The organism is Caenimonas koreensis DSM 17982, assembly GCF_009646335.1.
Classification (GTDB): Bacteria; Pseudomonadota; Gammaproteobacteria; order Burkholderiales; family Burkholderiaceae_C; genus Ramlibacter; species Ramlibacter koreensis.
This window is the reverse complement of sequence record NZ_WJBU01000002.1, coordinates 173015-230685: the sequence shown is the minus strand read 5'-3', so window position 1 is coordinate 230685 and position 57671 is coordinate 173015. Positions and strand designations below refer to the sequence as shown.

Sequence of the window (57671 nt, the reverse complement as noted above, 5' to 3'; positions counted from 1 at the left end):
TGGGAACAGCGCGGCTACGGGCGCGCAGGCTATCGCGGAACGGGCGTCGCCAACGACGAGGCCGGCGCCTTCTCGATCCAGCTGCCGCCACCGAACGTTACCGGCACGCTGCACATGGGCCATGCGTTCAACCAGACGATCATGGATTCGCTCACGCGCTACCACCGCATGCGCGGCTTGAACACGCTGTGGGTACCGGGCACCGACCACGCGGGTATCGCAACGCAGATCGTGGTCGAGCGCCAGTTGCAAGAGCAAGGCCAGTCGCGCCATGACCTCGGCCGCAAGAATTTCGTCTCGCGCGTGTGGGAGTGGAAGGAGCAAAGCGGCAACACCATCACCACGCAGATGCGCCGCATGGGCGACAGCGTTGACTGGTCGCACGAGTACTTCACGATGGACGAGGGCCTGTCGAAGATCGTGACCGAAACGTTTGTGCAGTTGTACGAACAGGGCCTGATCTATCGCGGCAAGCGGCTCGTGAACTGGGACCCTGAGCTCAAGACGGCGGTGAGCGACCTCGAAGTGGAAAGCGAAGAGGAAGACGGCTTTCTCTGGCACATCCGCTATCCGTTGGTGGATCCGGATGGCAGCCTTGCGGCTGCGGCCTCAGACTCACTCACCGTGGCGACAACGCGCCCTGAAACGATGCTGGGCGACACGGCCGTGATGGTCCACCCCGATGACGATCGCTACCAGCACCTGATCGGCAAGCAGGTGACGCTGCCGCTGTGCGGCCGCAGCATTCCCGTCATCGCCGATGAATACGTCGACAAGGAATTCGGCACAGGCGTCGTGAAGGTCACCCCTGCGCACGACCAGAACGACTATGCCGTCGGCCTGCGCCACAAGCTGCCGATGATCGGCGTGCTCACGCTCGACGCCAAGATCAACGACAACGCGCCCGCTGCGTATCGCGGCCTTGACCGCTTCGATGCGCGCAAGAAGGTGGTGGCCGATCTTGAAGCGCTCGGCCTGCTCGTGGAAAAGCGCAAGCACAAGCTGATGGTGCCGCGCTGCGCCCGCACCGGCCAGATTGTCGAGCCGATGCTCACCGATCAGTGGTGGGTGGCGATGTCGAAAGTCAGCGACAAGGACCCGACGGGCAAGTCGATCGCGCAAAAAGCCATCGACGCCGTGGACTCCGGCGCCGTGAAGTTCGTGCCCGAGAACTGGGTCAACACTTACAACCAGTGGATGAACAACATCCAGGACTGGTGCATTTCGCGCCAGCTGTGGTGGGGCCACCAGATCCCGGCCTGGTACGACGGCGAAGGCAATGTGTACGTCGCTCGCAGTGAGGCTGAAGCACAGGCGAAGGCGCCCGGCAAAACGCTGCGCCGCGACGAGGACGTGCTCGACACGTGGTATTCATCGGCCCTCGTGCCCTTCTCGACCCTCGGCTGGCCCGAGAAGACGAAGGACATGGATCTGTACCTGCCTTCCACAGTACTCGTTACCGGCTACGACATCATCTTCTTCTGGGTCGCCCGGATGATCATGATGACGACGCACTTCACGGGGCAGGTGCCCTTCCGCCACGTGTACATCCACGGCCTGGTGCGTGATTCGCATGGGCACAAGATGAGCAAATCGGAAGGCAACGTGCTCGACCCGGTCGACCTGATCGACGGCATTGCGCTCGCGCCGCTGCTCGACAAGCGCGCCACTGGCCTGCGCAAGCCCGAGACAGCGCCTGCCGTGCGCAAGAACACCGAGAAGGAATTTCCTGAAGGGATTCCGGCGTTTGGCGCGGATGCCTTGCGCTTCACGATGGCGAGCTACGCCACGCTCGGGCGCAACATCAACTTCGACACGAAGCGATGCGAGGGCTATCGCAACTTCTGCAACAAGCTCTGGAACGCAACGGCTTTCGTGCTGATGAATTGCGAGGGCGAAGACTGCGGGCTGAAGGAACACACCAAGCAGGAATGCCAGCCCGGCGGCCCCGCACACGGCTACATGAACTTCAGCCAGGCCGACCGCTGGATCAGCTCGGTGCTGCAGAAGGTCGAGGCCGAAGTGGCGCAAGGCTTTGCCGACTACCGGCTCGACAACGTCGCGAACACGATCTACGACTTCGCATGGAACGAGTACTGCGACTGGTACCTTGAGATTGCCAAGGTGCAGCTGCGTGAAGCCGCCAAGGTCAATGACGAGAGCAGGCAGCGCGCCACGCGCCGCACACTGATCCGCACGCTCGAAGCGATCTTGCGGCTGGCGCACCCGGTCATTCCGTTCATCACGGAAGAGCTGTGGCAAAAGGTCGCGCCAGTGGCTGGCATCGCGGGTGAGTCCGTGAGCATTGCGCCCTATCCGCAATCGCAACCCGCAAAGATCGACCCGGTTGCCATCGCGCATGTCGACCGGCTGAAGTCGATGGTCGAGAGCTGCCGCCAGCTGCGTGGCGAATTGAATGTGTCACCGGGTACGCGGCTGCCGCTCTACGCAGTGGGCGATTCGGCCTTTTTGCAGCAAGCTGCACCCGTGTTGCAAGCGCTGGCACGACTGAGCGAAGTGAAAGTGTTCGACGATGAATCGGCGTGGGCTGCAGCAGCGCAGTCCGCTCCCGTAGCCGTGGTCGGTGAGACGCGCCTGTGCCTGTTCATGCAGATCGATGTTGCCGCTGAGAAAGCGCGTATCGGCAAGGAAGTCGCGCGGCTGCAGGCAGAGCTCACCAAAGCCACCACCAAGCTGTCGAATGAGGCTTTCGTGGCGAAGGCACCGCCAGCGGTGATCGAGCAGGAACGCACGCGGATCGCTGACTTCACGGTGACGCTGGCCAAGCTGCAGGAGCAGCTGGCGCGCCTGGGCTGACCTGGCCCGTGGCCCGGAGACCGCGGGCCTGGCCGCGACCGGCTGTTAGCGAATGATGAACTGGGGCGTGGGCTCGGGGCCCGGCAGCTCCAGGTCCATGTGCTGGCTGCTCAACGCGTCCATTCCGGTTGGTCGCACGGCCGTGAGCGTTTCGTGAATGCGATGCGCGACGTACCAGCTGGCACGCAGCCTCGACTCGCGCGTGTGCGAACCCAGGCGCGGCGTGATGAACAGGTTTTCCAGCTCATGCAACGGCGAGCCCTTGGAGGCAAAGCCCGCCTCGGCGCCGTCAAGCATGCAGGCTTCGATACGGCCATCAGACAAAGCGGCCGCCAGGCCATGCGGGTCAAACAACTGCGAGCGGCTGATGCTCACCCACAGTTGGCCCGGCTTGCAGTGGGCCAGCAGCTTGTCGTTGATGAAGCGCTGGTAGCGCGATGCATAGATCATCTGCACGGAAATCGAATCTGATTGCGTCAACAGCTCCTGCAGGCTCACAGGCTGGATCTGCAAACGGCTCCAGATCGGCGCCGTGTGGTGCACGGCCGGGTCGTAGCCAATGAGCTTGGCGCCCAGTGCGCTGAGCATCATGGCCAGCGCGTGGGCGGTAGGCGCCAGGCCCATGATGCCGACCGTACTGCCATGGAGTTCACGGCCCAGGCGAATGTCCGCATGACGGTCACCGATCAGCGATGAGCCGATACCGCGCCTGTAGAGCAGCAACAGCGCTGCCAGCAGGTATTCAGCGTTGGAGCGCACGTTGGCGGTGGTGGCCTGGATGACGCGCACGTTGCGTTCGCGGCAGGCTTCAAGATCGGTGTTGTCGCTGCTGACATGCATGCGCGCAACGGCTTTGAGCACGGGTGCGAAGTCGAGGAATTCTTTGGTGACAACCACCTTGCGCGGCAGCACCATGGCCTGTGCGTTGTAGGCGGCTTTGCGAAGCGCGCTCGCGTCCAGCGCGAGGTCGGGGCGGCACTCAACCGTGTGGCGAGCCTCGAGCCATTCAAGTGCTTCTGGCACCAGCCGCTCGAGAAGTAAGATGTCCACCGGGTTGCGTCCTTGTCTGACAGATACAGCTGAACTTCGATCCGAAACTACGATGCCCGGCCCAAAAAAAGTGGGCAAACTTTAGCGGTAATCATTTTCCCAGTCCATGAACAAAGTCACAGAAATTCGCAAGGCCGTCTTCCCGGTGGCAGGCCTGGGAACCCGGTTCCTGCCGGCAACCAAGGCCCAGCCCAAAGAGATGCTGCCCATTGTGGACAAGCCGCTCATTCAATACGCGGTTGAGGAGGCTTACGCCGCCGGCATCCGCCACATGATTTTCGTGACAGGACGCAATAAGCGCGCCATCGAAGATCATTTCGATACTGCCTACGAACTTGAGAACGAATTGCAGGCCGGCCAGAAAGACGAGCTGCTCGCGCTGTTGCGCAGTCTCACGCCTGAGGACATGGACTGCTCCTATATCAGGCAGCCCCGCGCACTCGGTCTTGGCCATGCGGTGTTGTGCGCGCAGCCCCTGGTGGGCGATGAGCCGTTTGCGGTGCTCCTGGCTGACGACCTGATGTGCGGCCCCGACAACGGGCCATCGGTTCTGACACAAATGGTCAACGTATTTCGCAAAGTGCCGACATCTTTGTTAGCCGTGCAGGAGGTTCCTGTCGACCACGTGCAGCGGTACGGCATCGTCGCCGGCATCCACGCTGGCGACAGGCTCATCAAAGTCGACAGGATGGTCGAAAAGCCCAAGCCCGAAGTCGCACCTTCGCGAATGGGCGTCGCGGGGCGCTACATCCTCACGCCGGCCGTCTTCGAGCAGATCCGCAACAACCCGCGCGGCGCGGGTGGCGAGATCCAGCTCACGGATGGCATCGCCAAGCTGATGGCGACCGAAGGTGTGCACGCGTACGAATACGAAGGCAAGCGCTACGACTGCGGCAGCAAGCAGGGCTTTCTGGAAGCGACGGTGGAATTTGCCCTCAAGCACCCCGAAGTTGGCGCGGGCTTCCAGCAATACCTGCGCGCGTTGAAAAGCCCCTGAGCTCAGCGCCTGCGCAAGACGTGGATGAATTCGTCGCCCAGTGTTTCCTGCTCGACGAGTTCATTGCCCGTTTGCTTGGCAAACGCCTGGAAGTCACGCACCGATCCGGCATCGGTCGCGATGACGCGCAGCAGCTGGCCCGACACCATGTCCGTCAGCGCCTTCTTGGCCTTCAGAATGGGCAGTGGGCAGTTCAGCCCGCGCGTGTCGACTTCTTTGTGAATTTCCATGATGACTGTCCTTACACGCGTTTCGCAAATTCGATGAACTCGGGGTTGTAGCCGCGGCCTTTGAGCCAGTCGGCCAGCGCATACCCGGTGCCCGCTGGCCAGCACTTGATCGCGTCGTACTCATAGAGCTTGTAGTCAACGAGCTCGGGTGACAAGCGCACTTCCCCTTGCGCGAGCGCATGGTAGGCGATGATGACCTGGTTCATCCGCTGGAAGTCATACACGCCGATCAGGTTCAGCTCGGTCGCATCAAGATTTGTTTCTTCCTTGATCTCGCGGGCAATACCTTCTTGCGGTGTTTCGCCCGCTTCCATGAAGCCGGTGATCAGCGCGTACATCTTGCTGTTGGCCCATGCCGCGTTGCGTGCGAGCAGGATGCGATCCTGGTACTGGATCACCGCCGCGAGCACGGGCGTCGGATTGTTCCAGTGCGTCCATGCGCACTCTGGGCAGCGCAGGCGCTGCTTCTCGCCGCCGTCTTCGGCCTGTGTGATCCACTGCAGATCGCTCGCGCAGTTGGGGCAGAACTTGTATTCGTGCTGCATGGTGCTGGCCATCAGGCGGGGAACACGCCCGTGGAAAGATAGCGATCACCGCGGTCGCACACGATGAACACGATGGTCGCGTTCTCGACCTGGCTGGCCACCTGCTGCGCCACCCAGCAGGCTCCGGCTGCGGAAATTCCCGCGAAGATGCCTTCATCGCGTGCGAGACGCCGGCACGTTTCTTCGGCATCGTCCTGGCTCACGTAGACCAGCTCGTCAACGGTGCTCGCGTCATAGATTTTGGGCATGTAGGCCTGCGGCCACTTGCGAATGCCCGGAATGCGCGAACCCTCGCTCGGCTGCGCGCCAATGATGCGGATCGCGGGGTTCTTCTCCTTGAGAAAGCGCGAGACGCCGGTAATGGTGCCTGTCGTGCCCATGGCGCTCACGAAATGCGTGATGCGGCCTTGCGTCTGCGCCCAAAGCTCGGGGCCGGTGGTCTCGTAATGGATGCGCGGATTGTCTGCATTGGCGAACTGGTCGAGCACCACGCCCTTGCCTTCGCGCTGCATGTTTTCGGCGAGGTCACGCGCGTATTCCATGCCGCCGCTCTTGGGCGTGAGCACGAGTTCGGCGCCGAACGCCTTCATCGTTTGCGCGCGTTCAATCGACAGGTCCTCCGGCATGATCAACACCATGCGATAGCCCTTGATGGCAGCAGCCATCGCGAGTGCAATGCCAGTGTTGCCCGACGTTGCCTCGATGAGCGTGTCGCCGGGCTTGATGTCGCCGCGCTCTTGCGCGCGCTTGATCATCGACAGTGCGGGCCGGTCTTTCACGGAGCCCGCAGGGTTGTTGCCTTCGAGCTTGCCAAGGATGACATTGCCGCGCTGGCGGTTGTCGTCGGCGCTCAGGCGTTGCAGCGCGACGAGCGGCGTATTGCCGATCGCGTCTTCGATCGTCGGGTACTGAATCGGGGAATGCATGCGCACCACTGTGCCATAATTTCAGGCTTCGCTCTCTCAGTCGCCGGAGTGGTGAAATTGGTAGACGCAGGGGACTCAAAATCCCCCGAGGTAAAACTCGTGCCGGTTCGATTCCGGCCTCCGGCACCAAAACAGTTAACCCCAAAAACGCTGCGCGTTTTTGGGGTTGTTTTTTATCAGTTGGTCGGGACCGGCAAAGCCGGATCCCTCGCAAATGGCACTCGCCCTGCGCGTTGCTGCGGGCTCGCGGTGTCGCTAGCGGGATCGCAGCGCAATTCCCTCAATGCGCCGACATCAGCAGCTTGTAGCCGGTGAATAGCAGGATCGCCGCCAGCGCGCCACGCAGCCATTTTTGCGGCAGCTTGCTCGACAGCAAGGCACCCAGCACCACGCAAGGCAAAGAGCCGATCAGCAAGTTGCCCAGCAGGCTGACGTCCACATTGCCGATGAGCAAATGCCCCATGCCGGCAAACACCGCGAGCGGTATCGCGTGCGCAATGTCCGTTGCGATCAATCGCGATGGCGTCAGCCGCAACGGATAGAGGTACGCGAGCAGCACAACACCGATGGCGCCTGCGCCAATCGACGTGAGCGTGACCAGCGCGCCGAGCAGTGCGCCTGCTGCAATGGTCAGCGGCGGCTGCCAGTGCTTGAATGTCTCGACCGACTGCACGCGAAAGCGGCGCCCCAGCTCATGCAACTGCTTCTGGAACACCATCGCTGTCGCCGTGAACAGCACTGCGCACGCCACCATCACTTTGAGCAGTGAAGCTGTGTCGGCGCCGATGGGCACCATCGTCATCCACAACAAGGTCAGGGCTGATGCAGGCAAGCTTCCGTACCAAAGCCGCCGCACCACCTGCCAGTCGATCAGGCCTGCGCCGTGGTGCACGCGTGTGGCCGCCGTCTTGGTGATGGCAGCAAACCACAGATCCGTTCCGATCGCAGAATGCGGCGCGACGCCGAAGACCAGCAGCAGCAACGGCGTCATCACCGAGCCGCCGCCCACGCCCGTCAAGCCGACGAGCAGGCCCGTCACGGCACCAGCAGTCACCAACATCCAGTCAAGCGCGAACATGCTCACCCGTCAAACAGTCAAACAGTCAAACCGTCGAGCATACGATGCGCGAGCCGCTTGGCATGCAGCCGCAGTTCCGGCACTGCCGTGGCCTCCCAATGCTGCGCCTTGAGCAGCGGGCCAACATAGCGAATTGCGGGCAACGGCTGGCCTTGCCCGTCGACCACACGGTAGTGGTCGTCAACGTGCAGGCCCAACGCGAGTTCGTCGACGCGCAGGCAGCCGCCCTCACGCAACTGCGCGATGAGCGGGTCTTTCACGCGACGCAGGTCGCTCGATGGGCCTGTGCAGTTCACGACAGCGTGGAATGTGGCGCTGCTCGTCGTGTCGGCACCGCGCGGCTTCCACGTCACGCTGGCACTCGCCTCGCCTGGCGTGACATCAACGAGCCGCCCCTGCATCACCGACAACTGCCCGCTTTCCATTGCCGCCTGGATGCGCCGGTAAATCGCCGGCGCGGCGCGATGCCGATGTGTGTCCCAATGCGGCCCCAGGTGACGCACGAACTGCGCGCGGCTGCGGCCAGTCATCTGCTGCCACAGGCGCGGCGTGTGGCTGCGCAGGCCGCCGATCACATCGCGCCAGTCATGGCCGTGGGCAGCTGCGTCTTTCAGCAGTTGCCGCACGGCGCGCAACTGGATGCGCAGGCTCGTCTCATTCGCAAGGAAGTCGCCCGGCACGAGGCCTGCGGCAGGCGCAGTTTCCTGTTCACGATGGGGCTGCGGTAGCAGCGCGCGGCGCGACAGCATCGTGATCGGGCCTGTGTGTCCCTGATCGAGCAAGCGCAACACTGCGTCGTAAGCCGTCAGGCCTGTGCCCACTAACAGCACACGCGCGTTGCGATCGAGGCCGTCGAGCACGCCTTGCGACCACACGTCGTTGACCAGCGGCGCGCAGGTCCAGTCCACCGCAGATGCCGTCGCTGGCGGGCGTGGCGTGAAGTTGCCCAGCGCCAGGATCACTTGCGTCGCTTCGATGGTGCGGCCGTCGTTCAAATGAAGTACAGGTTTGTCCGTGTGCGCGCCGTCCACACGCAGCACCTCAGCTTCAACCAGTTCCAGCTTCACGCCATCGGCAGCGGCGGACTGCGCGCGCAGCAGGCAACGCTCCAGATAGTCGCCATACAGGCTGCGCGGCACGAAGTCGCCTGCGCGCCAGTGCAGGCCCCGGCTCTTCAGGTAGTCGATGAAGCCGCTTTCCTGGTCCGGGTCGATCGACATGCGGCCAGCCGGCACGTTCAGCAGGTGGCTCGGCGAATTCGTCCCATAGGCCATGCCCCGGCCAAACGACAGGCTGCGGTTGATCAGGCAGATGCGAGCGGGCACTTTCAAGCCCTGCAGCAACTGCACTGCCACGGCCATGCCGGAAAAGCCGGCGCCGACGATCGCGTAGGTGAGGGGTTTGGCCATGGCACAAGTCCTGAATCATCGCAAATATATCTTTTACATATACTTCTGATTTAATGTTTAATACACAAAAATCCGCAGAGCCATCCCACCATTGAACGGCAATCAACTCACCGTCGAAGCGCTCAATGCCAGCCGCCGGCAGGCGGTGCGACTGCGGCTGCAAGGCGAGAAGCTGTCAGTCGTCACGGCCGCAACAGGCCTGAGCGCGCCGACGGTGATCGCTGCGGTCAAGGCCTATCGCCGTGCCGGCTGGGGCGCTGTTGAAGTCAGTCCTCGGCGCGGGCGCCCGGCCAAAGACAACACCAGGCAGGACACGCCCACTGTCGAAGCGCTGGCGCACGCCATGCTCGCAGGGCCACCCGGTGAAAGCGCCCTGAATGAGCCGCTCTGGAGCCGCACCGCAGTCGCGTCATGGCTCAGGCACCACGGCCACGCGCACCAAAGCGCGGGCGCCGCGCTGCGGTTGTGCGCCCTGCTGCAGCTCGACTTCGATGAGCAGGCAGTGGCTCCAGCATTGCGCCAAGGCGCCGCCCAGCAGATGCATGCAATTGAGACGCACGTGTCGCACTGGCCGGGCCACGCGGCTACGCGCATCGGCATCTTGTGCCTGCGCGGCGTGCGCGGGCAGTTGCGCTGGCTGGCCTTTCGCGGCGCGCTCCAGGCGCAGCACTACCTGCAGTTCCTGGAGGGTGCGCTGCCGGCACGCGGATCACTCAAACTGAGCCTGCCCGGCTCCGCTCGGCTGCAGCGCATTCCCGAAATCAAGCAGTGGCTGGACGAGCACGCAGCACGCCTGCAACTGACCGACCCGCAGGTCGGCGCTCGCAGCACAATCTTCGCCAAGCCCGCGGGCCTGGCTGCCAAACCCACCGGCGTCGAAAGGAACCCGATGACCCTGACCCACTTGCAACGCCTGGAAGCCGAGAGCATCCACATCATGCGGGAGGTGGTGGCCGAGACCGACAACCCCGTGATGCTCTACTCCGTCGGCAAGGACAGCGCGGTGATGCTGCACTTGGCGATGAAGGCGTTCTATCCGTCCAAGCCGCCCTTCAAGCTGCTGCACGTCGACACGCGATGGAAATTCCGCGAGATGTACGCGTTTCGTGATCGCATGGTCAAAGACCTGGGGCTGGAACTGCTGGTGCACATCAACCCCGAAGGCGTCGCGAAGAACATCAACCCGTTCACGCACGGCTCGGCGATCCACACCGACATCATGAAGACTGAGGGGCTGAAGCAGGCCCTGGACAAATACAAGTTCGACGCGGCCTTTGGCGGCGCGCGGCGCGACGAAGAAAAGTCGCGCGCCAAAGAGCGCATCTTCTCGTTCCGCTCCGAGCAGCACCGCTGGGACCCGAAGAACCAGCGGCCCGAACTCTGGAAGGTTTACAACACACGCAAGCACAAGGGCGAATCGCTGCGCGTGTTTCCTCTGTCGAACTGGACAGAACTCGACATCTGGCAATACATCTACCTGCAGAACATACCGATCGTGCCGCTCTACTACTCGGCCGAGCGCCCTGTGGTCGAGCGCAACGGCACGTTGATCATGGTCGATGACGACCGCATGCCGCTCGCCAAAGGTGAAGTGCCGATGATGCGCAAAGTGCGCTTTCGCACGCTGGGCTGCTACCCGCTCACAGGCGCGGTCGAATCAGAAGCGGCGACGCTGCCGGAAATCATCCAGGAGATGCTGCTCACCAAGACCTCCGAACGGCAAGGCCGCGTGATCGACCACGACAGCGCCGCCTCCATGGAAAAGAAGAAACAAGAGGGGTACTTCTGATGAGCCACGTCAGCGACCTGATCGCCAGCGACATCGCCGGCTACCTCAAGGCCCACGAGAACAAGAGCCTGCTGCGTTTCATCACGTGCGGCAGTGTGGACGACGGCAAGAGCACACTCATTGGCCGCCTGCTCTACGACAGCAAGATGCTGTTTGAAGACACGCTCGCCTCCATTGAAGCCGACTCGCGCAAGTGGGGCACGCAAGGCGACAACATCGACTTCGCGCTGCTGGTAGATGGCCTGGCCGCCGAGCGCGAGCAAGGCATCACGATCGACGTGGCCTATCGCTTCTTCTCGACGGAGCGCCGCAAGTTCATCGTGGCCGACACACCGGGCCACGAGCAATACACACGCAACATGGTCACAGGCGCTTCGACAGCTGATGCCGCCGTGCTGATGGTCGATGCGCGCAAGGGCATCCTCACGCAGACCAAGCGCCATAGCTATCTGGTGAACCTGCTGGGCATCCGTCACTTCCTCGTGGCCATCAACAAGATGGACCTCGTGGACTACAGCGAGAAGGTGTTCAACACCATCGTCGATGACTACCGCGCTTTTGCGAAGCAGCTCGGCATCGAGAACGTGACGTTCGTGCCGGTGTCTGCCTTCAAGGGCGACAACATCACGGCGCCGAGCGAGAAGATGCCGTGGTATCGCGGCACGACATTGATGGGCTATCTCGAAACCGTCGAGGTAGACGAAGAGCGCACGCAGCGCGCGCCGTTCCGCCTGCCGGTGCAATGGGTGAATCGCCCTGACCTCGATTTCCGCGGCTTCTCCGGCACGATTGCCGGTGGCACCGTCAAGCCCGGCGACCGCATTCGCGTGCAGCCTTCGGGCAAGGAGAGCACGGTGTCGCGCATCGTGACGTTTGATGGCGACCTCGACCAGGCCGTGGCCGGACAGTCAGTGACCATCACGCTTGCCGATGAAGTCGATATCTCGCGCGGCAACCTCATCTCACAAGCCGATACACCCGCAGGCACCGCCGACCAGTTCGAAACCACGATCGTGTGGATGCACGAAGAGCCGCTGCTGCCCGGCCGCTTCTATTTGCTGAAGATGGGCGCGCAGACCGTGACCGCATCGGTGATGGAGGTGAAGTACCAGGTGAACGTGAACACGCTCGAACACGTCGCCGCGAAAACGCTAGGGCTGAACGGCATCGGCGTGTGCACGCTGAACCTCGACCGCGCGATCGGCTTCGATCCGTATACCGAGAACCGCGACACGGGCGGCTACATCCTCGTGGACCGCCTGTCGAATGCGACGGTGGGCGCGGGCATGATCCACTTTGCGCTGCGCCGCAGCCAGAACATCCACGTGCAGCACGTTGATGTGAACAAGGCCGCGCGCAACCGGCTGAACGGCCAGAAGTCGTGCGTCGTGTGGTTCACCGGCTTGTCGGGTTCGGGCAAATCAACCATTGCGAACCTGCTGGAAAAGCGCCTGCACGCGATGGGCCACCGTACGTACCTGCTCGATGGCGACAACGTGCGCCATGGCCTGAACAAAGACCTGGGTTTCACCGACGCAGACCGCATCGAGAACATCCGCCGCGTGGCAGAGGTGGCCAAGCTGATGGTCGATGCAGGCGTGATCGTGATGACGGCATTCATCTCGCCATTCCAGGCTGAACGGCGCATGGCACGGTCACTGGTCGAGCCCGGCGAGTTCTTCGAGATCCACATGGACGTGCCGTTGGCCGTTGCAGAAGAGCGCGACGTGAAGGGCCTGTACAAAAAGGCACGGCGTGGCGAGCTGAAGAACTTCACGGGCATCGACTCGCGCTACGAAACACCCGAGGCGCCCGAGCTGCGGCTTGCGGCGGACAAGATGACACCCGAAGAATCGGTCGACCAGATCGTTGCACTGCTGCGCGAGCGCGGCTGCCTGCCCTGAGGATTCAGGGCACCCGCTTCGACGCTGCCCTTACTGCGGTGAGGGCAGCAGCCCCGTCTGCGCCGTGGGGTGTGTGAGCTTCAAGCGCAGCTCGGTCTTCATGCGGGCGTTGAGCAAGCGCCGTGACTCCGACATGAAGCTCAACAGCATGAGTGGCATTTCCGCTTGCGCTGCGGATCGCGGCACACGCGGCGGCCGCGGCAAGCCGTACAGGTCGGCTGCCAGGTCGAAGTAGTCGCCCATCTTCAGCACCGTGTCGTCGTTGACGTTGTAGACGCGTTGCGGCCGGCCACGCCAGAGCGCGGCGATCACCGCTCGCGCCAGGTCGTCGGCATGGATGTGGTTCGTGTACACGTCGTCTTCAGCGCGCAGGACGGGTGTGCCTTTGAGCAGGCGCCCACGTGGCGTGCCACCCACGCGATCGGGCGCGTAAATGCCCGGGATGCGCAGGATGCTGGCGCGCACATGTGCGGCGCGGCCGAAATGGCGAATGGCACTTTCTGCATCGGCGCGGCGCTGGGCACGCGGCGTCGAGGGCTTGGACAGGACGGCTTCAGACACCCATGCGCCGCCGCAGTCGCCATACACGCCACTCGTCGATCCGTACACGAGCGACACGGGCGTTGTGCGGCGCCGCAGCGCCCGCAGCAGCGCAACAGTTCGCATATCGCGCCACCATAAATCGCCCGGCTCCGATGTGGGCGGTGCCAGGTGGACCACGCGTGTGGCGATGCCCGCGAGCCGCGTGAGCGATGCCTGCTCGTCGAGGTTGCCAATCAGTGGCGTGACACCTGCCGCACGCAACTCACCCACGCGAGCCACGGATGAAGTCAGCGCCATCACGCGGGTTGGCCTGCCGATGCGCCGCACGACGCGCATGCCGACGTCGCCGCAGCCGACGATCAGCAGGCGCTCACGGCGAAAGCGCGCAGGCAGGGCGCCGAGGGGGCTTTGGTTTGAGGGCAAAATCGACAGTTCGATTGATTGGCCCCGAGGATACTCAAAACATGACGAGCGCCACCGCCCCTGCAGGCCCGTTCAACATCACGGTGCAGCCCAGCGGCCGCTCGTTCACCGCAGAAACAGGCGAAGCCATCCTGCAAGCCGCCATCCGGCAAGGTGTCGGCATGCCCTACGGCTGCAAAGACGGCGCCTGCGGCTCCTGCAAGTGCAAGAAGCTCGAAGGCACCGTGGTCCATGGCCCGCACCAGACCAAGGCGCTCAGCCCCGAAGAAGAGGCGGCCGGCTACATCCTCACGTGCTGCGGCGTGCCGCAGACGGATGTGTTGCTTGAGTCGCGGCAGGTAACTGACGAAAGCGCCTTCCCCATCCGCAAGATGCCGTCGCGCGTGCTGGCGCTCGAAAAAAAGTCACCCGATGTGATGCTCGTTCGCCTGCAACTGCCGGCCAACGACACGATGCGTTACCACGCGGGGCAGTACGTCGAATTCATCCTGCGCGATGGCGCGCGCCGCAGTTATTCCATGGCCAACGCGCCGCACATGCTCCTGAAAGACGAGGCCGGTGTCGCGCCGGCTGCCGGTGTCGAATTGCATATCCGGCACATGCCCGGCGGCAAGTTCACCGATCACGTCTTCACGGCGATGAAGGAAAAGGAAATCCTGCGGGTCGAAGGCCCGTTCGGCAGCTTCTTCCTGCGTGAAGACTCCGCCAAACCCATCGTGCTGCTCGCCTCTGGCACCGGCTTCGCGCCGATCAAGGCCGTGATCGAGCACATGCAGTTCAAGGGCATCACTCGCCCCGCCACGCTGTACTGGGGTGGCCGCCGGCCGTCCGATCTCTATCTCGACGACTGGGTGCGCCAGCAACTGGCGCTGATGCCGAACCTGCAATACGTGCCCGTGATTTCCAACGCCCTGCCCGAAGACAACTGGACGGGCCGCACGGGCTTCGTGCACAAGGCTGTGATGGATGACTTGCCTGACATGTCAGGCTACCAGGTGTACGCCTGCGGCGCGCCCATCGTGGTCGATTCAGCGCGCAGCGAATTCAGTGCGCAATGCAAGCTGCCGCCCGATGAGTTCTACGCAGACGCCTTCACCACCGAAGCCGACAAGCACGTTGGCTGAACACGAAAGACATCCACGCCATGAACCGCAGACCGTTCCTTCTCGCCGCCACCGCAGCTGCCGTGTCGCCGGTTGCCTTTGCGCAGGTGCAGCGTCCGATCCGCATCATCGTGCCCTATGCGGCGGGCGGGCCCATCGACATCACGGCGCGCCTGCTGGCAGAGCGCGTCAAAGATTCGCTGGGCACCGTGATCATCGAGAACAGGCCCGGTGGCGGCGGCAACATCGGTGCCGATGTGGTGGCCAAGGCCGCGCCTGACGGCACGACGATCGGTATCTCTGCCGTTGCCACTCACGCGATCAATCCGTGGCTCTTCTCGAAGATGCCGTATGACGCGGCGAAAGACTTCGCTCCCATCACGCAGATGGTCCGCGTGCCGAACGTGCTGGTCATGAACGCCGACACCGCGGCGCGCCTGAAGATCAACACGCTGCGCGACCTCATCGCCTACGCCAAGGCCAACCCCGCCAAGCTCAACTACGGCAGCGGCGGCAACGGCAGCGCAGGCCATCTTGCGGGCGAGCTGTTCAAGCAGGGGGCGGGCATCTTCGCGGTACACATTCCGTACAACGGCGGCAATCCGGCGCAGCTCGCGCTGCTTTCCGGCCAGGTGGATTTCAATATCGACAACCTGGCCACGGCAGCGCCGAACATCAAGGCCGGCAAGCTGAAGGCGCTCGCGGTGACCACGCTGGCTCGCTCGCCTGCGCTACCCGATGTGCCGCCGATTGCGGACACGATCAAAGGCTTTTCGATCGACACCTGGTGGGGGCTCGTTGCGCCTGCCGGCACGCCGCAGGACATCATCGCCAGGCTGAACCATGCATTTGTTTCTGCGCTGCAGTCGCCGGAAGCGAAAACGCGATTCGCATTGCTGATGGCTGAGCCCGTGACAAGCACCCCCGAGGAGTTCGGTGCCTTCATGAGAAGCGAGTTGGCCAAGTACGAAAAGGTCGTGAAGCTGTCCGGGGCCAAGGTCGACTGACACAAGGCGTTACCGCCACGACGGCTTGACGGCTCATCTGCAAAAGTAATAGCCTGCTGTGGAGTGTCCTACGCCGCGAGTGCGGTGCATCCCACAGGCAGCCCGGTTACGGGTCGGTACAGTGGCTCTTCCGGAACGTCTGCAGGAGTAAATGCCATGAAAGCGTCGCAAGTTTCTGTATGCCTTGGCGTCCTGGCGGCTGCGCTTGTGGCCTTGCCCGTGTCGGCGCAGACGTTCCAGACCCAATCGTCCGTCGGGTTGCCTGCCCAGCCTTTGACGGCGGCTTCATCGCCATGGGGTCGCAGCTACCTTGGCATCAACGTCGGGCGGCCACGCAACACAGCAGCGTGCACCACTGCGTCACTTCTGTGCGAAGACCCGGATCGCACGACCACGCTGTATGCCGGCACGATGATTGGCAGCTTCTGGGGTGCAGAGGTGGCGTACGTCAACTCGGCAAGGCTCGTGCAGGGCGGCATCGAGGGCCGTGCACAAGGTTTGAACCTCAGCCTGATCGGCAAGACTCGTCTCGGTCCGTCGCTCGGTCTGTTCGGCAAGGTCGGCACGATGTACAGCCGGTCGGACACATCCGTGATCGGCGCTCGCGGTGTACCGCTTGGTGCAGACCAGGGATTTGGCCTGTCATATGGCGCGGGCGTGAGCTACGACTTCACGCCCCGCCTGTCAGGCCGCATCGAGTTCGACAGCCAGGACCTGCGCTTCCACGGCGCCCGCGACACGGTGCGCTCGACCAACCTCGGCCTGCAGTACCGCTACTGAGGTTGCCGACTCACTCGCCCAGGTAGGCAGCGCGCACTTTCGGGTCGCTCAGCATCTGCTTGGCCTCACCACTCATGGTGATCAGGCCCGACTCCATCACGTAGCCGCGATCGGCGATCTGCAATGCGCGGCTGGCGTTCTGCTCGACCAGCAGCACCGTCACGCCTTGCGCGTACACCTCGCGCACGACTTCGAAGATCTTGTCGACCATGATGGGCGACAGACCCATCGACGGCTCATCGAGCAGCAACACCTTGGGGCGGCTCATCAGCGCGCGGCCCATGGCCAGCATCTGCTGCTCGCCGCCGGACATCGTGCCTGCGAGCTGGTCTTTGCGCTCTTTCAGGCGCGGGAAGATGCCGAAGATCTTGTCGATGTCGGCAGCAATCTCGGGCTTGTCGGTGCGGATGTAGGCGCCCATCTGCAGGTTCTCGGTGATGGTCATGCGCGTGAACACGCCACGGCCTTCCGGCACCATCGCAAGGCCCTGGCGAACCAGGTCCCAGGCGCCCTTGCCCCGGATGCTCTGGCCAAGGTATTCGATGTCGCCACCGCTGAGCGGCAGCGTGCCGGTGATGGCCTTCATCGTCGTGGTTTTGCCGGCGCCGTTGGAGCCGATCAATGTGACGAGCTCGCCCTCACGCACCTCGAAATCGACGCCCTTCACAGCCTGGATACCGCCATAGGCAACCTTCAGGCCGGTGACTTTCAGCAGCGTGGCGCTCATTGTTCTTCTCCACTCGTGGCCGTTGCGGTGTTGCCTGTGGCCTCATGGTTCTGACCGAGGTAAGCCTCGATCACCTTTTCGTTCTTCTGCACATCGGCAGGCGTGCCTTCAGCGATCTGCTTGCCGTAGTCGAGCACAGTGACGCGGTCGCACAGGCCCATCACCAGCTTCACGTCGTGCTCGATGAGCAGGATGGTGCGGTTGTCCTTGCGGATCTGGTCGATCAGCTCACGCAGCAACACCTTCTCGGTCGCGTTCATGCCGGCAGCCGGCTCGTCGAGCGCAATGAGCTGCGGATCGGTCGCGAGTGCACGAGCAATTTCAAGCCGGCGCTGGTCACCATAGGACAAGGTGCGCGCCTTGTAGTCGGCGTATTTGGAAATGCCGACGTATTCCAGCAGTTCACGCGAGCGCTTCTCAATCGAAGCTTCCTCGTTCTTGAAGCCGGGTGTGCGAAAGATCGCGCCAAGCAAACCGGAGCCGGTTCGGATGTGGCGGCCGACCATCACGTTTTCCAGCGCGGTCATCTCGGCAAACAGCCGGATGTTCTGGAACGTGCGTGCAATGCCTGCCTTGGCCACCTCATGCACGGCCGTGGGCACATAGGGCTTGCCCGCTAGCTCGAAGGTGCCGCTGTCGGGCGTGTACAGGCCCGTGATGACGTTGAAGAACGTTGTCTTGCCGGCACCGTTGGGGCCGATCAGGCCGTACACCTGGCCACGCTCGATGGTGATGCCGACGTCCGACAGGGCCTGCAGCCCGCCGAAGCGCTTGGAAATGCCCGCTACGCGAAGAACAGTGTCTGTCATGTGCTGTTCTCCCTATTTCGCTGCCGCGGCTGCGGCTTTCGCGTCTGCTTTGGCCGCAGCTTTGTCGGCCGCTTTTTCTGCGTCCATCGTGGCCTGGAGCGACTTGCCGTGCTCGGGCGTTGGCCACAGGCCGCGCGGGCGCCACAGCATGACGATGATCATGGCCAGGGCAATCAACAGCTGGCGCAGGATCGATGCATCGAGGCGCCCACCGGTGAGCAGTTGAAGGTCGAACACGCCCGACACCCAGCGCAGTACTTCCGGCAAGGCGGACAAGAGCACCGCGCCAAGAATCACGCCGGGCAAATGGCCGATGCCGCCGAGCACGACCATCGCGACGATCATCACCGACTCCATCAGGCTGAACGACTCAGGTGACACGAACTGCTGGAACGCGGCAAACATCGAACCCGACACGCCACCGAACGTCGCGCCCATGCCGAACGCAAGCAGCTTCATGTTGCGTGTGTTGATGCCCATGGCCTTGGCCGCGATCTCGTCTTCACGAATGGCCATCCATGCGCGGCCGATGCGCGAGAACTCCAGGCGGTGACAGATGATCACGCTCACCACCACCAGCGCCAGGAACATGTAGTAGTAGAAGGTGACGGAAGAAATCTCCACACCCATCACCATCTGCGGCTTGCCCATGTTCAGGCCGAAGAACGTGATCGGGTCGATCTGGTTCAGCCCCTTGGGCCCGTTGGTGATATTGATCGGGTGGTCCAGGTTGTTCAGGAACACGCGGATGATTTCGCCAAAGCCCAGCGTGACGATGGCCAGGTAGTCGCCGCGCAGCTTGAGCGTCGGCGCGCCGAGCAGGATGCCGAACGTGCCCGCCAGCAAGGCGGCGATCGGGATCACGGCATAGATCGGGATGTGCAGACCGTCCGGGAACATCATCGCCATCCACGCGAAACTCTCGGTCAGGTGCGGTGAAGCGAGCAGGCCGTACATGTAGGCGCCGAGCGCAAAGAAAGCGACAAAGCCCAGGTCGAGCAGGCCCGCATAGCCCACAACGATGTTCAGGCCCAGTGCGAGCAGCACATAGAGCAGCGCCATGTCGGCGATGCGCACCCAGAAGTTGCCCATGTACTGCAGCAGCACGGGCAGCAGCAGCAGGATGGCTGCCGAGATCACGAAGTTGAGTGTCTTGTTGTTCTTGATGAACATGGTCTTCCCCTAGGCCCGGTCCGCGACGCGTTCGCCGAGCAGGCCCGATGGCCGCAGCGTGAGCATGATGATCAGCACGATGAACGCGAAGATGTCGGAGTAGTGGCTGCCCAGCACGCCACCTGTGAGCGTGCCGATGTAGCCCGAGCCGATCGACTCGATCAGGCCCAGCAGGATGCCGCCTACGACAGCGCCCGCCAGGTTGCCGATGCCGCCGAACACGGCTGCTGTGAACGCCTTCAGGCCAGGCAGGAAGCCCATCGTGTGCTGCACGGTGCCGTAGTTCGATGCGTACATCACGCCAGCAATCGTCGCGAGGATGGCGCCGATGATGAAGGTGGCAGAGATCACCATGTCAGGCTTCACACCCATCAAAGCAGCCACGCGCGGATTCTCGGCAGTGGCACGCATGGCCCGGCCCAGCTTGGTGTAGTTCACCAGATACATCAGCACGGCGAGTGATACAGCCGTCAGGCCCAGGATCATGATCTGCGTCGGTGTGATCACCGCACCGCCGATCGCGATAGGCGCTGAGGGCAGCAGCGTGGGGTACGGCTTGTAGTTCGGCTTGAAGATGATCATCGCCAGCGTCTGCAGCAGGATCGACATGCCGATCGCGGTGATCAGTGGCGCCAGTTTGGGGCTGTTGCGCAAGGGCCGGTAAGCGACTTTCTCGATGATGAAATTCAACGTCGCGGCGACGAAGCACGAGATCACCAGCACGATGATCAGCACGCCCCAGCCAGGCAGCCAGGGCATGGCCTCCTGCACGGTGCCGATCAGCGCCCAGCTGGTGAGCGCGCCCACCATCAGTACTTCACCGTGTGCAAAGTTGATCAGGTTGATGATGCCGTACACCATGGTGTAGCCAAGGGCCACCAAGGCATACATGCTGCCGAGAACCAGACCGTTGATGATCTGCTGCAGCAGGATTTCCATAGGGTTCTCCGTTTCTTGTCCGGGCTTTGCGCCGTTCTTCTGAGAGTAAGCAGGCGTTTTGCGCCATCGTCGCTACTGGCCAAACTACTAGCAAAAAACCCGCCAAGACAAGCATGGGCGGGTTTGTCGTCGCGATTGTAGCCAAGCACATTGCCTGACCAATCGTATGAGCTGCGGGGTTTACCCTCGTCACTTTTGCCTCAGGTTCAGCTCTCGCAGCTGGCGCAGTCGCTCGCCAATTTTTATCTCGAGGCCGCGTTCCACCGGGCGATAAAGCGCAAGTGGCTCCATGCCTTGCGGAAAGTAGCTCTCGCCAGCAGCAAACCCGCCTGCCTCGTCGTGCGCATACCGGTAGTCCTTGCCGTAGTCGAGGTCTTTCATCAGCTTGGTCGGTGCATTGCGCAAGTGCAAGGGAACGGGGCGTGTTCCCTCTTTTGCGATCAGTGCCTTCGCTTCGTTGAACGCCACATACACAGCGTTTGACTTGGGCGCCATCGCAAGATAAATCACGCACTGCGCCAGTGCCAGTTCGCCCTCGGGCGAGCCCAGGCGTTCGTACACATCGGCCGCGTCCAGCGCCAGCCGCAGCGCGCGCGGGTCCGCCAGGCCGATGTCTTCAGCGGCCACGCGAATCAGGCGCCGCGCCATGTAGCGAGGGTCCGCGCCGCCATCGAGCATGCGCATGAACCAGTAAAGCGATGCGTCGGGGTCAGAGCCGCGCACGGACTTGTGCAGCGCGCTGATCGTGTCGTAGAACTGCTCGCCGCCCTTGTCGTAGCGGCGCATGCGCTCGCCCAACACGCGAAGCAGCCAGGCGTCGGTGATGTGGTCGAGCCCCTCGGTGGTGGCGGCGACTGCCAGCGTCTCGAGCGTGTTCAGCATGCGGCGGGCATCGCCGTCTGCATAGGCCAGCAACCTGTCCTCAGCGGTCTTCTCGATAGCGGGCACGGCATTGATCGACTGTGCGCGCTGCACGATCTGCCGCAGGTCTTCTTCGCCAAGGGACTGCAGCACGTACACAGCAGCACGCGAGAGCAAAGCGGAATTGACTTCGAACGACGGGTTCTCGGTGGTCGCGCCGATGAACGTGAACAGGCCAGACTCCACATGCGGCAAAAACGCGTCCTGCTGGCTCTTGTTGAAGCGATGCACTTCATCGACAAACACGATGGTGCGCCGGCCGCCGGCACCTGTCGCCTGCTCGAGCGCAGTGCCTTGCGCCATCTGCGCTTGCTCCACTGCTTCTCGGATGTCCTTCACGCCACCGAGCACCGCGCTGATGGTGATGAACTGCGCGTCGAACGCATCGGCCATCAACCGCGCAATCGTCGTCTTGCCGGTGCCGGGAGGTCCCCACAGGATGCAGCTGTGCGGCTGGCCGGACTCAAATGCGATGCGCAATGGCATGCCTTCACCCAGCAGGTGCTGCTGGCCGATCACTTGCGCGAGGGTCTTGGGACGCAGACGTTCAGCCAGCGGTTGATGAGCGGGAGATACGTTCTTGGCAGCCACGGCGGACAGTGTAAAGTGCCCGCGCTGAGCGCTACCGCCATCAACGATCAGGTGGCCAGCTTTGAGCCGGGCTAGCCTTACTGCTTGATCACGTCCGCGTTTTGCGGCGGCTTGAAGTCGAACACTTCGGTGCCGACTTTGGCGTTTGTGTCCATCTTGCTGAACGTCATCACCGAGCGCTGGCCGAATCCGTCGAGGATATCGAGCACGGCCAGCTCATTGCCGCGAAAGCCGACCTTGATGCTGTGCACCTGGCCTTCCTTGGTTTTAGGCGTGGCCTGCACCCAGTCGATGCCGTCCTTCTCGCCGGCTGCTTCGACGTTGAAATCCTTGCGCAAGGTGGCGAGATCGGGGGCTGCGGCAATGATGGCAGCGGGTGTTTGCGCGAGCACTTGCGCCTGCGCACGCTTGGTCACCTGTCGAAGATCGGCGTCATAGAGCCACAGCGTCTGGCCGTCAGCCACGATCGTCTGCTCGAAGGGCCGCTTGTAGTTGAAACGAAAGCGGTTGGGCCGCGCAAATTCAAAGGTGCCGGAAGATGTTTTGCTCTTGCTCACCTGCCCCTCACGCGCGGGCGCGGTGACTACCTGCGTGAAGTCGGCGCGGCCGGACTTGGCCGTCTTCATGAAGTTCTCCAGCGACTCAACGCCGCCAGCGTGCGCGCCGCACATGCACGCGATGAGCGAAAGGGTGGCAACGATTCTTTTCATGGCAGCAATTGTCGCGCGCGACGATGCAGGCCCCGTGTAGGCCTTGTCCGCGTCAGGTTGACTTCGTTACAGGATGTTCACTCGCGATTGGGCACCAGAATCTCGCGCTGGCCCGAGCCGCTCATGGCACTGACAAGCCCCGCCTTTTCCATCTCTTCCACGAGACGCGCGGCGCGGTTGTAGCCGATCTTCAAGTGCCGCTGCACGAGCGAGATACTCGCCTTGCGGTTCTTCAGGACGACCTCGACGGCCTGGTCGTACATCGGATCCTTCTCGCCGCTACCGCCACCCTCGCCGTTGAGATCGCCGTCTTCATCGACAGTGCCGCCCTCAAGAACGCCCTCGATGTAGTTCGGCTCGCCGCCCTGCTCCTTCAGGTAGGCCACGACGCGGTGCACTTCCTCGTCGCTCACGAAGGCGCCGTGCACGCGGATCGGAAAGCCCGTGCCGCTGGGCATGTAAAGCATGTCGCCCATGCCCAGCAATGCCTCGGCGCCCATCTGGTCGAGGATGGTGCGGCTGTCGATCTTGCTGGAGACCTGGAAAGAGATGCGAGTCGGGATGTTTGCCTTGATCAGGCCCGTGATCACGTCCACGCTGGGGCGCTGCGTTGCAAGAATCAGGTGGATGCCGGCCGCACGCGCCTTTTGCGCCAGGCGCGCGATCAGCTCTTCGATTTTCTTGCCGACGACCATCATCAAGTCGGCGAGCTCGTCGATGATCACCACGATATGCGGCAGGCGCTCGAGTGGCTCGGGGCTGTCCGGCGTAAGGCTGAAAGGGTTGTAGATGAATTGCTCTTTGGCCTTCGCCTCGTCGATCTTGACGTTGTAGCCGGCGAGGTTGCGCACACCCAGCTTGCTCATCAGCTTGTAGCGCCGCTCCATTTCACCCACACACCAGTTCAGGCCGTGGGCGGCCTGCCGCATGTCGGTGACAACCGGTGCGAGCAAGTGCGGGATGCCTTCATACACCGACAGCTCGAGCATCTTCGGGTCGATCATGAGCAGGCGTACATCGCGCGCTTCTGCCTTGTACAGCAGCGACAGGATCATTGAGTTGATGCCCACCGATTTACCCGAACCTGTCGTTCCTGCAACCAGCACGTGCGGCATCTTGGCAAGGTCTGCGACGACAGGGTTGCCGATGATGTCCTTGCCCAGGCCCATCGTCAGCATCGACTTCGCTTCGTTATAGACCTGCGAGCCGAGAATCTCCGACAGCCGGATCGACTGGCGCTTGGCATTGGGCAACTCCAGCGCCATGTAGTTCTTGCCCGGAATCGTCTCGATCACGCGGATCGACACGAGGCTGAGCGAGCGAGCAAGGTCTTTGGCGAGGTTGACGATCTGCGAGCCCTTCACGCCAGTGGCAGGCTCGATTTCATAGCGGGTGATCACCGGGCCGGGTTGGGCCAGCACCACGCGCACTTCGACGCCAAAGTCCTTCAGCTTTTTCTCGATGAGGCGGCTGGTCATCTCCAGTGTCTCGTGCGACACGGTTTCCTGCCGGCCGGTCGGCCCATCAAGCAGGTCGACCTGGGGCAATTTCGAATCAGGCAGCTCCATGAAGAGCGGCTTCTGCCTTTCCTTGGCCACGCGCTCGCTCTTGGGCACATCGACCATGATGGGCTCGATCAGCACCGGCACAGGGTGGTGCTCCTCGATTTCAACGCGCTCTTCGTGCAGCACTTCCTCGCGCAGGCGCGCGGCCTGCTGGCCGAGCGCGACGTCTTCGGCGATCTCGCGCTTCTCGCGGCGCGCCTCGACCAGGCCATAGAGCTGAGCGCCCAGCCGCTCTGCCACCTGGCTCCACGAAAAGCGGAAGACCACTGCCGCACCCACAACCACCAGCGCAACGAACACCAGCCCCGAGCCAGTGAAGCCGAGCCATTTCATCCCGAGCGGGCCGGTGATGAAACCCAGCGCACCGCCCGCATGGTCAGGCAGCTTGCCTTCGAAGCGATAGAGCCGCGTCCATTCGAGCGCCGTGCTGGCGCACAGCAGCACCGCCAGGCCGAGCCAGAACGCGGTGCGTGTGCGCGAGAAATGGCCTTGCGCATCAGGGCGTCCTTCGCCGCGCATCCATTGCGCGAGCGCCGTGAGCCACGCGCGAACCGCAGCGGCGAATGCCCACCACGCGGAGAAGCCGAAGAGGAAATAGCTGGCATCCGCCAGCAGTGCGCCGAGCCGGCCACCCCAGTTCGCGATGGGCGCGCCAGTGCCAGACGTAGAGAAGGCCGGGTCTTGTGCCGAGTAACTCAGCAAGGCCAGCAGCCAGAACAGGATGGCCACGAAACCAGCGACGATGGCAGTTTCGTGGGCGAAGCGGGCCAGGCCGGTGCGCGGCGCTGTGGGAGCCCCGCCGGAGGTAGTCAGGGTGTCGAGCGAATACGTCATGAGGCGAGCGCCGAGCTTAACTCAGCGTGCCTGCACGAGCTGTTAACCGAGCGTGGAAAGCCTGTCCTTGATCCACATCGAGCCGTCGTCGCGTGTCTCGATGAAGCCGCGGTCTTCCAGGTCTTTCATCACCCGGCTCACCATTTCACGCGAGGCGCCAACCATCTTGGCGATGTCCTGGCGGGAAATTCGTTCGCGGATGGTCATCAGCCCCTCGCGGTCGGGCGTGGCGAACTCAAGCAGGGCGCGCGCCACACGGCCGTAGACGTCCATCAAGGCCAGAGATTCGATCTTGCGGTCAGCCTGGCGCAGGCGCTGCACCAGGCCCTTCATGATGGCGTAGGCCATCGAGCTGTTTTCGGGCAGGCAGCGTGCGAACTCGGTGCGGCCCAGGGCCAGCATGTCGGTTTGTACTTCTGCGCGCACAGTGGCCGAATGGGCCTCGTTGTCGATCAGGCTCATCTCGCCGATGTAGTCACCCGGCTGCAGCGTGGCGAGAATGACTTCACGGCCACGTTTGTCGGCTGTGACGACTCGCACGCGCCCCGTCAAAATGATGAAAAGCGTGTTGGACTTCTCGCCCTGCTCGACGATGATTTCGCCGCGCTTGAAACGGCGCTTGCTCACCGCATCCGCGACCGACTCCGCCTGGGAAGCCGTGAGCAGGGCAAACAGCGGCACCCTGCGAATCAGTTCCAGATTGGACAGCATCGACATTCTTCAATCCCTTCGGGCGACGACACAAATGATCGGTTCTTACAATCGGCACTATTAATCACGGCAACGACCTTGCTATCCAAGTCGGGTTGATACTTGCCGCTTTGCCCCGAAATGTACATCCAGCTGTGGCCTTATCCACACAGGTTTCTACCATGCCTTCCCCCACGCACTCTCCCAAGCACTCCAAAGTTCTGATCCTCGGCTCCGGCCCTGCGGGCTATACCGCTGCGGTCTATGCAGCGCGCGCCAACCTCAATCCGGTCCTCGTCACCGGCATTGCGCAAGGCGGCCAGCTCATGACAACGACCGAGGTCGACAACTGGCCCGCCGACGTGAATGGCGTGCAAGGCCCTGAATTAATGCAACGCTTTCTGGAGCACGCCGAGCGATTCAAGACCGAGATCGTGTTCGACCACATCAACAGCGTCGATTTCAGCAAGCGCCCGTTCGCACTCAAGGGCGACAGCGGCGAATACACGACTGACGCATTGATCATCGCCACGGGTGCGTCCGCCAAATACCTGGGCCTGCCGTCCGAGCAGGCGTTCATGGGCAAGGGTGTTTCGGGTTGCGCAACATGCGACGGCTTTTTCTATCGCGGGCAAGTCACCTGCGTGATCGGCGGCGGCAACACCGCTGTCGAAGAGGCGCTGTACCTGTCGAACATTGCAAGCAAGGTGTACCTGGTCCATCGCCGCGACAAGTTCAAGGCTGAACCAATCCTTGTCGACAAGGTGATGGAAAAGGTAGCGGCCGGCAAGATCGAGCTGAAGTTGTTCAAGACGCTCGACGAAGTGCTTGGCGATGCATCGGGCGTGACAGGCGTGCGCCTGAAGGACACCGGCAGCGGCGAGACAGAAGACGTCATGCTGCACGGCTGCTTCATCGCGATCGGACACCAGCCGAACACCGAGATCTTCAAGGGCCAGCTTGAGATGAAAGACGGCTACATCGTCACGAAGTCCGGCTTGCAGGGATTTGCCACGATGACCAGCGTGCCGGGCGTCTTCGCTGCCGGCGACGTGCAGGACCACATCTATCGCCAGGCCATCACCAGCGCTGGTACGGGCTGCATGGCAGCGCTGGACGCACAACGCTTCCTGGAGCAGTCACAAAGCTAGCAGGCTATAATCCAAGGCTTCGCTGAATTCGCCTGGGAAGGCGCGTTCGGCGTTCAGGGTTACCGCCACCCTTCTGGCGAGGTCAAGCGCTCCCCTCACGGGACCGCTGTTTCAAGTTCATGGAGTGCTTATGGCACGCGTCTGCGACGTAACGGGCAAAGGCCCGATGGTCGGAAACAATGTTTCCCACGCCAACAACAAAACCAAGCGCCGGTTCATGCCGAACCTGCAATACCGCCGTTTCTGGGTTGAGACCGAAAACCGTTGGGTGCGCCTTCGCATCAGCAACGCTGGCCTGCGCCTTATCGACAAGAACGGCATCGATTCCGTGCTCGCAGACCTGCGTGCACGCGGTCAAGCCTAAACCCCAGGAGCACCATCATGGCAAGCAAAGGCGGACGCGAAAAAATCAAGCTGGAATCCACTGCGGGTACCGGCCATTTCTACACCACGAGCAAGAACAAGAAGACGATGCCTGAAAAGATGTCGATCATGAAGTTCGACCCGAAAGCTCGCAAGCACGTCGAGTACAAGGAAATCAAGCTGAAGTAATGGGTCCATCGACCTGTTGACGACAGTCTTCCAAACAAAAAGGGCCCCGCGGGGCCCTTTTTGTTTGGCTGCGGCGCATTGCGCCGCCCCGGATCACACGTGCGCCGCGCGCAGCTTCCGGCTGAACTGCTGCAAGGCAACGATGCCGCTTTCTTCAGCGCGGCGGCACCACGCTTGCAAGTCAAGCGCGAGTTGTTCGCGCGACTGCGAGGTGTTCAGCCACATCTGGCGAAGCTCTTCGCGCATCGTGACCATCTTGTCGAGCACGGGATAGGCTGCGCGGGCTTGCGCCAGCTGCGGGCGGGCGGCTGCCGGCACGCGGTCGTCGTCGCGATGCATCCAGCGATTCGCGGCCTTCATGATCGACAGGTCGGCGCCCTTGGCCTTCAGCAAGGCGATCTCGCTCCTGCAGGCGTTGCGCATTTCAGCGGCGTAGCCGGCCATCACTTCATAGCGATTGGCGATCAGGGCCTCAAGCGTCTTCTCGTCGGCCACAGGGCGGATCTCGCCGAGCTGCAGCTTGGGCGGAACCTTCTTGACCGTGGCCCAGCCGATCTTGCTCATCATCGTGATGTAGACCCAGCCAATGTCGAACTCATACGGCTTGACCGAAAACTTGGCCGACGTGGGATAGGTGTGATGGTTGTTGTGCAGCTCTTCGCCGCCGATCACGATGCCCCACGGGGAGATGTTGGTGCTGGCATCCGGCGCTTCGAAGTTGCGGTAGCCCCAGTAGTGGCCAATGCCATTGATGATGCCGGCCGCCGTGATCGGAATCCACAACATCTGCACGGCCCACACAGCCAGGCCGATCGCGCCGAACAGCGCGACGTTGAGGATCAGCATCAGGCCGACGCCCTGCCAGCTGAAGCGCGTGTACAGGTTGCGCTCGATCCAGTCGTCGGGCGTGCCCAGGCCGAACTTGGCGATCGTTTCCTTGTTCTTGGCTTCTGCGCGATACATCTCGGCACCCGTCCACAGGACAGCTTCGATCCCGCGGGTCTGCGGGCTGTGCGGATCGTCAACCGTTTCGCACTTGGCGTGGTGCTTGCGGTGAATCGCGACCCATTCCTTGGTGACCATGCCCGTGCCCAGCCAGAGCCAGAAACGGAAGAAGTGCGACGGGATCGGGCCCAGATCCATGGCGCGGTGTGCCTGGGTGCGGTGCAGGAAGATGGTGACGGCAGCGATGGTGATGTGAGTCGTCACCAGCGTGTAAAGAATGATCTGCCACCAGGAGAGGTTCAACAGGCCGTGGGCAAATAGCTCGATGGTTGAGTTCAGAACAGCCCAGTCGGGGAGCAACATGGAGGGGAATCTCTCTCGTTAAAAAACGTTGTGTGGCGTAGCGCTCTGTAGTGGAGTGATTTTACGGGCCAAGGTTCAAAAGCAAGCTGTGGTTATCCACAGGAAAGCCTCTTCTGTTTGATCCACATCAATTTTTCACCCACATAGCGGCGAAGAAGCCATCCGTGTGGTGCCGGTGGGGCCACAGGCGCAGGAAGTCGCCACCGGTCTCGCCGCCGCTGCACAAGGTGGCAGCGCCGTCGACCTTCAGATTGGACAGCACTTCCAGTGCAGCAAGTGGGCTGAACTCCTTATTGGCCGCAGTGAATGCAGCTGCAATCTGCTCGTTTTCATCGGGCAGCACACTGCAGGTGGCGTAAACCAGCCGTCCGCCCGGCTTCAGAAGCCGGGCTGCGCTCTGCAAAATGGCCGCCTGCTTGACAGTCATCTCCTGCACCGACTGCGGCGTCTGGCGCCACTTCAGGTCCGGGTTGCGGCGCAGCGTGCCAAGGCCGGAACAAGGCGCATCGACGATCACGCGGTCGATCTTGCCGGCAAGCCGCTTGATACGCTCATCACGCTCGTGGGCAATGCCTGCCGGGTGCACGTTCGACAGCTTGCTTCGCGCCAGCCGCGGCTTCATGGCATCGAGCCTGTGGGTCGACGTGTCGAAGGCGTAGAGCCTGCCTGTGTTGCGCATTGCCGCGCCGATTGCCAGCGTCTTGCCACCGGCACCAGCGCAGAAGTCCACGACCATCTCGCCGCGCTTGGCATCGAGCAGCAGCGACAACAGCTGCGAGCCTTCGTCCTGCACTTCGATCGCGCCGCGCGCAAACGCATCCATCTTCGCAAGCACCGGCTTGCTCTCCAGCCGCAGGCCCCACGGCGAATACGGGGTGGGTGTTGAGGGCAAGCCTGCAAGCTTCAGTTCCTTTTGCACGTCAGCACGCTTGTCGTTGAGCGTGTTCACACGCAGGTCGAGCGGCGCGGGCTGGTTGAGGCTGTCTGTCAACGCCCAGAACTCGCTGCCCAGCTGGTCTTTGAGCGGCTGCACCAGCCACTCGGGCAGGTTGTGGCGATGCCGCTCCAGCAGGTCTTCCTTGCGGATCGAGTCGCAATTGGCCAGCCACTGCTTTTCCTGGTCGCTCAGTGCGCTCAGCAGGAAGTCGCGCGGCCCATGAAAGCCAAGGATAGCCATGCGCCGCTCTTTCGGCCCGCTGCCCGAAGGCGAGAGATGGTCGAACAGCAGCTTCTTGCGCAGCACGGTATAGACCGTCTCGGCGAGCGTGGCTCGCTCGCGCGGCCCCAGCGAGCGGTGCTCGCGGAAGTAGCGCGACACGATCGTGTCTGCAGGGTGGTCGAACTTCAGGGTGAGCTTGACGAGCTCGGCAGTGGCGTCGAGCAGGGCTTTGGGATGCATGGGTGGATTGTCCGCCTCAAACGGCGTATTGAAAGGGGGCGTTACCGGGCCGTCGCAAGCGTCGGCAACAGGGCCGCGATGGCGCGGGGGTAGATCAGGTGTTCCTGCGTGAGTACGCGTGCGGCCAGGGATGCAGCCGTGTCGTCAGGCAGCACAGGAACGACGGCCTGATCGAGGATAGGCCCGAAGTCGAGTTCAGCGGTGACTTGGTGCACGGTCACACCCGCAAATTTGCAACCGGCGTCAATCGCCCGCTGGTGCGTGTGCAACCCCGGGAACGCGGGCAGCAACGACGGATGGATATTGATGAGCCGGCCCTCGTATCGCGCAACAAAAGCCGGCGTGAGGATGCGCATGAAGCCCGCCAGCACCACGAGCGAAGGGTTGTGCCGGTCGATGACGCCTGCCAGCTCGGCATCGAACGCCTCGCGCGACGGGAAGTTCTTATGGTCGACCACATCGGTCGCCACGAGCTGCTCGCGTGCAATCGCGAGTCCACCAGCGTCCGGCCGGTTGCTGATCACGGCCGACACCTGCGCGTCGAGTGACTTGCGCCAGCCCTCGCGCTGCGCCGCCCGGATGATCGCCGCCATGTTCGAGCCGCCGCCGGAGATCAGAATCACGATGTTCTTCATTTCCCGATTATCCCAACCATGCACCTGCGTCCCCTGACCGAAGCCGAAGCCCGCGTGCTGGCCACCCTGATGGAGAAGGCGCGCACCGTGCCTGACAGCTATCCACTCACACTCAACTCGCTGGTGGCTGGCTGCAACCAGAAGTCCAGCCGTGACCCGGTGATGAACATGACCGAGGCCCAGGCGCAGGAAGCGCTCGACAGCCTCAAGCTGCTCTCGCTCGCCTTCGCCACCAGCGGCAGCCGTGTGGCGCGCTGGGAGCACAACTTCCAGCGTGGTGTCGGCGTGCCGGAGCAGTCGGCGGTGCTGCTGGGCCTGTTGATGCTGCGCGGCCCGCAGACGGCCGGCGAGCTGCGCATCAACAGCGAGCGCTGGTATCGCTTCGCCGACATCTCATCGGTCGAGGCATTTCTCGATGAGTTGCAGGAGCGACCTGAAGAAAAGGGCGGCCCACTGGTCATCAAGCTCGACCGACAGCCCGGCGCGCGCGAGCAGCGATGGGCGCATCTGCTGTGCGGCCCTGTGGCCGCGTCTGCCTACGCAGCGGCACCTCCGGGCAACTCACACGCCACGAGCGGTCTGGCCGAACGCGTTGAAACGCTCGAAGGTGAAGTCGCCCGCTTGCGCCGCACACTGGAAGACCTCTGCGCCCAGCTGGGGATGTCACCGCCCGGACAACACGATTAGCACGACCGTGCTGATAATGCCGCTTGCTTTGGAGACACGTATGGATTTGGCTTTCACACCTGAAGAACAGAAATTCCGCGAAGACGTCCGGGCCTGGGTTCACGCCAACCTGCCCCAGGACATTTCGCACAAGGTGCACAACTCGCTGCACCTGTCGCGCGAAGACATGCAGAAGTGGGCGCGCATCCTGGGCAAGAAAGGCTGGCTGGGTTATGGCTGGCCCACGGAGTTCGGCGGCCCGGGCTGGAATGCCATCCAGAAACACCTCTTCGAAGAAGAAACTGCACTGGCAGGCGCGCCCCGCATCGTGCCGTTCGGGCCGGTGATGGTGGCGCCCGTGATCATGGCTTTCGGCAATGCCGAGCAGCAGCAGCGCTTCCTGCCGGGCATCGCGAGCGGCGAAGTGTGGTGGAGCCAGGGCTACAGCGAACCGGGCTCGGGCTCAGACCTCGCATCGCTGAAGACGCGCGCCGAACGCAAGGGCGACAAATACATCGTCAATGGCCAGAAGACCTGGACGACGCTCGCACAACACGGCGACTGGATCTTCTGCCTCGTGCGCACCAGCACCGAAGGCAAGCCGCAAACCGGCATCTCGTTCCTGCTTATCGACATGAAGTCGCCCGGCGTCACCGTGCGCCCGATCATCATGCTCGACGGCGGCCATGAAGTGAACGAAGTGTTCTTCGACAACGTCGAAGTGCCCGCCGAGAACCTGATCGGCGAAGAAAACAAGGGCTGGACGTACGCCAAGCACCTGCTCTCGCACGAGCGCACCAACATCGCCGACGTGAACCGCGCCAAGCGCGAGCTGGAGCGCCTCAAGCGCATCGCGAAGGCCGAAGGCGTTTATACCGACACGCGCTTTCGCGACGAGATCGCCAAACTCGAAGTCGATGTGGTCGCGCTTGAAATGCTCGTGCTGCGCGTGCTCTCCGCAGAGAAGTCGGGCAAGAACTCGCTCGATATCGCAGGCCTGCTGAAGATCAAGGGCAGCGAAATCCAGCAGCGCTACAGCGAACTGATGATGCTGGCGGCCGGGCCCTTTGCCGTGCCGTTCATCAAGGAAGCGATGGAGGCCGGCTGGCAGGGTGATTACGTGGGCGCTGCCCATGCCGCACCACTGGCCGCGACCTACTTCAACATGCGCAAGACCACGATTTACGGCGGCTCGAACGAAGTGCAGCGCAACATCGTCGCGCAAACCGTTCTCGGCTAACCCGCTGCCCCAGGAGCATTCAATGGATTTCGATTTTTCTGACGACCAGCAGCAACTGCGCGACGCCGTTCGCAAGTGGGTGGACAAGGGCTATGACTTCGACCGCCGCCGCGCGATCGTGAAGGCAGGCGGGTTCGACCGCAGCGTCTATGCACAACTCGCCGAGCTGGGTCTTGCAGGCCTCTATATCTCGGAAGACGACGGCGGTATGGGCATGGGCCCGATCGAGGGCATGGTCGTGATGGAAGAGCTCGGCCGCGGCATCGTGATGGAGCCGCTGGCACAAACGTTGATTGCAGGCGGCGTCATCAGCGGCTATGCACCCGATGCCGTGAAGGCGGCGTGGCTGCCGAAGATCGCCGGCGGCGAGTCGCTCGTGGTCCTCGCGTACCAGGAGCAGAAGGCGCGCTACCGCCTGGACACCTGCGAAGCAACAGCAACGCAGTCGGGTGACAGCTGGAGCGTGACGGGCTACAAGAGCATCGTGCCTGCCGGTGACCAGGCTGACGCGTTCCTCGTCCCCGCGAACGCCAACGGCAAGATGGCGCTGTTCCTCGTCGAGAAATCCGCCAGCGGCGTCGCGGCACGCGGCTATGGCACACAAGATGGTTCGCGCGCGGCAGAAGTCGCCTTCAAGTCGTCGCCGGCAACGCTGGTCACCAGCGAAGGCCAGACTGCACTTGGACATGCAGTGGACATCGGCATTGCAGCCCTGTGCGCAGAAGCAGTGGGCGTGCTCGACAAGACGATGGACGTCACGGTCGAGTACATGAACACGCGCAAGCAGTTCGGTGCAACGCTCTCGAGCTTCCAGGCGCTCAAGCATCGTGTGGCCGACATGAAGATGCAGCTCGAACTCGCACGTTCGATGAGCTACTACGCATCGCTCAAGCTGAACGCACCGACCGACGAGCGCCGCCGCGCACTGGCTCGCGCCAAATACCAGCTGGGCGTGTCGATGCGCTTCATTGGCCAGCAATCGGTTCAGCTGCACGGCGGCATTGGCGTGACAGAGGAATACATCGTCAGCCATTACTTCAAGAAGCTCACGCAGCTGGAGATGACGTTCGGGGATACCCTGGACCACCTGGGCGAAGTCTCCGAAAGAATGCAGGACACAGCCGGGGTCTTCGCTTGAGGAAAGCCGCGCGTTTTTCAGCGGTCTGACCCGATGGAGGAGCCCGGCAATGCCGGGCTTTCTTTCATGTCCGTTCACGCTGCACGATGTTCCGCGCGAACGGTGCCCCGCTGGGGAACAAAAGCAGATTGGAGACAAACATGATTTCACGCCGCCTCTTATTGGCTCTCGGTGCGGGCTTGCTGGCCCTGGCCGGCTGCGCCACTGCGCCATCTGCGCAGGACGCACCGCCCATCGTCTTCGTCCACGGCAATGGCGATACCGCCTCGATCTGGCAGACCACGATGTGGCGCTTCGAATCGAATGGCTGGCCGCGCTCGCGGCTCTACGCCATCGACGTCCCCTACCCAATCGCGCGTGACGACGACGCCAGGCCGCAAGCCGGCCGCACATCGGCGGCCGAAAACGCAGCTCATGTCAAAGCGGCGGTCGAGCAGGTGCTGCAGTCCACCGGCGCAAAGCAGGTCGTCCTGTTCGGCAATTCGCGCGGCGGCATCGCGATTCGCAGCTATGTCGAATCGGGCGGCGGCGACAAGACCGTGAGCCATGCGATTCTTGGCGGCACGCCTAACCATGGCGTGTGGGCCGTGCCCATTGAAGGGCTGCCGAACACCAGCGAATTCGCAGGCCACGGGCCCATCCTCACCGCGCTGAACCGACCAAAGAACGCGCAAGGCGATGAAGTGACCGGCCCCGTGAAGTGGATGACCATCCGCTCGGACAACAACGACAAGTTCGCGCAGCCCGACGGCCTGTGGGTCGGCAAGCGCGGCGTCGCCACTGGCGTGACGAACGCAGGCCCCGAACTCAAGGGCGCGACCAACGTCGTCATCCCGCGCATTGATCATCGCGAGACTGCCTACTCGCCTGCCGCATTCGCTGCGGCCTACCAGTTCATCACGGGCAAAGCACCGGCAACGTCCGCGGTCACGGCTGAAGACAAGATCGTGCTGCGCGGCAAGATCAGCGGCCTGGGCGTTTCGTCCACCGATCCGGCGAGCGGTGCCTTCTCCAACAACCTGCCGCTGCCAGGCGCGAAGCTGCAGGTCTTTGCCGTCGACTCGAACACCGGCGAGCGTCGCGGCGCGCCGGCTTACGAATCGACCACCGGTGCCGACGGCATGTGGGGCCCCTTCAACGCTGCGGCAGACACGCGCTACGAGTTCGTGCTTTCAGCGCCAGGCTACGCAACATCGCACATCTATCGCAGCGCATTCGCGCGTTCCAGCGACGTCGTGAACATCCGCGCCGAACGCATTGCCGATGCCGACAAGAACGCACCGACCATCGTGCGAATGACCCGCCCGCGCGGCTATCTCGACCCGGGGCGCGACAAGATGGTGTTCGACAGCATCAGCCCGCCGCCGGGCGCGGTGCTTGGAGCGGGCGTTGCCACTTCGACGTTGAAGCCTGCCTATGACTCGCCACGCGCCATCACGGCTGAGTTCAATGGGGAACGCATCATTGGCCGCACCTGGCCCGCAGCACAGGGCCACATCACGACGCTGGAGCTGACGTACTGAAGCCTGTTCGCAGGCTACGTATATAGCCGCGACGTCTTCGGCAGGTGCGCCATCAAAAACTCCATCTGGTCCGCCAGGATGCGGCGGTTGCGAAGGATGAAGTCTTCCCACAGGCTGGGAATGTAGGGCGCGAACAGCAGCGGCATGCGCGCCTGCTCGGGCGTGCGGTTGCTCTTGCGGTGGTTGCAGGCGCGGCACGCGGTGACCACATTCATCCAGTGGTCCTTGCCGTTTTGCGCGAACGGGATGATGTGCTCGCGGGTGAGCTCTTCTTCGTAGTGCACCAGGCCGCAATAGGCGCACACATTGCGGTCGCGCGCGAAGAGCTTGGTGTTGGTGAGGCCCGGCTTGAGGTCGAACGGGTTGATGTTCGGCACGCCCTTGGTGCCGATGATGCTCGACACGCTGATCTGCGATTGAAGGCCCGTCTCGGCGTTGTGGCCGCCACGAAAGAGCGCCACTTGCGCGCCGACTTCCCAGCGCACCTCATCGGCAGCGTAGTGCAGCACCGCCTGCTCCAGCGAAATCCACGACTGGGGCAAGCCTTGGGCGGACAGCTTCAGAACCTTCAAAACAGGACTCCTTGATTGAACAGGAAACCAGGCACGAGGTCAGGCGGCGCAGCAAAGCGCGGCTACAGCACAATATACCTTGTTTTGATGAACCGTCCGCTACAGCGGACAACCCTGCGACGCTTGCCAGATCGGCTTAAGTTGCTATCAAAAAGATAACACCGGAACGCGATGCGCATTTTCAGAGGCTTCCATCACCCGGGCATTGCGCCGGCCTGCGCGCTCACGATCGGCAACTTCGACGGCGTGCATCGCGGCCACCAGGCCATGCTCGCGCTGCTCAATAGCGAAGCCAGGCATCGCGGTGTGCCCAGCTGCGTGATGACATTCGAGCCGCATCCGCGCGACTACTTTGCGGCACTGGCGCGCAAGCCTGAGCTGGCGCCCGCGCGCATCGCGACCCTGCGCGACAAGCTCACTGAACTCGCCAGCTGCGGCGTCGACCAATGCGTGGTGCTCCCGTTCGACGCACGCTTGTCCGCCCAAGTGCCGCAAGCGTTCATCGACGACGTGCTCGTCAAAGGCCTGGGCGCGAAATATGTGCTGGTGGGTGACGACTTCCGCTTTGGCGCCAAGCGCGCTGGCGACTACGCCATGCTCGACGCGGCCGGCGCCGCGCGCGGCTTCGACGTGGCGCGCATGAACAGCTACGAAGTGCGCGGCCTGCGCGTGTCCAGCTCGGCGGTGCGCGATGCGCTGACGCGTGGCGACATGACGGCTGCCGCCGCATTGCTGGGCAGGCCGTACAGCATCAGCGGGCACGTGGTGCATGGCCGCAAGCTCGGCCGCGAACTCGGATTCAAGACGCTGAACCTGCGCTTTTCACACTGGAAGCCAGCGGCCAGCGGCATCTTCGCCGTGCAGGTCGCAGGGCTCGGCGAGCAGCTGGTACCCGGCGTTGCCAATCTGGGCATCCGGCCGTCCATCGACCCGGGCGACGTCAACGGTGGCCGGGTGCTGCTGGAGACGCATTGCCTCGAATGGCCCGACGAGCTGGGCCCTGAGGGGGCCTACGGTAAGATCATCCGCGTGGACCTGCTGCACAAATTGCACGACGAGTTGAAGTACGACAGTCTGGAAGCCCTCACACAGGGCATTCGCAAAGACTGCGACGACGCTCGCACCTTCTTTGCGTCCACGCGCCGGCAAACGACGCGCGACCGAATTTAGCGATTCGAATTTCCGGGCCCCTTGCCTGGACGACACATGGATCCCGGCCCACTCCCGGGATGACAAACCCACGAATCGCCGAAAGACTTTCATGACCGACAAGACCGCCGACAAGACTGATTACCGCGCCACGCTCAACCTCACCGAAACCCCCTTCCCCATGCGCGGCGACTTGCCCAAGCGCGAGCCGGGCTGGGTCAAGCAGTGGGAAGACGAGGGCCTTTACAAGAAGCTGCGCGCCGCACGCTGCGGCCACGAAAAATTCGTGCTGCACGACGGCCCGCCCTACGCCAACGGCCAGATCCACATGGGTCACGCCGTCAACAAGATCCTCAAAGACATGATCGTCAAGGCGCGCCAGCTCAAGGGCATGGACGCCGCCTACATCCCCGGCTGGGACTGCCACGGCCTGCCGATCGAGAACGCCATCGAAAAGCTGCATGGCCGCAACCTGCCGCGCGATGAGATGCAGGCCAAGAGCCGCGCTTACGCCACCGAGCAGATCGCGCTGCAGATGGGCGACTTCAAGCGCCTGGGCGTGCTGGGCGACTGGGACCACCCCTACCGCACGATGGACTTCGTGAACGAGGCGCAGGAAATCCGCGCATTCAAGCGCGTGATCGAACGCGGCTTTGTGTATCGGGGCTTGAAGCCCGTGTACTGGTGCTTCGACTGCGGCTCGTCGCTCGCCGAATTCGAAATCGAATACGCCGACAAGAAGTCGCAAACGCTCGACGTGGGCTTTGCCGCCGACGAGCCGTGGAAGGTCGTCACAGCCTTCGGCCTCACGACCGAGGCACCGCCCAAGCCGATCTACGCCGTGATCTGGACGACCACCGCATGGACCATCCCCGCCAACCAGGCGCTCAACCTCAATCCCGAGCTTGAGTATTCGCTGGTGGACACGCCACGCGGCATGCTGATCCTCGCGGCGACGCTCGTCGAAAAATGCCTGGAGCGCTACAAGCTCGAAGGGCGCGTGCTCGCCACCGTGAAGGGCCAGGCGCTGGGCGGCATCAACTTCCGCCACCCGCTGTACGACGTCGATCCCGGCTACAAGCGCCTGTCACCCGTGTACCTGGCTGACTACGCCACCGCTGATGACGGCACCGGTATCGTCCACTCGTCGCCTGCCTACGGCCTGGATGACTTCAACTCATGCGTGTCGAACGGCATGGCCTACGACGACATCCTCAACCCGGTGCAGGGCAACGGCTCTTACGCGGCGGACTTCCCGCTGTTCGGCGGCCTGAACATCTGGAAGGCCGTGCCGCGCATCATCGAAGTGCTCAGCCAATCCGACCGCCTGTTCGCCACCGAAACCATCACGCACAGCTACCCACACTGCTGGCGCCACAAGTCGCCCGTGATCTACCGTGCAGCAGCGCAGTGGTTCATCCGCATGGATGAAGGCGTGGGCGTGTTCACCAAAGACAAGGCACCGAAGACGCTGCGCCAGACAGCACTTGAAGCGATCGAGGAAACGAACTTCTATCCGGAAAACGGCCGTGCCCGCCTGCGCGACATGATCGCAGGCCGGCCCGACTGGTGCATCTCGCGCCAGCGCAGCTGGGGCGTGCCGCTGCCCTTCTTCCTGCACAAGGATTCGGGCGAGCTGCACCCGAAGACGATGGAAATCCTCGACATCGCCGCTGACATGGTTGAAGCCGGCGGCATCGAGGCATGGAGCAAGGCCTCGACCGAGGAAATCTTTGCCAGGGCCGGCGTCGCCGCTGATGCGCCGCAATACACCAAGAGCACCGACATCCTCGAAGTGTGGTTCGACTCGGGCACGACGCACACCACCGTGCTCAAGCACTCGCATGCCGGCTCGGGCCATGAGAACGGCCCGGAAGCCGACCTGTACCTCGAAGGCCACGACCAGCATCGCGGCTGGTTCCACTCATCGCTGCTCACTGCCTGCGCGATGTATGGCCGCGCGCCCTATCGCAGCTTGCTCACCCACGGCTTCACCGTGGACAGCAAGGGCATCAAGATGAGCAAGTCGCTCGGCAACGGCATCGAGCCGCAGGAAATCAACAAGAAGCTCGGCGCGGAAATCGTGCGCTTGTGGGTTGCTGCGTCCGACTACTCAGGAGACATCGCAGGTGACGACAAGATCCTCGCGCGCGTCGTCGATGCCTACCGCCGCATCCGCAACACGCTGCGCTTCCTGATGGCGAACGTGAGCGACTTCGACCCTGCGAAAGACGCCGTGCCGCTGGAGCAGATGCTCGAAATTGATCGCTACGCACTCTCGCGCGCCGCGCAGTTCCAGGCGGAAGTGCTGGCGCACTACGAGGTGTACGAGTTCCATCCCGTGGTCGCGAAGCTGCAGGTGTATTGCTCCGAAGACCTCGGCGCGTTCTACCTCGACATCCTCAAAGACCGCCTCTACACCACCGCTCCCAAGTCGCTCGCCCGCCGCAGTGCGCAAACGGCCTTGTGGACGATCACGCACGCCATGCTGCGCTGGATGGCACCGTTCCTGAGCTTCACCGCAGAAGAGGCATGGAAGATCTTCGGCACGTCCGAGTCGATCTTCTTCGAGACCTACAGCGAACTCGGCGCGCCCGATGCAGCGCTGATGGAGAAGTGGGCCAAGATCCGCACCGCGCGCGAACTCGTCAACAAAGAAATCGAGTCGCTGCGTGAAGGCGGCCAGGTCGGCTCGTCGCTGCAGGCGAACGTCGAACTCACGGTGCCGCTGCAAGCGCATGGCGACTTGTGGGAAGCACTGGTGAGCCTGGGCGACGACGCGAAGTTCGTCTTCATCACGTCGAAGTTCGCTATCGACGCCGGCGATACGCTGGCCGTCAAAGTCACGCCGTCTGAAGCGACGAAGTGCGAGCGTTGCTGGCACTGGCGCGACGACGTCGGCAGCGACGACGCGCACCCCGCCATTTGCGGCCGCTGCACGAGCAACCTGTTCGGCGCGGGTGAAGACAGGAAGTTCGCCTGATGGCCTCGCGTTCGTCTTCATCTTCAGGTTCGGCGTGGCTGCCCTGGCTGGGCTTGTCGCTGGTGGTGTTCATCGCGGACCAGTTCACCAAAGTGCTGATCCTTGGGTACTACCAGCTCGGCGACTCGACTTACGTCACCAGCTTCTTCAACGTGGTTCGTGCGCACAACACGGGCGCTGCCTTCTCGTTCCTCGCATCGGCATCGGGCTGGCAGCGCTGGCTCTTCACCGGCATTGGCATCGCCGCCGCGATCTTCATTGTGTGGATGCTGCGCTCGCATGCCGGGCAGAAGCTCTTCTCGTTCGCCATGGCGCTGATCCTCGGCGGCGCCATCGGCAATGTCGTCGATCGCATGCTGCACGGCTACGTGGTGGACTTCATCCAGGTGCACTGGGCCGGCTGGTTCTTCCCGGCGTTCAACGTGGCGGACAGCGCCATCACCATCGGTGCCGTCTGCATGGTGCTTGACGAGCTGCTTCGAGTGCGCCGTTCTCGTTAAGCGTTGAGCGGGGATGCGATGACGCCGAACGCCGAACGCCGAACGCCGAACGCCGAACGCCGAACGCCGAACGCCGAACGCTCAACCTCTCCCCGGCGTATAGTCGTCGCAGACGATGAAGCATTTGTTGAATTTGCTTGCAGCTATTGCGCTGCTGGTGTGGGGCACGCACCTTGTACGCACCGAAATCCTGCGGGTCTTCGGTGCCAACTTGCGCAACGTTCTCTCGCACAGCGTCTCCAACCGCGCCGCCGCGGCCATCTCGGGCCTGGGCGTCACGGCACTGATCCAGTCCAGCACCGCCACCGCTTTGATTGTGTCCGCCTTCGTGGGCCAGGGCCTTGTCACGCTGCCCATGGCGCTCGCCGTGATGCTCGGCGCCGATGTGGGCACAAGCCTGATGGCGGTCGTCTTCTCGTTCGACCTGTCGTGGTTGTCCCCCCTGTTCATCTTCACGGGCGTGGTGATGTTCCTGTCGAGACAGGCCACGACCGCCGGCCACATCGGCCGGATTTTTGTCGGCCTGGGGCTGATGCTGCTGGCCCTGCACCTGATCTCGGACTCGACGCGAATCATGATCAGCTCGCCCGCCGTCAAGGCGCTGCTGGCTTCGGTCACGTCCGAGCTGATGCTCGAGATCACGGTGGGCGCATTCATCTCGGTCATCGCGTATTCGAGCCTGGCCACCGTGCTGCTGATCGCGACACTTGCGGCCTCAGGGCTCGTTTCCCTGGAGTCAGCGCTGGGCATCGTGCTGGGCGCCAATCTCGGCAGCGGGCTGCTGGCAGTCATCACGACGGCGCGCTCGTCAGTTGAAGTGCGGCAGGTGCCACTTGGCAACTTTGTCTTCAAGGCCATGGGCGTCGTCGTGACTGCACCTCTCATCGGCCTGTGGCTGAAGTACGTGCGGCCCTATGTCGCCGATGCCGCAACCATGGTTGTGCTCTTTCACCTCAGCTTCAACCTGGTGGTAATGGCAACGTTCATCGGCCTGACGGACGTGGTGGCGAAGTGGGTCGGCCGGTGGTTGCCCAAGCCAGAGAAGACACTGGCCTCCGGGCGGCCCCATCACCTCGATCCCTCGGCGCTCGCCACACCCTCACTGGCGATCTCGTGCGCGGCGCGCGAGGCGCTTCACCAGGCGGATGTCGTCGAGACGATGCTGATGGGCATGCTGACCGTCATCAAGACAAATGACCTGCGGCTCGCGCAGGAGCTGCGCAAGCAGGACGACATCGTCGACGAGCTTTACTCCGCCATCAAGTACTACCTGACCAAGATCTCCCGCGAGGCGCTGGCCGAAGAAGAGGGCCGCCGCTGGACGGACATCATCAGCTTCACGATCAACATGGAACAGGTGGGCGACATCATCGAGCGCATCCTGATCGACGTCGAAGACAAGAAGATCAGCAAGGGCCGCAGTTTTTCGGATGCCGGCATGGCCGAGATCTGCGAGCTGCACCAGCGCCTGGTCGACAACCTGCGGCTGGGCATGAGCGTGTTCCTCAATGGATCGGTGCGCGACGCGCAGAAACTGCTCGAAGAAAAGGCGCGCTTTCGCGACCTGGAGCGCGCCTACGCGTCGACCCACCTGACGCGCCTGTCCGGCAACACGCTGCAAAGCGTGGAAACCAGTTCACTGCATATCGACCTGATCAGCGACTTGAAGCGCATCAATTCGCACATCTGCTCGATTGCGTATCCCATCCTCGATACAGCCGGCGCCCTCGCGCCGAACCGCCTGCGACAGGCGTCCCTGCCGGAAAACCAGGCTGGTACGCTGAGCTAGATACCGGCAATGCCAGTCATGGCGGCGAAGATCAAGGCCGCCTCGGTGGTGAATTCACCTTGCAGCAAACGCTGGTGCAATTGCGCTTGCGGCAACAAAGCAAACTGCGCAACCTCCCCATCCTGGTTGCTCGGCGCCACGCCGTCGGGCACGACGCAGCGGTACCAGTCAATGTCTTCCACCACATAGCCCGCGACCTGGTCATGCGCCGGGCGGCTCGTCGCGATGCGGCCTCCCAGCTCGATCTCGCGCAGCTGGTCGATGCGCAGGCCCGCTTCCTCCCATGTCTCACGCTCCAGCGACTGCATGACCGTATCGCTCGCCGGCACCATGCCGCCCATGAGCGTGTCCCACAGGCCGGGGTCGTTGGCCTTGGTGAGCGATCGCTGCTGGATCCAGTGCCTGCCGTCGGGCGTCACACCGGCCAGGTGCACGGCGTGCGTGGTAATGCCCAACTGGCGCACCACCCCACGCTCGACCGTTCCCAGGCGCGTGCCGTGCTCATCGCAAACGGCAAGCTGCTCGTCGCGCCAGGTGTGCGCGAAGCCTGAGTGACGCAGCGCATTGGCGATGAGGGCCAGCGTGCTCGTCAACTCGCCGGCAAGCGCCCATCCGCCCTGGCCATCGCGCACTGAATACTCGACCCAGCCCTGCACACCGATAGCCTGCGCCGGCAACGCCTTCGCAAAGAAGTCCGGCTCGACCGATCCGATCACGGCAGTGCCCCACCACAGAGGCACACGCGGCGCAGCAGGCGGCAGCTGCGCACTGGCGCGCAACCGGTCCAGCCACGCGCTGTGCTCGCTCACAGAGTCAGGATCGTGCAGCCGGTGGTCTTGCGCCCTTCGAGGTCGCGGTGGGCCTGTTGCACGTCGGCAAGTGGGTAACGCTGGTCGATACGGATCTTCACCTTGCCGCTGCCCACGACATCGAACAGGTCGTCGGCCATGGCCTGCGTGCTCTCGCGCGTGGCGATGTGCGAAAACAGCGTCTGCCGCGTCACATAGAGCGAGCCCTTCGCGCCAAGGGCGCCCGGCGCAAACGGCGCCGGCGGACCCGACGATGCGCCAAAGCTCGCCATCAGCCCGAAGGGCATCAGGCACTCCAGCGATTTGTCCCAGGTGTCTTTGCCCACCGAGTCATAGACAACCTTCAGGCCGCGGCCGCCGGTGATCTCCTTCACGCGCGCCACGAAGTCTTCCTTGGTGTAGTCGATGACATGCGACGCGCCGTATTCCTTGGCCAGCGCGCACTTCGCAGCCGAGCCCGCCGTGCCGATCAATTGCAGGCCCATCGCACGCGCCCATTGGCACGCGATCAAGCCAACGCCGCCGGCTGCTGCGTGAAACAGCACGAAGTCGCCTTCTTTCAGGCGGTCTTGCGGCTGCGTCTTCTTCAACAGGTATTGCGCAGTAAGGCCCTTGAGCATCATGGCCGCGCCGGTGTCGAAGTCGATCGAGTCAGGCAGCTTGCACACCGTCTTGGCGGGCATCACGCGCGCCTCGCAGTAGCTGCCCGGTGGCTGGCTGGCGTACGCTGCGCGGTCACCCGCTTTCAAGTGCGTGACGCCCTCGCCCACCGCTTCGACAATGCCCGATGCTTCCATACCGATCGTCGCGGGCAGCGGCAGCGGATACATGCCGGTGCGGTGATACACGTCGATGAAGTTCAGGCCCACCGCCTTGTGCCGGATGCGGATCTCGCCGGGGCCGGGCTCGCCGACTTCAACGTCCACCAACACCATTTGTTCGGGCCCGCCGGGCTGCTTGATCTGTACGGCTTTCATGCTGTGTTGCCTCTTGCAAATGAAACGGCGGTCATCCTGCCACGAATCGGCGTGACTTGCTGCGCGAGTGCATTTCGCCGCACACGATAGAGTCACGGGTTCGCAATGAACCAACGCCTGACTTTCCAAACCGCTGTTTACCTCACCATCCCGCCGCTGCTGTGGGCTGGCAACGCCGTGGTCGGCCGCATGATGGCGGGCATCGCGCCGCCGATCACGCTCAATTTTTTGCGATGGGCGCTCGCCTTCATCTTCCTGCTGCCGTTCGCAGCGTGGGTGCTCAAGCGCGACAGCGCACTCTGGCCGAACTGGAAGCGCTTTGCGTTGCTCGGCCTGCTGGGCGTGGGCTGCTACAACGCGCTGCAGTACCTGGCGCTGAAGACTTCGACGCCGGTGAACGTGACGTTGATCGCAGCGAGCATGCCGGTGTGGATGATTGGTGTGGGCGCGCTCTTTTTCGGCCAGCGCATCACGACGCGGCAAGTCCTGGGTGCGCTGCTCTCGATTGCGGGCGTGCTGGTGGTGCTCAGCCGGGGAGATCTCGCCGTGCTGGCTGCCGTGCATCTCGTGCCGGGTGATCTGTACGTGCTGCTGGCCTCACTCGCCTGGGCTTTCTACAGCTGGCTACTCACGCAGTCCGCCAAGGACCCGCCGTCGATCCGCCAGGACTGGGCTGCCTTCCTGATGGCGCAGATCGTGATGGGCATGGCGTGGTCAGGTTTGTTCGCTGCGGGCGAATGGACGCTGACGGATCCGCAAATCGTCATCGGCTGGCCGCTCGCGGCTGCGCTTGTCTATATCGCGATCGGCCCGGCGATCCTGGCGTATCGCTACTGGGGGCTGGGCGTGCAGCGCGCCGGCCCGAACATGGCGGCGTTCTTCTCGAATCTCACGCCGTTGTTTGCGGCGGTGATGTCAGCGGCGTTCCTCTCCGAGTTGCCGCATGTCTATCACGCGGTGGCGTTCGCGATGATTGTTGGCGGCATTGTCGTGTCGTCGAGGCGGTAGCTTCGCCGTCGGGCGCGCCGGCCCGCTCACCCCGCCAACGCCTTACCCCGCCAACGCCTCTTCCCGCAACTGCGGCGGCCCGCTCCAGTTGCGCGTCGACATGCCAATCAGCACGATGCCGCCAATGAACGGCACAAGATACATCGCCATTTCGGCGGCCGAGTGCAGTGTGGGATTGCCGAGCTTGTCGAGCTGGTAGCGCAAGTGCATCGCCAGCAACAGCGGGGCCGTCCACAACGACAACACGCGCCAGTGCCCCGCCTCGGTGCCCTGCACCTCGCGCCCCGCGAGCAAAAACAGCGCGGATGCAATGAACACCAGCGTGAACAACGTATTGACGATCGGCTGGCCGCTGCCCAGCGCCGCACGGTTGGGCCAGTAGAGCAGCCACGACAGGCAGCACAGCCCCAACACCACCGCCGTGTTGCGGGCGCGGCTGTTGGCAAATGCATCGGTGAAGCCACCCGTGGTCCGCTTCATGTATGGCAGCAACAGGCAACACAGCGGGCCAATGATGGCGTCGATCAGCAAGGTTGTCGGGTAACCCCACGCCTCGATCGCCACACCCTGCCAGCCGGCTGCCATCGAGATGGCAAGATTCATCATCGCCATGTATGCAGTGAACTGCGTCGCGGCCACACGCGGGTTGGTCACGTCCATCATGATGGCGGACCGGGTGCCGTACATCAGGCCCTGGAACACGGCGTACGCCATCGTGGCAATCCACAGCGTGGTGAGCAAGTCGCGCATCGGCGCACCACCCGGTGCGCGCGGCATCACGTAGCCAGCTTGCTGCAGCACGAACATCAGGTACAGCACGGGCAGGCTCATCGTGGCCAGATAGAAGAACAGCGTGATGCGGCGCCCGAGCTTGTCCGAAATCCAGCCGCCGATCACCATCGCCGCAGCCGACACGATCGACGACCACAGGTTGAGCATGGCCACCTCGTCGTCGTCCATGCCCAGCTCGACGGCCAGGTTGGATTGCAGCGCCAGGCCAAGTGACATGGCGCCTGCGGGCAGCAGTGCAAAGAACACACCCGAGTACGCGCCGCGCGTGCCGATGAAGGCGCGGAACGACTGCACGGCGAACACCTTCATTTCAGCAGCGGCGGTGCGCATGCGGCTCATGCCGGGCAGCAGCGCAACGGCCTGCGCAGTGACTTCCTTCATCGGCAGCACCACGAAGGCAGTGACGAGCCCGATGGCCGCGGCGACAAACACAAAGCTCGACTGAAAGCCGATGTACGGCATGAGAAACAGCACGCCGCTGCCACCGACCGCCTGGCCGACCGACGCGCCGGCAAACATCAGGCCGTTGGCCAGGCCCCGCTCATCCTCGCTGAGTGTGTTCACCGCCAGCGAGTCGATCGCCACGTCCTGGATGGCGCCGAAGGTGTTGTGCACCAGCAAGATTGCCGTGAAGATGCCCAGCCCCGCCGGCATGGGCACGGCAATGAGCGACAGCAGCGTGGCCACCATCATGACCTGCGTGACGAGGATCCATGCGCGCCGGTGGCCCCAGCGCTGGGAGCGAAACACGTCCACCAGCGGCCCGAACGCCCACTTGAATGCCCATGGCAGATAGAACGAAGCGACAAACGCGCCGATCTCCGCCGGCCCCACACCTTGCCTGCGCAGTTGCGTCGCAATGGCAGTGGCCGCGAAGCCAAGGGGAATACCCTCGGTCACGTAGAGCAGGAAAAACGCGGCCAGGCGGCCTTTACGTGTACCGAGCAAGTTGGGCAGCATGAATGCCTCTTTGTGATTTGTTCTTGGGGCGCATTATGCGAGAGCTTGGTAGGCTTTTTGCTTGTAAGCCTGAAGTGCCTGAAAGTCGGGTGGCCGTGCATCAGTGTTTGCACGGTATCGGTGCGGGCCACTTGCGCACATCCTTCCGTTCTCATCCCGAGGAGCACGTCATGCTTGAACACGAAATACGAGAGTCGATCGAAGAAGTCCGCACAGGTACGCTGCCGCGCCGCGAGTTCATCCAGCGAATGGTGGCCGTGGGCCTGAGTGCCCCGACGGCATCGATGCTGCTGATGCATGCAGGCATTGCACAGGCGCAGCCGACTCCGGCCTACAAGCCGACCAAGCGTGGCGGCGGCGGGCCGCTCAAGGTCTTGTGGTGGCAAGGTGCAACGCTGCTGCAGCCGCACTTCGCCAACGGCACGAAAGACCAGGAAGGCTCGCGCATCTTCTACGAGCCGCTGGCTGTGTGGGACAACGATGGCAACCTCGTGCCCATCCTGGCCGCAGAAATCCCGTCGCGTGAGAACGGCGGGCTCACAGCCGACGGCAAGTCAGTCACCTGGAAGCTCAAGCGCGGCGTGACCTGGCATGACGGCCAGCCGTTCACCGCCGACGACTGCCTCTTCACCTGGGAATATGCAAAAGACCCCGCCACGGCCGCGGTCACTTCGGGTGTCTACAAAGACGTGGTCGTCACCAAAGTCGATTCGCACACCATCAAGGTGGCATTCGCCAAGGCAACGCCCTTCTGGGCCACGGCATTCGTCGCGGCCGAAGGCATGATCATTCCCAAGCACGTGTTCGGCCCCTATGCCGGCGCCAAGTCGCGCGAGGCACCGGGCAACCTCAAGCCCGTGGGCACGGGCCCCTACAAGTTCGTCGATTTCAAGCCGGGCGACATGGTGCGCGGCGAGATCAACAACAACTACCACATGCCCAACCGGCCTTATTTCGATTCGATCGAAATGAAGGGCGGCGGCGATGCGACATCGGCCGCACGCGCTGTGCTGCAGACAGGTGAATACGACTACGCGTGGAACCTGCAAGTCGAAGACGAAGTGCTCAAGCGCATGGAAGATGGCGGCAAGGGCCGCGCGCACATCATCCCCAGCGGCGACATCGAGTTCATGCAACTGAGCCTCACGGACCCGTGGACCGAAGTCGATGGCGAGCGCTCCAGCCTCAAGAGCAAGCACTTCGCCTTCACCGAGCCGCAGGTGCGTGAAGCGATGGCCTTGCTGGCTGATCGCAACGCGATCCAGCAGTTCATCTACGGCCGCACCGGCGTGGCCACATCGAACTTCCTGAACAACCCGGCGAAGTACCGCTCGCCCAACACGAAGTTCGAATTCAACATCGACAAGGCCAGTGCATTGCTTGACGCAGCGGGCTGGAAGAAAGGCGCTGACGGCATCCGAGAGAAGGGCGGCAAGAAGATGAAGTTCGTCTTCCAGACGTCCGTCAACGGCATCCGCCAGAAGGAGCAGGCCGTGATCAAGCAGGCCTGCCAGAAGGCCGGTATCGATCTCGAGCTGAAGTCAGTCACGGCCTCCGTGTTCTTCTCGTCCGACGTGGCCAACCCCGACACGTATGGCAAGTTCTGGTGCGACATGCAGATGTACACCACCACGATGACGCAGCCTGACCCCGAGCGCTTCATGGACCAGTACACCATCAAGGAGTGCTCGACCAAGGCGAACAAATGGCAGGGCCGCAACATCGCGCGCTGGCGCAATGAGGAATACGACAAGCTCTTCGCACAAGGCGAGGCCGAGCTCGATCCGGTCAAGCGCGCGGCGCTGTTCATTCGCATGAACGACATGGTCGTCAAGGACAACGCGATCATTCCGCTGATCAGCCGCCCGCGTGTGCGTGGTGCGAACACGAAGCTGGTGACATCCCTGTCCGGATGGGACCTCGACTTCTCGGTGCTCCAAAACTGGTACAGAGAAGCTTGAACTTCACGTTCGTTCTCGCTAGCTGACCGCCGTGGGTTCGTACCTCCTGCGGCGGTTACTCATCGCCCTGCCCAGCCTGCTGGGCATCAGCATCGTGCTCTTCACGGTGCTGGCGCTCGCGCCCGGCGATCCGTTTGCCGAGATGGCGCTCAACCCGAATGTGCCGCCTGAAGTGCAGGCGAACCTGCGCAAGCAGTTCGGGCTGGACGACCCGATCTGGCAGCGGTACTTCCGCTGGATCTTTGCCATGCTGCAGGGCGACTGGGGCTTCTCGTTCATCAGCCGCGTCAACGTCGACCAGCTGATCCTGCAACGCGTGCCCGTGACGCTCGCCGTGATCGGCGCGTCGCAAATCCTGGCGCTGCTCGTCGCGCTGCCGGTGGGCATCTACTCGGCGATGAAGCCCTATTCGTGGTTCGACCGCATTGCCAGCGCACTGGCTTTCGTGGGCTTTTCGCTGCCGACTTTTTTCACCGGCCTGCTGCTGATCCTGCTGTTCTCGATCAAGCTCGACTGGCTGCCCTTCGTGTACCGCGCCGACATCTCCGCCACAGGCTGGCAATGGTGGTGGGAACACGTGAAGCAATCGCTGATGCCCGTGATGGTGCTAGGCCTGTTCCAGGGCGCAAGCTGGACGCGCTATGTGCGCTCCGCCATGCTCGACGTGATCCGGCTCGACCACGTGACCACTGCACGCAGCAAAGGCCTGGGCGAATGGGACGTGATCATGAAGCACGTCGTGCGCAATGCGTTGATTCCGGTGGTGACGCTCGTCGCGTTGCAGATGCCCGCCATCTTCGGCGGTGCAATCGTCACCGAGCAGATCTTCCGCATCCCCGGCATCGGCTCGCTGCTGATCGACGCCATCCTGCGCAACGACACACCGGTGATCATGGGTGTGACGTTCGTGTTCTCGTGTCTCGTGCTGATTTTTAACCTGATTGCCGATCTGCTCTATGGCTGGCTCGACCCCCGCATCAGCTACCGCTAGCGCGGCGCCGCTCGCCGCTGGCGGCGAAGTGATCCGGCGCAAGCGCACGTCGCTGCTGTCCGACGCATGGCGGCGCTTTCGCCGTCACAAGCTGGCCGTGGCCAGCCTCGTCGTGCTCGGCTTGATGATCCTGCTGGTGCTGCTTGGGCCGCTGGTGTGGAAAGTCGCGATCAATGAAATCGACTTCTCTGCCCGCCTGAAAGGGCCGATGCCCAATCACCCGTTCGGCACGGACGATCTCGGGCAGGACATCTTTGCGCGCATGTTGTACGGCGGGCGCATCTCACTCGCCGTAGGCCTGGCTGCGATGGCGATGGCGATCACGGTAGGCGTGACCATCGGCGCAATCGCCGGCATCTCTCGCGGCCCGGTGGACGCTGCGCTGATGTGGCTCACCGACTTGTTCCTGTCGCTGCCGCAACTGCCGCTGTTGCTGCTGCTGATCTACTTGTTCCGCGATGCGCTCAAGGGCGTGTTCGGGCCGGAAGTCGGCGTGTTCTTGCTGATCGTGTTCGTGATCGGCTGCTTCCGCTGGATGCCGGTGGCGCGGCTGGTTCGCGCGCAGTTCTTCTCACTGCGCGAAAAAGAATTTGTGGAAGCGGCGCGTGCATTGGGCGCGAGCACCACGCGGCAAGTCGTGCGGCACATCCTGCCGAATGCGCTGGGGCCAGTGATCGTCGCCGGCACCATCGACGTGGCCGCCGCCATCATTGCGGAGTCCACCCTGTCATTCCTGGGCCTCGGCTTTCCGCCGGACATCCCGACGTGGGGACGCATCTTGTACGACAGCAAGGAATACCTCGACATCGCAACGTACTGGGCGCTGTTCCCCGGCGCCGCGATTTTCCTGACGGTGCTGGCCATCAACTTCATTGGCGATGGCTTGCGTGATGCACTGGACCCACGAGACGTGCTCTGACCCCAACTAACTCAATGGCACTCCTCGAAATCAAGGGCCTCAAAACCCATTTCAAGACCGAAGACGGCTGGCTGCACGCTGTCGATGGCGTGGACATCAGCGTCGAGCGCGGCGAGACGGTGTGCGTCGTCGGTGAATCGGGTTGCGGCAAGACCGTCACAGCCATGACGGTGCTCAAGCTCATCCCGATGCCGCCCGGCAAGATCGTGGCCGGTGAAGTGCTGTGGCAAGGCCGCGACCTGGTGAAGCTCGATGCGGCTGGCATGCGCAAGGTGCGCTCCAAGGAAATCGCGATCATCTTCCAGGAGCCGATGACGTCGCTCAACCCGGTGTACACCGTGGGTGAGCAGATCGCGGAGAGCGTGCGCATCCACGGCGGCTTCAGCCGCAAGTCGGCAATGGACCAGGCTGTGGAAATGCTCAAGCTTGTTCACATTCCGCAAGCGGCGCGGCGCGTGAACGACTATCCGCACCAGTTCTCCGGCGGCATGCGCCAGCGCGTGATGATTGCGATGGCGCTGTCGTGCAACCCGAAACTCGTGATCGCCGACGAGCCGACCACCGCGCTCGACGTCACGATACAGGCGCAGATTCTTGAGCTGCTGAATGAATTGAAAGAGCGCATGGGCATGTCGATCATGCTCATCACGCACGCGATGGGCGTCGTCGCGGAAATGGCGCAGAAGGTCGTCGTGATGTATGCGGGCAAGGTCGTTGAAGAAGCGCCTGCTGCAGAGCTCTTTGCGAATCCGCGCCATCCGTACACGCAGGGCCTGATCCGTTCGATTCCTCGCGTGGATCGCGCAGCCACACACCGTGTGCGGCTGGAGTCGATTGGCGGTAGCGTGCCCAAGCTGATCAATCCGCCCGAAGGCTGCCGCTTCGCGCCGCGATGCAAACATGCCATCCCCGAGTGCAGCGCCGCGACGCCGGCCTTGCGGGCGATCAGCACCGGCCACAAGGCCGCTTGCATTCGTGCAGAGGAGATTGGGCTGTGACTGAACCTCTGCTGCGGGTCAAGGATTTGGTCAAACACTTCCCGATCAAGGGCGGCGTGTTCCAGCGCCAGGTCGACAAGGTGCATGCCGTCGATGGCGTGAGCTTCGACATTGCGCAAGGCGAGACGCTGGGCGTGGTGGGTGAATCCGGCTGCGGCAAGAGCACGACGGGCCGCTGCATCCTGCGCCTGATTGAGCCGACGGCCGGTGAAGTGTGGTTCGAAGGCAAGAACGTCACGGCCATGGGCAAGGACGAACTGCGTTCGCTCGCGCGCGACATGCAGATCATCTTTCAAGACCCGTATGCGTCGCTCAATCCGCGCATGACGGTGGGCACGATCATTGGCGAGGCCTTGACGATCCACAAGCTGACGAAGGACGCGAACGAGTATCGCGACCGCATCGCTGAGTTATTGACACTCGTGGGCCTGAGCCCCGACCACATGAAGCGCTATCCGCACGAGTTCTCGGGCGGGCAGCGACAGCGCATCGGTATCGCGCGTGCACTCGCAGTGAATCCGAAGATCGTCGTCTGCGACGAGCCCGTCTCTGCGCTCGACGTATCGGTGCAGGCGCAGGTGATCAACTTACTCGAAGACTTGCAAGACAAGCTGCAGCTGACCTACATGTTCATCGCACACGACCTCTCCGTGGTCGAGCACTTCAGCGATCGCGTGGCGGTGATGTACCTGGGCAAGGTCGCGGAGATTGCGCCGTCAACCGAGCTGTATACGAATCCGCTGCATCCGTACACCGAGGCGCTGCTGTCGGCAGTGCCTATTCCTGATCCGACGGTCAAGCGCCAGCGCATCATGTTGCAAGGCGATGTGCCGAGTCCTATCCGGCCGCCGACGGGATGCCGCTTTCATACGCGCTGCCCGATTGCCCAGCTGCCGCTGTGCAGTCATGAAGAGCCAGCGCTGGAAGAGAAGGCGCCCGGGCATTGGGCGGCTTGCCACTTGCGGTGAGGTCTTGCTGGCGCTAGCCCTTCAACTGCCGCATCAAGGTCCACGCCACCCCGCCAAGCAGCAGCACACCGCCAAGCAGCACCGCCCACAACAGCGCGGCCCGTTGCGAGACACCTTCTGGCCGCAGGCGATCCAGAAAACCGCCGCTTGCTTCGCTGGGGCTGCTGACGACAGCCGTCCCAAGCGTGGCGAGCGCTACCTCGTCCAGCCGCTTGCCCCCCAAGGTGCCAGCGAGCATGCCCGCTGGCAGGGCCGCAGCAGGCGTTGCAGCGCGACCGACCGCGAGCTCGAAGGGTGGGCTGCCCGTGGCAACGAACACCAGTTGCACCGGATCAAATTGCACCGTGGCACTCAAAGGTGATGCAGACAGATCGACACCGTTGGCCGATTCGACGCGCAGCCAGCGTGCACTCACCCCATTGAGCGGCAAGGCGGAGTTGGTGGCTTCCTTGCCCGCCTCGCCGACGCGATAGACCACCGTTTGCCCGATCACGCGCCAGGGCTGCGACACCTCGTTGCGCGCGAGCACGCGCACGGGCAGCAACGTGTTGGCGCGCGGTGTGGCAAGCGCGAGCGCGGCGACTGGTGTTGCGAAGCCGAGTTGAAACTCAAGGCCCTTGTTCTCCACGCGCGCGGCCGGCAAGTCGCCGTGCGCGCGCTCAGGCGCCGGCACTCCCGACGCAATCACGCCTTCAATTGACGTGACAGCAACGCCTTCCTGGCTGGCCCAGTCCAGCCGCAGGTAGCGGCGCTCCAGCGTTGCGGCGGACTCGAATTCAAGCGTGTCGTTCGATGGCGCACCCGCAGGCTCGAACCGGTACAGGCGCCCGCGCACGGGCAGGTCAGTCCAGCTCGCCAGATCCGCACTTGTGGACGCCTTGACTTGTACCGGCGCATTGAGCGGCAGCGTGCCATGCACGACGATGGCCGACAGCGGCTTCGCCTGCGCACGCAGATCGACGATGACGGAGTTGATCTTGCTGGCGTTCGGGTCGAGCGGCAGCTGGCCGTCGATCTGCACCCACACCGACCGGTCAGCGTCCGCGATGCGCACTTTCACCGCACCTTTGCGCGGTCTGTCGTTGGCCCCCGCTGCTGCGCTGAACAACGGCATCGCCGGCAGCATGCCGGTGCGCACGGCAGGCGCTGCTGCCGCCGGGCCTGCACCGATCACTGCAAAAGCTACGGCTTCACCCGCCGCGTTGAACACGCGCACATCGCGCGCGTCGGCACTTTGCATGCGCATGAGTGCAGGTGCGGGCAGCGCGACACGCGCCAGGCTCGCATTGGCGGGCAGTTCAACCGGTGCACGCCACGCGAACTGCGAGGGCTGCGGCGGCTGTGCATTCGACTGCGCATGCGACTGGCCGGCCAAGCACAGTGCAGCCAGCGCGAAGGCGAGCCGGAACAACGGATGCGTCATGCTTGCGCCCCTTCTGGATCAACCCGCAACGGCGCTTTCGCCTGCGGCGGCAGCGGCGCGAAATAGCCGACCACCAGCATCATCACACCCACTGCGATGAACACGAAGATGCGCTCGGACCCGCCGCGATTCGACAGGTCGATCACGAACAGTTTCAGCACCGTCATGCCCAGCAACCCGGCGCCGAGCATCCACGCACTGCGCAGGCCGCGCCGGTGCGCACTCACCATCAATGCCAATGCAAGCAGCGTCCACAGAATCGAGTAGCCCGCCTGCACGAGGAACGACGCGAACATGCTGTGCGCGTTCCAGTCCACACCGAAGAAGTGATGCGCAACACGCAGCCACACGGTGTTGAGCGCGACGAAGCCGATGGCGAGCAGGCCATACACCCATCGCGTGTCGCGTGCGGTGGCGGGCACTTGCAACGCGCTTTGCCGCACGCGCAGCAGCCACAGCGCGCAAGCCGCCAGGCCTATGCCGACGGACAGATCGGTCGGGTTGAGCAACGGCACATAGGGCAACGGCTTTGCGTTGCCATCGGAGTGCACCGCGACAACGAGCGCACCGAGCGCAACACCCACTGCCACCGGCGCTGCCGCCAGCCACAGGTAAGCGCGCTGGAAGCGGTCGAGCGGCCAATGGCCCTGTGCCTTGCCGAACCACGCCCGGCGCGAGAGGAGCAGCAGCACAAGCGTGCCCGCCACCAGCAGGATGACGGTGGCCCACGCGGTGTGCCAGAGCGATCCCTTGCCGATGGCGTGCACGAGCAAGTTGCCCACCAGGTACACAAGCAGCCACACGCTTGCTGCATGCACCCACGGCCACCAGGCTTGCGGCCGGCCGCGGTCGAGCTGCGAGAGCATGCGGTAGTGCATGGCCAGAAGCAGCGGCCATGCGATCCATCCACCGCCTTCGAAAACATGGTTCATCTCCGATGCGCCGTGCAGCGCGCCGGCAAACAACACCGGCAGCACGAACCATGCAGGCGTGAGCGCAATGGCCCATCCGCCCTCTTTCTCCGGCTGGCGCTTGCGGCTCGCCACGGCAAAGAACAGGTAAGCGCTCGCGACCCACGCGATGATGCGAAGGTGGACCTGCGGGCCATAGTCGAACACGCGCGTGGCCGCGCCCGCGAGATCAGGCACCGTGCGACCGATCTCGGCATTGAGTGCGAATTGCCACCACAGGAAGCCGAGCCAGAAGAAGGCCGGTGCCAATGCGTTCTCTGCTCTTTGCACGGCGCGCGACATCGCGGATTCGCTCACTGGCGCAGACACACGCGTCCACCACGCAATCGCGAGTGCCGATGCAGCAAGCATGAACGCACCGAGGAACACCGGGTTCGCAAAGGGCAGCGCCGCCACATTGCCGTTCGGCAGGCCCGACAGGAATGACGCTGCCGCGAACGCCTGCAGCGCAAGGCCGGTGGCGCGTGCGAGCCACTTGTCTTGCCTGCGCCCCATCCAGAACACGGCAGCGCCCTCGACAGCCCACACCGCCGAAGTCCAGCGTGCGTCGAGTGCGAGTGGCACCGCCAGCGTGACGAAGCCCAGGCCCAGCGCGAGATAGCACTCGGCCAGCCACCGGCTTGCTTCGTGCGTGCCACCCTTGCGCCGCGCCATCCACCAGCCCAGCGCGAGGTAGAAAGCCCCGAGCGCGAGCGATGAGAAAGCCGCGCCCAATTCGATGTCGCGCACGAGTGCAACTTGCAACCCGAACGAGACGATGGGCACGCCAAAGGCCAGCGTGCCATCGACTGCACGCTTGGCCGCCAGCGAATGTCGCGTGGCGTACATCACGCTGGCAGCCACGTACACGATGAAGAACGCGATGAGGAAGGGCTCGGTCGTCGCGAAGTTCTCAGGTTGATATTTGAGCGCGCCCCATGCTGTCGCCACGCCGAACGTGGCGAAAAAACCAAGCAGGTTGAGCGGCCGCCACGCCTTGAGCCACGCGATGGCTGCGATGGCGACGCCCAGCAGCAGGTAGTAACTGAACAGGCTGACGTGATTGCCCTGTCCCGTGGAGACGAGGATGGGCGCTGCAAAGCCGCCCGCGAACCCGATGAAGGCCATCACCTGCGCGTTCTGCGCGAGCGCGATCACGGCAGAGAAAGCGCAGATCAGGCCAAGCGCCGCGAAAGCCGCGCCTGCCGGCAGGAACTGATAGAGCCTGAACGCCGCAAACACGGTGAGGTAGAGCACCGCAACGCCTGCGCCTTGCAGCGACAAGGCGTAGCTCAGCTTCTCCGGTGCCTTGTTTCGCAGGCGCAGGCCCACAACGAACAGGGCGATGCCCGTTGCCGCAATACCTGCCAGGCGCAATTCGGGCGGCAGCAGCGAGTTGTCGATGGCGTACTTGGCGAGGAAAGCCAGGCCGACGAACAGCACGACGACGCCCATTCGCAGCACGGTGTTGCCGCCGAACAGCCACTCGCGCAACTTGAAGAACAGCACCGAGACAGGATCGGGTTTGGCCAGCGCAGGCGCGGGCGCGGGCCGGGGCCGTGGGGCCGCGGCGGGCAATGGTGTGGCCTGGGTGGGTGCAGCAGGCCCGGAGGCAGGCATCGACGCTGGTGCCGGTGCGGGCGTGGACGCACCCGTGACCGCACTCCCGGCCGCCACCGGCACCGCACGAGTTGCCGCACCGGCTGCCGCCGCATTCGCAACCACGGCACTGGCGCGAATCTGCTTCATGCGCGCATCGACTTCCTTGCGCACCGCGCCGCGCAGCGCGAGGCCCGCCAGCGCGCCCAGCACCGCACCCGCCATCGCGCGCCACTCCCCGTCGTGCCCGCCCGCCAGCATCGCGAACAGCGCGCCCCAGATCGCACTCCAGACCACCATCTTGACCCCCTCGATTTGATTGCCAGCCACGGGCCGTGACTGTGCTCGTCATGGCATGCATGGCCGGCATGTTTGCGCAGCGAGTATAGGAAAGTCGTACCAACAAGCGCTTACAGTGATGCGATACCGCTGAGCTACAGTGTCCGCAGAATTTCCCAACGGACAACAAGCAAATGGCACTCGCTTCCTGGACCAACCAGCAGATCATCGACCAGCTCGACAGCGGCTATGAATGGGTGGGCCTGACGATCACCTATCGTTTCCCTGCCACCACGGCTGGCCTCTACAGCGCATTCGGCGACGAGCTTGTCGGATTCCGCGCCGTGGGCGCGACCACCGCAACCCAGGTCCGGCTGGCCCTGCAGACCTGGGACGACCTGATCCCGCAGACCTTCAGTGAAACCTCGGCGACCAACTCGAACATCGAGATCGCCGCATCGTCCACCGGCATCGACTACGCACACGCCTACCAGCCCGACGAAGGCACGGTGTGGTTCGGCAGTGCGTACACGAGCGGCCTCAACAACCTCGTTGGTGCGGCGGTGGGCTCCTACGGCTTTGAGACATACATCCACGAGCTCGGGCACGCCATCGGCCTGGACCACATGGGCGACTACAACGGCGGCGGCGCCTGGACGCCTTCGAGCTACCAGGACTCGACGGTGTATTCGGTCATGTCGTACTTCGGGCCGACAGGCCCGCTGCGCTCGGGCGAGGTCGCTTCTGCCGACTGGACGAGCGCCTCGAGCGTCGAATACAACCCGCAGACGCCGATGCTCAACGACATCATGGCCATCCAGTCCATGTATGGCGTCTCGCTCACAACGCGCACCACCGACACGGTGTACGGC

General features: G+C 63.2%; 49 protein-coding genes and 1 tRNA gene (2 of these 50 running past the window's edge). 26 read left to right on the top strand and 24 right to left on the bottom strand.

Features of this window, described 5'->3' with window-relative positions:
• Window positions 1-2817, top strand: partial view of a valine--tRNA ligase gene (locus GHT07_RS02895; RefSeq protein ID WP_153583555.1) — the 3' portion only. The gene continues 87 nt to the left of window position 1, outside the view; only the last 2817 of its 2904 coding nucleotides appear in the window; its start codon lies beyond the left edge, outside the window; it ends in the stop codon at window positions 2815-2817.
• 45 nt (window positions 2818-2862) lie between these two features.
• Here GHT07_RS02895 and GHT07_RS02890 read toward each other — a convergent pair whose 3' ends face one another.
• Window positions 2863-3867: an NAD(P)-dependent oxidoreductase gene (locus GHT07_RS02890; protein WP_323740762.1), complete on the bottom strand. Its 1005-nt coding sequence runs from the start codon at window positions 3865-3867 to the stop codon at window positions 2863-2865.
• A gap of 106 nt (window positions 3868-3973) precedes the next feature.
• Here GHT07_RS02890 and galU point away from each other — a divergent pair, with 106 nt between their 5' ends.
• Entirely contained in the window at window positions 3974-4864 is an 891-nt protein-coding gene (gene galU, locus GHT07_RS02885; protein ID WP_153583553.1) for a UTP--glucose-1-phosphate uridylyltransferase GalU, read from the top strand.
• A gap of 2 nt (window positions 4865-4866) precedes the next feature.
• Here galU and GHT07_RS02880 read toward each other — a convergent pair whose 3' ends face one another.
• Genes GHT07_RS02880 through cysM form a run of 3 tightly spaced genes read right to left on the bottom strand, consistent with a single transcriptional unit; the run spans window position 4867 to window position 6565 of the window.
• Window positions 4867-5094 carry a sulfurtransferase TusA family protein gene (locus GHT07_RS02880; protein ID WP_153583552.1) on the bottom strand — a complete coding sequence of 76 codons (228 nt, stop codon included), beginning with the start codon at window positions 5092-5094 and terminating at the stop codon, window positions 4867-4869.
• Window positions 5095-5105: 11 nt separating this feature from the next.
• Entirely contained in the window at window positions 5106-5639 is a 534-nt protein-coding gene (locus tag GHT07_RS02875; RefSeq protein ID WP_153583551.1) for an NUDIX hydrolase, read from the bottom strand.
• Between the two features lie 11 nt (window positions 5640-5650).
• Window positions 5651-6565, bottom strand: a complete 915-nt coding sequence (gene cysM, locus GHT07_RS02870; RefSeq protein ID WP_153583550.1) for a cysteine synthase CysM — start codon at window positions 6563-6565, stop codon at window positions 5651-5653.
• 42 nt (window positions 6566-6607) lie between these two features.
• On the opposite strand from cysM, the gene GHT07_RS02865 reads away from it, so the two are divergent.
• A tRNA-Leu gene (locus GHT07_RS02865) sits at window positions 6608-6694 on the top strand.
• A gap of 151 nt (window positions 6695-6845) precedes the next feature.
• On the opposite strand, the gene GHT07_RS02860 is transcribed toward GHT07_RS02865, so the two are convergent.
• Both GHT07_RS02860 and GHT07_RS02855 read right to left on the bottom strand, forming a co-directional pair.
• Window positions 6846-7643 (bottom strand): sulfite exporter TauE/SafE family protein, encoded by a 798-nt coding sequence (locus GHT07_RS02860; protein WP_153583549.1) that lies wholly within the window; start codon window positions 7641-7643, stop codon window positions 6846-6848.
• Window positions 7644-7660: 17 nt separating this feature from the next.
• Window positions 7661-9052, bottom strand: coding sequence for an FAD/NAD(P)-binding protein (locus tag GHT07_RS02855; RefSeq protein WP_153583548.1), 1392 nt, complete (start codon window positions 9050-9052; stop codon window positions 7661-7663).
• A gap of 889 nt (window positions 9053-9941) precedes the next feature.
• Here GHT07_RS02855 and cysD point away from each other — a divergent pair.
• A complete protein-coding gene (gene cysD, locus GHT07_RS02850) occupies window positions 9942-10841 on the top strand; it encodes a sulfate adenylyltransferase subunit CysD (protein ID WP_153583694.1) in 900 nt (299 codons plus the stop codon).
• The gene (gene cysN, locus GHT07_RS02845) at window positions 10841-12745 is read left to right on the top strand and encodes a sulfate adenylyltransferase subunit CysN (RefSeq protein ID WP_153583547.1); all 1905 of its coding nucleotides are present in this window, start codon (window positions 10841-10843) and stop codon (window positions 12743-12745) included. The genes cysD and cysN overlap by 1 nt, the downstream gene beginning before the upstream one ends.
• Window positions 12746-12775: 30 nt before the next feature.
• On the opposite strand, the gene GHT07_RS02840 is transcribed toward cysN, so the two are convergent.
• Window positions 12776-13711, bottom strand: a complete 936-nt coding sequence (locus GHT07_RS02840) for an SDR family oxidoreductase (protein WP_153583546.1) — start codon at window positions 13709-13711, stop codon at window positions 12776-12778.
• A gap of 41 nt (window positions 13712-13752) precedes the next feature.
• On the opposite strand from GHT07_RS02840, the gene GHT07_RS02835 reads away from it, so the two are divergent.
• From GHT07_RS02835 to GHT07_RS02825, 3 genes are all read left to right on the top strand, one after another.
• Entirely contained in the window at window positions 13753-14835 is a 1083-nt protein-coding gene (locus GHT07_RS02835) for a CDP-6-deoxy-delta-3,4-glucoseen reductase (protein ID WP_153583545.1), read from the top strand.
• A gap of 20 nt (window positions 14836-14855) precedes the next feature.
• Entirely contained in the window at window positions 14856-15821 is a 966-nt protein-coding gene (locus tag GHT07_RS02830) for a Bug family tripartite tricarboxylate transporter substrate binding protein (protein WP_153583544.1), read from the top strand.
• Window positions 15822-15977: 156 nt separating this feature from the next.
• Window positions 15978-16601 (top strand): outer membrane beta-barrel protein, encoded by a 624-nt coding sequence (locus GHT07_RS02825; RefSeq protein ID WP_153583543.1) that lies wholly within the window; start codon window positions 15978-15980, stop codon window positions 16599-16601.
• Window positions 16602-16611: 10 nt separating this feature from the next.
• Here GHT07_RS02825 and GHT07_RS02820 read toward each other — a convergent pair whose 3' ends face one another.
• From GHT07_RS02820 to GHT07_RS02785, 8 genes are all read right to left on the bottom strand, one after another.
• Entirely contained in the window at window positions 16612-17328 is a 717-nt protein-coding gene (locus GHT07_RS02820) for an ABC transporter ATP-binding protein (protein ID WP_153583542.1), read from the bottom strand.
• Window positions 17325-18137, bottom strand: coding sequence for an ABC transporter ATP-binding protein (locus GHT07_RS02815; RefSeq protein WP_153583541.1), 813 nt, complete (start codon window positions 18135-18137; stop codon window positions 17325-17327). Before GHT07_RS02815 ends, GHT07_RS02820 begins: the two co-directional genes overlap by 4 nt.
• Before the next feature lie 12 nt (window positions 18138-18149).
• Window positions 18150-19304, bottom strand: coding sequence for a branched-chain amino acid ABC transporter permease (locus GHT07_RS02810; RefSeq protein ID WP_323740782.1), 1155 nt, complete (start codon window positions 19302-19304; stop codon window positions 18150-18152).
• A 15-nt stretch (window positions 19305-19319) separates the two neighbouring features.
• Window positions 19320-20249, bottom strand: coding sequence for a branched-chain amino acid ABC transporter permease (locus GHT07_RS02805; RefSeq protein WP_153583539.1), 930 nt, complete (start codon window positions 20247-20249; stop codon window positions 19320-19322).
• 189 nt (window positions 20250-20438) lie between these two features.
• Window positions 20439-21761 carry a replication-associated recombination protein A gene (locus tag GHT07_RS02800; protein WP_323740761.1) on the bottom strand — a complete coding sequence of 441 codons (1323 nt, stop codon included), beginning with the start codon at window positions 21759-21761 and terminating at the stop codon, window positions 20439-20441.
• Between the two features lie 77 nt (window positions 21762-21838).
• Window positions 21839-22471, bottom strand: a complete 633-nt coding sequence (lolA, locus tag GHT07_RS02795) for an outer membrane lipoprotein chaperone LolA (protein ID WP_153583537.1) — start codon at window positions 22469-22471, stop codon at window positions 21839-21841.
• Window positions 22472-22548: 77 nt separating this feature from the next.
• Window positions 22549-24870, bottom strand: a complete 2322-nt coding sequence (locus tag GHT07_RS02790) for a DNA translocase FtsK (protein ID WP_153583536.1) — start codon at window positions 24868-24870, stop codon at window positions 22549-22551.
• 42 nt (window positions 24871-24912) lie between these two features.
• Entirely contained in the window at window positions 24913-25587 is a 675-nt protein-coding gene (locus tag GHT07_RS02785; protein WP_153583535.1) for a Crp/Fnr family transcriptional regulator, read from the bottom strand.
• A 155-nt stretch (window positions 25588-25742) separates the two neighbouring features.
• Here GHT07_RS02785 and trxB point away from each other — a divergent pair, with 155 nt between their 5' ends.
• The 3 genes from trxB to rpmG all read left to right on the top strand — a co-directional run bounded on the left by trxB (window position 25743) and on the right by rpmG (window position 27263).
• Window positions 25743-26711, top strand: a complete 969-nt coding sequence (gene trxB / locus GHT07_RS02780) for a thioredoxin-disulfide reductase (protein WP_153583534.1) — start codon at window positions 25743-25745, stop codon at window positions 26709-26711.
• Between the two features lie 130 nt (window positions 26712-26841).
• A complete protein-coding gene (rpmB, locus tag GHT07_RS02775; RefSeq protein ID WP_153583533.1) occupies window positions 26842-27075 on the top strand; it encodes a 50S ribosomal protein L28 in 234 nt (77 codons plus the stop codon).
• A gap of 17 nt (window positions 27076-27092) precedes the next feature.
• Complete coding sequence (rpmG, locus tag GHT07_RS02770) at window positions 27093-27263, top strand: 50S ribosomal protein L33 (protein WP_019425810.1); 171 nt, start codon at window positions 27093-27095, stop codon at window positions 27261-27263.
• 93 nt (window positions 27264-27356) lie between these two features.
• Here the strand turns inward: rpmG and GHT07_RS02765 are convergent, their stop codons facing one another.
• The 3 genes from GHT07_RS02765 to purN all read right to left on the bottom strand — a co-directional run bounded on the left by GHT07_RS02765 (window position 27357) and on the right by purN (window position 30605).
• On the bottom strand, window positions 27357-28571 hold the full coding sequence (locus tag GHT07_RS02765) for a DesA family fatty acid desaturase (RefSeq protein WP_153583532.1): 1215 nt from the start codon (window positions 28569-28571) through the stop codon (window positions 27357-27359).
• A 127-nt stretch (window positions 28572-28698) separates the two neighbouring features.
• A complete protein-coding gene (locus tag GHT07_RS02760) occupies window positions 28699-29970 on the bottom strand; it encodes an RsmB/NOP family class I SAM-dependent RNA methyltransferase (protein WP_153583531.1) in 1272 nt (423 codons plus the stop codon).
• 41 nt (window positions 29971-30011) lie between these two features.
• Entirely contained in the window at window positions 30012-30605 is a 594-nt protein-coding gene (gene purN, locus GHT07_RS02755; protein WP_153583530.1) for a phosphoribosylglycinamide formyltransferase, read from the bottom strand.
• 18 nt (window positions 30606-30623) lie between these two features.
• On the opposite strand from purN, the gene GHT07_RS02750 reads away from it, so the two are divergent.
• The 4 genes from GHT07_RS02750 to GHT07_RS02735 all read left to right on the top strand — a co-directional run bounded on the left by GHT07_RS02750 (window position 30624) and on the right by GHT07_RS02735 (window position 35172).
• A complete protein-coding gene (locus tag GHT07_RS02750; protein ID WP_153583529.1) occupies window positions 30624-31292 on the top strand; it encodes a YceH family protein in 669 nt (222 codons plus the stop codon).
• 40 nt (window positions 31293-31332) lie between these two features.
• Complete coding sequence (locus tag GHT07_RS02745) at window positions 31333-32511, top strand: acyl-CoA dehydrogenase family protein (RefSeq protein ID WP_153583528.1); 1179 nt, start codon at window positions 31333-31335, stop codon at window positions 32509-32511.
• A 22-nt stretch (window positions 32512-32533) separates the two neighbouring features.
• The gene (locus tag GHT07_RS02740) at window positions 32534-33649 is read left to right on the top strand and encodes an acyl-CoA dehydrogenase family protein (RefSeq protein WP_153583527.1); all 1116 of its coding nucleotides are present in this window, start codon (window positions 32534-32536) and stop codon (window positions 33647-33649) included.
• A gap of 140 nt (window positions 33650-33789) precedes the next feature.
• Window positions 33790-35172, top strand: coding sequence for an alpha/beta fold hydrolase (locus GHT07_RS02735; RefSeq protein WP_153583526.1), 1383 nt, complete (start codon window positions 33790-33792; stop codon window positions 35170-35172).
• A gap of 14 nt (window positions 35173-35186) precedes the next feature.
• Here the strand turns inward: GHT07_RS02735 and GHT07_RS02730 are convergent, their stop codons facing one another.
• Window positions 35187-35744: an HNH endonuclease gene (locus tag GHT07_RS02730; RefSeq protein WP_153583525.1), complete on the bottom strand. Its 558-nt coding sequence runs from the start codon at window positions 35742-35744 to the stop codon at window positions 35187-35189.
• Window positions 35745-35915: 171 nt separating this feature from the next.
• On the opposite strand from GHT07_RS02730, the gene GHT07_RS02725 reads away from it, so the two are divergent.
• The 4 genes from GHT07_RS02725 (at window position 35916) to GHT07_RS02705 (ending at window position 42165) form a co-directional block, all read left to right on the top strand.
• Window positions 35916-36914: a bifunctional riboflavin kinase/FAD synthetase gene (locus GHT07_RS02725; RefSeq protein WP_153583524.1), complete on the top strand. Its 999-nt coding sequence runs from the start codon at window positions 35916-35918 to the stop codon at window positions 36912-36914.
• A 91-nt stretch (window positions 36915-37005) separates the two neighbouring features.
• Complete coding sequence (gene ileS, locus GHT07_RS02720; protein WP_153583523.1) at window positions 37006-39876, top strand: isoleucine--tRNA ligase; 2871 nt, start codon at window positions 37006-37008, stop codon at window positions 39874-39876.
• A complete protein-coding gene (gene lspA / locus GHT07_RS02715) occupies window positions 39876-40376 on the top strand; it encodes a signal peptidase II (RefSeq protein ID WP_153583522.1) in 501 nt (166 codons plus the stop codon). Before ileS ends, lspA begins: the two co-directional genes overlap by 1 nt.
• 115 nt (window positions 40377-40491) lie before the next feature.
• Window positions 40492-42165 carry a Na/Pi cotransporter family protein gene (locus tag GHT07_RS02705; RefSeq protein ID WP_153583521.1) on the top strand — a complete coding sequence of 558 codons (1674 nt, stop codon included), beginning with the start codon at window positions 40492-40494 and terminating at the stop codon, window positions 42163-42165.
• Here the strand turns inward: GHT07_RS02705 and GHT07_RS02700 are convergent.
• Window positions 42162-42974 carry an NUDIX hydrolase gene (locus tag GHT07_RS02700; protein ID WP_323740760.1) on the bottom strand — a complete coding sequence of 271 codons (813 nt, stop codon included), beginning with the start codon at window positions 42972-42974 and terminating at the stop codon, window positions 42162-42164. The genes GHT07_RS02705 and GHT07_RS02700 overlap by 4 nt on opposite strands.
• Window positions 42971-43951 (bottom strand): quinone oxidoreductase family protein, encoded by a 981-nt coding sequence (locus GHT07_RS02695; RefSeq protein ID WP_153583520.1) that lies wholly within the window; start codon window positions 43949-43951, stop codon window positions 42971-42973. The genes GHT07_RS02700 and GHT07_RS02695 overlap by 4 nt, the downstream gene beginning before the upstream one ends.
• Window positions 43952-44056: 105 nt before the next feature.
• Here GHT07_RS02695 and GHT07_RS02690 point away from each other — a divergent pair, with 105 nt between their 5' ends.
• A complete protein-coding gene (locus tag GHT07_RS02690; RefSeq protein ID WP_153583519.1) occupies window positions 44057-44959 on the top strand; it encodes a DMT family transporter in 903 nt (300 codons plus the stop codon).
• A 42-nt stretch (window positions 44960-45001) separates the two neighbouring features.
• On the opposite strand, the gene GHT07_RS02685 is transcribed toward GHT07_RS02690, so the two are convergent.
• Complete coding sequence (locus GHT07_RS02685; protein WP_153583518.1) at window positions 45002-46711, bottom strand: MFS transporter; 1710 nt, start codon at window positions 46709-46711, stop codon at window positions 45002-45004.
• A gap of 170 nt (window positions 46712-46881) precedes the next feature.
• Here GHT07_RS02685 and GHT07_RS02680 point away from each other — a divergent pair, with 170 nt between their 5' ends.
• The 5 genes from GHT07_RS02680 to GHT07_RS02660 are packed head-to-tail and all read left to right on the top strand — an operon-like array spanning window position 46882 to window position 52548.
• Window positions 46882-48672, top strand: coding sequence for a peptide ABC transporter substrate-binding protein (locus GHT07_RS02680; RefSeq protein ID WP_153583516.1), 1791 nt, complete (start codon window positions 46882-46884; stop codon window positions 48670-48672).
• A 31-nt stretch (window positions 48673-48703) separates the two neighbouring features.
• Window positions 48704-49663 (top strand): ABC transporter permease, encoded by a 960-nt coding sequence (locus GHT07_RS02675; protein WP_323740759.1) that lies wholly within the window; start codon window positions 48704-48706, stop codon window positions 49661-49663.
• The gene (locus GHT07_RS02670; RefSeq protein ID WP_153583515.1) at window positions 49629-50582 is read left to right on the top strand and encodes an ABC transporter permease; all 954 of its coding nucleotides are present in this window, start codon (window positions 49629-49631) and stop codon (window positions 50580-50582) included. Before GHT07_RS02675 ends, GHT07_RS02670 begins: the two co-directional genes overlap by 35 nt.
• Before the next feature lie 14 nt (window positions 50583-50596).
• Entirely contained in the window at window positions 50597-51580 is a 984-nt protein-coding gene (locus GHT07_RS02665; RefSeq protein ID WP_153583514.1) for an ABC transporter ATP-binding protein, read from the top strand.
• Entirely contained in the window at window positions 51577-52548 is a 972-nt protein-coding gene (locus GHT07_RS02660) for an ABC transporter ATP-binding protein (protein ID WP_323740758.1), read from the top strand. The genes GHT07_RS02665 and GHT07_RS02660 overlap by 4 nt, the downstream gene beginning before the upstream one ends.
• Before the next feature lie 13 nt (window positions 52549-52561).
• Here the strand turns inward: GHT07_RS02660 and GHT07_RS02655 are convergent, their stop codons facing one another.
• Together GHT07_RS02655 and GHT07_RS02650 are read right to left on the bottom strand one after the other, a co-directional pair.
• The gene (locus tag GHT07_RS02655) at window positions 52562-53971 is read right to left on the bottom strand and encodes a DUF3999 family protein (RefSeq protein ID WP_153583512.1); all 1410 of its coding nucleotides are present in this window, start codon (window positions 53969-53971) and stop codon (window positions 52562-52564) included.
• Window positions 53968-56850 carry a DUF2339 domain-containing protein gene (locus GHT07_RS02650; protein WP_323740757.1) on the bottom strand — a complete coding sequence of 961 codons (2883 nt, stop codon included), beginning with the start codon at window positions 56848-56850 and terminating at the stop codon, window positions 53968-53970. Before GHT07_RS02650 ends, GHT07_RS02655 begins: the two co-directional genes overlap by 4 nt.
• A gap of 143 nt (window positions 56851-56993) precedes the next feature.
• Here GHT07_RS02650 and GHT07_RS02645 point away from each other — a divergent pair, with 143 nt between their 5' ends.
• Window positions 56994-57671 carry the beginning of an Ig-like domain-containing protein gene (locus GHT07_RS02645; RefSeq protein WP_153583511.1) on the top strand. 3945 nt of this gene lie beyond the right edge of the window, so the window shows 678 of its 4623 coding nt (coding positions 1-678); it begins with the start codon at window positions 56994-56996; its stop codon lies beyond the right edge, outside the window.

Coding starts and splice junctions, on each gene's coding strand:
- galU (WP_153583553.1), top strand. CDS start 3,974: ATGAACAAAGTCACAGAAATTCGCAAGGCCGTCTTCCCGGTGGCAGGC.
- GHT07_RS02880 (WP_153583552.1), bottom strand. CDS start 5,094: ATGGAAATTCACAAAGAAGTCGACACGCGCGGGCTGAACTGCCCACTG.
- GHT07_RS02875 (WP_153583551.1), bottom strand. CDS start 5,639: ATGCAGCACGAATACAAGTTCTGCCCCAACTGCGCGAGCGATCTGCAG.
- cysM (WP_153583550.1), bottom strand. CDS start 6,565: ATGCATTCCCCGATTCAGTACCCGACGATCGAAGACGCGATCGGCAAT.
- GHT07_RS02860 (WP_153583549.1), bottom strand. CDS start 7,643: ATGTTCGCGCTTGACTGGATGTTGGTGACTGCTGGTGCCGTGACGGGC.
- GHT07_RS02855 (WP_153583548.1), bottom strand. CDS start 9,052: ATGGCCAAACCCCTCACCTACGCGATCGTCGGCGCCGGCTTTTCCGGC.
- cysD (WP_153583694.1), top strand. CDS start 9,942: ATGACCCTGACCCACTTGCAACGCCTGGAAGCCGAGAGCATCCACATC.
- cysN (WP_153583547.1), top strand. CDS start 10,841: ATGAGCCACGTCAGCGACCTGATCGCCAGCGACATCGCCGGCTACCTC.
- GHT07_RS02835 (WP_153583545.1), top strand. CDS start 13,753: ATGACGAGCGCCACCGCCCCTGCAGGCCCGTTCAACATCACGGTGCAG.
- GHT07_RS02830 (WP_153583544.1), top strand. CDS start 14,856: ATGAACCGCAGACCGTTCCTTCTCGCCGCCACCGCAGCTGCCGTGTCG.
- GHT07_RS02825 (WP_153583543.1), top strand. CDS start 15,978: ATGAAAGCGTCGCAAGTTTCTGTATGCCTTGGCGTCCTGGCGGCTGCG.
- GHT07_RS02820 (WP_153583542.1), bottom strand. CDS start 17,328: ATGAGCGCCACGCTGCTGAAAGTCACCGGCCTGAAGGTTGCCTATGGC.
- GHT07_RS02815 (WP_153583541.1), bottom strand. CDS start 18,137: ATGACAGACACTGTTCTTCGCGTAGCGGGCATTTCCAAGCGCTTCGGC.
- GHT07_RS02805 (WP_153583539.1), bottom strand. CDS start 20,249: ATGGAAATCCTGCTGCAGCAGATCATCAACGGTCTGGTTCTCGGCAGC.
- lolA (WP_153583537.1), bottom strand. CDS start 22,471: ATGAAAAGAATCGTTGCCACCCTTTCGCTCATCGCGTGCATGTGCGGC.
- GHT07_RS02790 (WP_153583536.1), bottom strand. CDS start 24,870: ATGACGTATTCGCTCGACACCCTGACTACCTCCGGCGGGGCTCCCACA.
- GHT07_RS02785 (WP_153583535.1), bottom strand. CDS start 25,587: ATGTCGATGCTGTCCAATCTGGAACTGATTCGCAGGGTGCCGCTGTTT.
- trxB (WP_153583534.1), top strand. CDS start 25,743: ATGCCTTCCCCCACGCACTCTCCCAAGCACTCCAAAGTTCTGATCCTC.
- rpmB (WP_153583533.1), top strand. CDS start 26,842: ATGGCACGCGTCTGCGACGTAACGGGCAAAGGCCCGATGGTCGGAAAC.
- rpmG (WP_019425810.1), top strand. CDS start 27,093: ATGGCAAGCAAAGGCGGACGCGAAAAAATCAAGCTGGAATCCACTGCG.
- GHT07_RS02765 (WP_153583532.1), bottom strand. CDS start 28,571: ATGTTGCTCCCCGACTGGGCTGTTCTGAACTCAACCATCGAGCTATTT.
- GHT07_RS02760 (WP_153583531.1), bottom strand. CDS start 29,970: ATGCATCCCAAAGCCCTGCTCGACGCCACTGCCGAGCTCGTCAAGCTC.
- purN (WP_153583530.1), bottom strand. CDS start 30,605: ATGAAGAACATCGTGATTCTGATCTCCGGCGGCGGCTCGAACATGGCG.
- GHT07_RS02750 (WP_153583529.1), top strand. CDS start 30,624: ATGCACCTGCGTCCCCTGACCGAAGCCGAAGCCCGCGTGCTGGCCACC.
- GHT07_RS02745 (WP_153583528.1), top strand. CDS start 31,333: ATGGATTTGGCTTTCACACCTGAAGAACAGAAATTCCGCGAAGACGTC.
- GHT07_RS02740 (WP_153583527.1), top strand. CDS start 32,534: ATGGATTTCGATTTTTCTGACGACCAGCAGCAACTGCGCGACGCCGTT.
- GHT07_RS02735 (WP_153583526.1), top strand. CDS start 33,790: ATGATTTCACGCCGCCTCTTATTGGCTCTCGGTGCGGGCTTGCTGGCC.
- GHT07_RS02725 (WP_153583524.1), top strand. CDS start 35,916: ATGCGCATTTTCAGAGGCTTCCATCACCCGGGCATTGCGCCGGCCTGC.
- ileS (WP_153583523.1), top strand. CDS start 37,006: ATGACCGACAAGACCGCCGACAAGACTGATTACCGCGCCACGCTCAAC.
- lspA (WP_153583522.1), top strand. CDS start 39,876: ATGGCCTCGCGTTCGTCTTCATCTTCAGGTTCGGCGTGGCTGCCCTGG.
- GHT07_RS02705 (WP_153583521.1), top strand. CDS start 40,492: ATGAAGCATTTGTTGAATTTGCTTGCAGCTATTGCGCTGCTGGTGTGG.
- GHT07_RS02695 (WP_153583520.1), bottom strand. CDS start 43,951: ATGAAAGCCGTACAGATCAAGCAGCCCGGCGGGCCCGAACAAATGGTG.
- GHT07_RS02690 (WP_153583519.1), top strand. CDS start 44,057: ATGAACCAACGCCTGACTTTCCAAACCGCTGTTTACCTCACCATCCCG.
- GHT07_RS02685 (WP_153583518.1), bottom strand. CDS start 46,711: ATGCTGCCCAACTTGCTCGGTACACGTAAAGGCCGCCTGGCCGCGTTT.
- GHT07_RS02680 (WP_153583516.1), top strand. CDS start 46,882: ATGCTTGAACACGAAATACGAGAGTCGATCGAAGAAGTCCGCACAGGT.
- GHT07_RS02670 (WP_153583515.1), top strand. CDS start 49,629: ATGGCTGGCTCGACCCCCGCATCAGCTACCGCTAGCGCGGCGCCGCTC.
- GHT07_RS02665 (WP_153583514.1), top strand. CDS start 50,597: ATGGCACTCCTCGAAATCAAGGGCCTCAAAACCCATTTCAAGACCGAA.
- GHT07_RS02655 (WP_153583512.1), bottom strand. CDS start 53,971: ATGACGCATCCGTTGTTCCGGCTCGCCTTCGCGCTGGCTGCACTGTGC.